The organism is Bacteroidota bacterium (assembly GCA_016714535.1).
Lineage (GTDB): Bacteria > Bacteroidota > Bacteroidia > AKYH767-A > OLB10 > JADKFV01.
Window position 1 is genome coordinate 57,672 of the sequence record JADKDR010000009.1, and the last position, 57,671, is coordinate 115,342.

General features: G+C 37.2%; 47 protein-coding genes and 2 pseudogenes (2 of these 49 cut by a window edge). 24 read left to right on the forward strand and 25 right to left on the reverse strand.

Annotated features, from left to right (window positions below):
* From IPO27_12830 to IPO27_12850, 5 genes and pseudogenes are all read left to right on the forward strand, one after another.
* Positions 1-886 carry the 3' portion of an O-antigen ligase family protein gene (locus IPO27_12830; GenBank protein MBK8847371.1) on the forward strand. Its footprint begins 554 nt before the window's first position, so only the last 886 of its 1,440 coding nucleotides appear in the window; its start codon lies beyond the left edge, outside the window; it ends in the stop codon at positions 884-886.
* A gap of 99 nt (positions 887-985) precedes the next feature.
* Complete coding sequence (smpB, locus tag IPO27_12835; protein ID MBK8847372.1) at positions 986-1,447, forward strand: SsrA-binding protein SmpB; 462 nt, start codon at positions 986-988, stop codon at positions 1,445-1,447.
* 11 nt (positions 1,448-1,458) lie between these two features.
* Positions 1,459-2,567 (forward strand): annotated as a pseudogene (locus tag IPO27_12840) (Nif3-like dinuclear metal center hexameric protein).
* 191 nt (positions 2,568-2,758) lie between these two features.
* The gene (locus IPO27_12845) at positions 2,759-3,697 is read left to right on the forward strand and encodes a hypothetical protein (GenBank protein MBK8847373.1); all 939 of its coding nucleotides are present in this window, start codon (positions 2,759-2,761) and stop codon (positions 3,695-3,697) included.
* Between the two features lie 68 nt (positions 3,698-3,765).
* On the forward strand, positions 3,766-5,241 hold the full coding sequence (locus IPO27_12850; GenBank protein MBK8847374.1) for a hypothetical protein: 1,476 nt from the start codon (positions 3,766-3,768) through the stop codon (positions 5,239-5,241).
* A gap of 131 nt (positions 5,242-5,372) precedes the next feature.
* On the opposite strand, the gene IPO27_12855 is transcribed toward IPO27_12850, so the two are convergent.
* Positions 5,373-6,386 (reverse strand): DUF4249 family protein, encoded by a 1,014-nt coding sequence (locus IPO27_12855; protein MBK8847375.1) that lies wholly within the window; start codon positions 6,384-6,386, stop codon positions 5,373-5,375.
* An 87-nt stretch (positions 6,387-6,473) separates the two neighbouring features.
* On the opposite strand from IPO27_12855, the gene IPO27_12860 reads away from it, so the two are divergent.
* From IPO27_12860 to IPO27_12870, 3 genes are all read left to right on the forward strand, one after another.
* Positions 6,474-8,522 carry a M13 family metallopeptidase gene (locus tag IPO27_12860; protein ID MBK8847376.1) on the forward strand — a complete coding sequence of 683 codons (2,049 nt, stop codon included), beginning with the start codon at positions 6,474-6,476 and terminating at the stop codon, positions 8,520-8,522.
* Between the two features lie 565 nt (positions 8,523-9,087).
* On the forward strand, positions 9,088-11,982 hold the full coding sequence (locus IPO27_12865) for a T9SS type A sorting domain-containing protein (protein MBK8847377.1): 2,895 nt from the start codon (positions 9,088-9,090) through the stop codon (positions 11,980-11,982).
* A gap of 288 nt (positions 11,983-12,270) precedes the next feature.
* Positions 12,271-12,867, forward strand: coding sequence for a radical SAM protein (locus IPO27_12870; protein ID MBK8847378.1), 597 nt, complete (start codon positions 12,271-12,273; stop codon positions 12,865-12,867).
* A gap of 50 nt (positions 12,868-12,917) precedes the next feature.
* Here IPO27_12870 and IPO27_12875 read toward each other — a convergent pair whose 3' ends face one another.
* A complete protein-coding gene (locus IPO27_12875; GenBank protein ID MBK8847379.1) occupies positions 12,918-13,700 on the reverse strand; it encodes a hypothetical protein in 783 nt (260 codons plus the stop codon).
* Positions 13,701-13,855: 155 nt separating this feature from the next.
* On the opposite strand from IPO27_12875, the gene IPO27_12880 reads away from it, so the two are divergent.
* Complete coding sequence (locus IPO27_12880; protein ID MBK8847380.1) at positions 13,856-14,212, forward strand: carboxymuconolactone decarboxylase family protein; 357 nt, start codon at positions 13,856-13,858, stop codon at positions 14,210-14,212.
* Positions 14,213-14,337: 125 nt separating this feature from the next.
* On the opposite strand, the gene IPO27_12885 is transcribed toward IPO27_12880, so the two are convergent.
* Both IPO27_12885 and IPO27_12890 read right to left on the reverse strand, forming a co-directional pair.
* Entirely contained in the window at positions 14,338-14,724 is a 387-nt protein-coding gene (locus IPO27_12885; protein ID MBK8847381.1) for a hypothetical protein, read from the reverse strand.
* Positions 14,667-16,403: a CotH kinase family protein gene (locus tag IPO27_12890; protein ID MBK8847382.1), complete on the reverse strand. Its 1,737-nt coding sequence runs from the start codon at positions 16,401-16,403 to the stop codon at positions 14,667-14,669. Before IPO27_12890 ends, IPO27_12885 begins: the two co-directional genes overlap by 58 nt.
* A 261-nt stretch (positions 16,404-16,664) precedes the next feature.
* Between IPO27_12890 and IPO27_12895 the strand changes: the two genes are divergently transcribed.
* Genes IPO27_12895 through IPO27_12910 form a run of 4 tightly spaced genes read left to right on the forward strand, consistent with a single transcriptional unit; the run spans position 16,665 to position 19,419 of the window.
* The gene (locus IPO27_12895; GenBank protein ID MBK8847383.1) at positions 16,665-16,916 is read left to right on the forward strand and encodes a hypothetical protein; all 252 of its coding nucleotides are present in this window, start codon (positions 16,665-16,667) and stop codon (positions 16,914-16,916) included.
* On the forward strand, positions 16,885-17,940 hold the full coding sequence (locus IPO27_12900; protein ID MBK8847384.1) for a hypothetical protein: 1,056 nt from the start codon (positions 16,885-16,887) through the stop codon (positions 17,938-17,940). The genes IPO27_12895 and IPO27_12900 overlap by 32 nt, the downstream gene beginning before the upstream one ends.
* Positions 17,941-17,943: 3 nt before the next feature.
* Complete coding sequence (locus IPO27_12905; protein MBK8847385.1) at positions 17,944-18,342, forward strand: DUF4907 domain-containing protein; 399 nt, start codon at positions 17,944-17,946, stop codon at positions 18,340-18,342.
* Positions 18,343-18,402: 60 nt separating this feature from the next.
* Positions 18,403-19,419 (forward strand): dipeptide epimerase, encoded by a 1,017-nt coding sequence (locus IPO27_12910; GenBank protein MBK8847386.1) that lies wholly within the window; start codon positions 18,403-18,405, stop codon positions 19,417-19,419.
* A gap of 2 nt (positions 19,420-19,421) precedes the next feature.
* On the opposite strand, the gene IPO27_12915 is transcribed toward IPO27_12910, so the two are convergent.
* The 15 genes and pseudogenes from IPO27_12915 to IPO27_12985 form a co-directional block, all read right to left on the reverse strand.
* Positions 19,422-20,303, reverse strand: a complete 882-nt coding sequence (locus IPO27_12915; GenBank protein MBK8847387.1) for a 4-hydroxy-tetrahydrodipicolinate synthase — start codon at positions 20,301-20,303, stop codon at positions 19,422-19,424.
* The gene (locus IPO27_12920; GenBank protein MBK8847388.1) at positions 20,287-20,853 is read right to left on the reverse strand and encodes a hypothetical protein; all 567 of its coding nucleotides are present in this window, start codon (positions 20,851-20,853) and stop codon (positions 20,287-20,289) included. Before IPO27_12920 ends, IPO27_12915 begins: the two co-directional genes overlap by 17 nt.
* Before the next feature lie 350 nt (positions 20,854-21,203).
* Complete coding sequence (locus IPO27_12925) at positions 21,204-21,608, reverse strand: hypothetical protein (protein MBK8847389.1); 405 nt, start codon at positions 21,606-21,608, stop codon at positions 21,204-21,206.
* A 30-nt stretch (positions 21,609-21,638) separates the two neighbouring features.
* A complete protein-coding gene (locus IPO27_12930; GenBank protein ID MBK8847390.1) occupies positions 21,639-22,433 on the reverse strand; it encodes a cytochrome-c peroxidase in 795 nt (264 codons plus the stop codon).
* Positions 22,434-22,682: 249 nt separating this feature from the next.
* The gene (locus IPO27_12935; GenBank protein MBK8847391.1) at positions 22,683-23,453 is read right to left on the reverse strand and encodes a hypothetical protein; all 771 of its coding nucleotides are present in this window, start codon (positions 23,451-23,453) and stop codon (positions 22,683-22,685) included.
* A 62-nt stretch (positions 23,454-23,515) separates the two neighbouring features.
* Positions 23,516-24,469 (reverse strand): hypothetical protein, encoded by a 954-nt coding sequence (locus IPO27_12940; GenBank protein ID MBK8847392.1) that lies wholly within the window; start codon positions 24,467-24,469, stop codon positions 23,516-23,518.
* A gap of 137 nt (positions 24,470-24,606) precedes the next feature.
* On the reverse strand, positions 24,607-24,975 hold the full coding sequence (locus tag IPO27_12945; protein ID MBK8847393.1) for a hypothetical protein: 369 nt from the start codon (positions 24,973-24,975) through the stop codon (positions 24,607-24,609).
* 574 nt (positions 24,976-25,549) lie between these two features.
* Positions 25,550-25,808: pseudogene (locus IPO27_12950) on the reverse strand (DMT family protein).
* Between the two features lie 334 nt (positions 25,809-26,142).
* Entirely contained in the window at positions 26,143-27,309 is a 1,167-nt protein-coding gene (locus tag IPO27_12955; protein ID MBK8847394.1) for a tetratricopeptide repeat protein, read from the reverse strand.
* Between the two features lie 56 nt (positions 27,310-27,365).
* A complete protein-coding gene (gyrA, locus tag IPO27_12960) occupies positions 27,366-29,969 on the reverse strand; it encodes a DNA gyrase subunit A (protein ID MBK8847395.1) in 2,604 nt (867 codons plus the stop codon).
* A 302-nt stretch (positions 29,970-30,271) separates the two neighbouring features.
* Positions 30,272-30,604 (reverse strand): L-rhamnose mutarotase, encoded by a 333-nt coding sequence (locus tag IPO27_12965; GenBank protein MBK8847396.1) that lies wholly within the window; start codon positions 30,602-30,604, stop codon positions 30,272-30,274.
* Positions 30,601-31,851: an L-fucose:H+ symporter permease gene (gene fucP, locus IPO27_12970; protein ID MBK8847397.1), complete on the reverse strand. Its 1,251-nt coding sequence runs from the start codon at positions 31,849-31,851 to the stop codon at positions 30,601-30,603. Before fucP ends, IPO27_12965 begins: the two co-directional genes overlap by 4 nt.
* Positions 31,852-31,874: 23 nt before the next feature.
* The gene (locus IPO27_12975) at positions 31,875-33,023 is read right to left on the reverse strand and encodes an adenylyltransferase/cytidyltransferase family protein (protein ID MBK8847398.1); all 1,149 of its coding nucleotides are present in this window, start codon (positions 33,021-33,023) and stop codon (positions 31,875-31,877) included.
* Positions 33,024-33,137: 114 nt separating this feature from the next.
* The gene (locus IPO27_12980; protein ID MBK8847399.1) at positions 33,138-33,761 is read right to left on the reverse strand and encodes a YdeI/OmpD-associated family protein; all 624 of its coding nucleotides are present in this window, start codon (positions 33,759-33,761) and stop codon (positions 33,138-33,140) included.
* 4 nt (positions 33,762-33,765) lie between these two features.
* Positions 33,766-34,344, reverse strand: a complete 579-nt coding sequence (locus IPO27_12985) for a YdeI/OmpD-associated family protein (protein MBK8847400.1) — start codon at positions 34,342-34,344, stop codon at positions 33,766-33,768.
* Between the two features lie 200 nt (positions 34,345-34,544).
* On the opposite strand from IPO27_12985, the gene IPO27_12990 reads away from it, so the two are divergent.
* Both IPO27_12990 and hppD read left to right on the forward strand, forming a co-directional pair.
* Complete coding sequence (locus tag IPO27_12990) at positions 34,545-34,943, forward strand: Rrf2 family transcriptional regulator (protein ID MBK8847401.1); 399 nt, start codon at positions 34,545-34,547, stop codon at positions 34,941-34,943.
* 196 nt (positions 34,944-35,139) lie between these two features.
* Entirely contained in the window at positions 35,140-36,234 is a 1,095-nt protein-coding gene (hppD, locus tag IPO27_12995) for a 4-hydroxyphenylpyruvate dioxygenase (protein ID MBK8847402.1), read from the forward strand.
* Between the two features lie 55 nt (positions 36,235-36,289).
* Here hppD and IPO27_13000 read toward each other — a convergent pair whose 3' ends face one another.
* On the reverse strand, positions 36,290-38,677 hold the full coding sequence (locus tag IPO27_13000; GenBank protein MBK8847403.1) for a gliding motility-associated C-terminal domain-containing protein: 2,388 nt from the start codon (positions 38,675-38,677) through the stop codon (positions 36,290-36,292).
* Positions 38,678-38,785: 108 nt separating this feature from the next.
* Here IPO27_13000 and rlmD point away from each other — a divergent pair, with 108 nt between their 5' ends.
* Together rlmD and IPO27_13010 are read left to right on the forward strand one after the other, a co-directional pair.
* A complete protein-coding gene (gene rlmD / locus IPO27_13005; GenBank protein MBK8847404.1) occupies positions 38,786-40,168 on the forward strand; it encodes a 23S rRNA (uracil(1939)-C(5))-methyltransferase RlmD in 1,383 nt (460 codons plus the stop codon).
* Positions 40,169-40,198: 30 nt separating this feature from the next.
* The gene (locus IPO27_13010; GenBank protein ID MBK8847405.1) at positions 40,199-40,696 is read left to right on the forward strand and encodes a C40 family peptidase; all 498 of its coding nucleotides are present in this window, start codon (positions 40,199-40,201) and stop codon (positions 40,694-40,696) included.
* Positions 40,697-40,809: 113 nt separating this feature from the next.
* On the opposite strand, the gene IPO27_13015 is transcribed toward IPO27_13010, so the two are convergent.
* Positions 40,810-41,079 carry a hypothetical protein gene (locus IPO27_13015; GenBank protein ID MBK8847406.1) on the reverse strand — a complete coding sequence of 90 codons (270 nt, stop codon included), beginning with the start codon at positions 41,077-41,079 and terminating at the stop codon, positions 40,810-40,812.
* A gap of 240 nt (positions 41,080-41,319) precedes the next feature.
* Complete coding sequence (locus IPO27_13020; protein MBK8847407.1) at positions 41,320-42,879, reverse strand: T9SS type A sorting domain-containing protein; 1,560 nt, start codon at positions 42,877-42,879, stop codon at positions 41,320-41,322.
* A gap of 349 nt (positions 42,880-43,228) precedes the next feature.
* Between IPO27_13020 and IPO27_13025 the strand changes: the two genes are divergently transcribed.
* Together IPO27_13025 and IPO27_13030 are read left to right on the forward strand one after the other, a co-directional pair.
* Positions 43,229-44,083 (forward strand): hypothetical protein, encoded by an 855-nt coding sequence (locus IPO27_13025; protein ID MBK8847408.1) that lies wholly within the window; start codon positions 43,229-43,231, stop codon positions 44,081-44,083.
* A 117-nt stretch (positions 44,084-44,200) separates the two neighbouring features.
* The gene (locus tag IPO27_13030; GenBank protein MBK8847409.1) at positions 44,201-45,757 is read left to right on the forward strand and encodes a DUF853 family protein; all 1,557 of its coding nucleotides are present in this window, start codon (positions 44,201-44,203) and stop codon (positions 45,755-45,757) included.
* Between the two features lie 6 nt (positions 45,758-45,763).
* Here the strand turns inward: IPO27_13030 and IPO27_13035 are convergent, their stop codons facing one another.
* Positions 45,764-46,897, reverse strand: a complete 1,134-nt coding sequence (locus IPO27_13035) for a hypothetical protein (GenBank protein ID MBK8847410.1) — start codon at positions 46,895-46,897, stop codon at positions 45,764-45,766.
* A gap of 102 nt (positions 46,898-46,999) precedes the next feature.
* Positions 47,000-48,901 (reverse strand): 30S ribosomal protein S1, encoded by a 1,902-nt coding sequence (gene rpsA / locus IPO27_13040; GenBank protein MBK8847411.1) that lies wholly within the window; start codon positions 48,899-48,901, stop codon positions 47,000-47,002.
* 338 nt (positions 48,902-49,239) lie between these two features.
* On the opposite strand from rpsA, the gene IPO27_13045 reads away from it, so the two are divergent.
* The 5 genes from IPO27_13045 (at position 49,240) to IPO27_13065 (ending at position 57,463) form a co-directional block, all read left to right on the forward strand.
* A complete protein-coding gene (locus IPO27_13045; protein MBK8847412.1) occupies positions 49,240-50,088 on the forward strand; it encodes a transketolase in 849 nt (282 codons plus the stop codon).
* Between the two features lie 31 nt (positions 50,089-50,119).
* A complete protein-coding gene (locus IPO27_13050; GenBank protein MBK8847413.1) occupies positions 50,120-51,589 on the forward strand; it encodes a VWA domain-containing protein in 1,470 nt (489 codons plus the stop codon).
* A 187-nt stretch (positions 51,590-51,776) separates the two neighbouring features.
* Positions 51,777-55,367: a S8 family serine peptidase gene (locus IPO27_13055; protein MBK8847414.1), complete on the forward strand. Its 3,591-nt coding sequence runs from the start codon at positions 51,777-51,779 to the stop codon at positions 55,365-55,367.
* Positions 55,368-55,659: 292 nt separating this feature from the next.
* Complete coding sequence (locus IPO27_13060) at positions 55,660-56,967, forward strand: hypothetical protein (GenBank protein ID MBK8847415.1); 1,308 nt, start codon at positions 55,660-55,662, stop codon at positions 56,965-56,967.
* 157 nt (positions 56,968-57,124) lie between these two features.
* Positions 57,125-57,463, forward strand: a complete 339-nt coding sequence (locus IPO27_13065; protein MBK8847416.1) for a hypothetical protein — start codon at positions 57,125-57,127, stop codon at positions 57,461-57,463.
* 34 nt (positions 57,464-57,497) lie between these two features.
* On the opposite strand, the gene IPO27_13070 is transcribed toward IPO27_13065, so the two are convergent.
* Positions 57,498-57,671, reverse strand: partial view of a T9SS type A sorting domain-containing protein gene (locus tag IPO27_13070; protein ID MBK8847417.1) — the 3' end only. It continues 1,143 nt past the right edge of the window; 174 of the gene's 1,317 nt are visible here — the last part of the coding sequence; its start codon lies off the right edge, out of view; it ends in the stop codon at positions 57,498-57,500.

The following is a 57,671-nucleotide window of genomic DNA, read 5'->3' on the forward strand; positions in this document are numbered from 1 at the left end:
TATTAATTTTCATCTTACCGAACAGGCGGCACACTTTGTAATGTCGCCCTTTTATAATGATCATACAGCTTATGCAGCCATAATAGCGTTATATATTCCATTTGCAATTACCGGTTTGGTAGGATATGGATTTTCACAAAAATACAGAGCCTGGTGTTTTCTTGCTGCGGCATTGTTAATCATTGCTTTAATATTATCCTATACCCGTGCAGCATGGGTTGGAATAGCTGCAGCATTTGCTTGCAGCTTAGTTTTTATTTTCAAAATACATCGAAATGTAATTTTGATATTCAGCATTTTATTCCTTGTGCTTCTAGGTATAAACATCAATCAAATAATACTTAGTTTTGAAACCAACCGCGAGCAATCGTCTGACGATTTTGGCTCGCATCTTCAATCTATTACCAATGTAAAAACAGACCCAAGCAATGTAGAGCGTATTAATCGTTGGAACTGCGCTTTGCGCATGTTTGAACAACGCCCTATTACAGGCTGGGGCCCGGGCACCTATCAGTTTATTTACGGACCGTTTCAGTTACAAAAAGAAAAAACAGTAATAAGCACCCTCTCAGGAAACAGAGGAAATGCTCATAGTGAGTATTTGGGACCGCTTAGTGAACAAGGATTTCCAGGGCCTTTGCTATTTATTGGTTTGTCATTAGCATCAGTGTTTGCTGCTTCGCGTGTTTTTAGAAAAAGTTCTTTGCCCGCAGCACGAAATCTGGCTGCTGGTATTTTATTAGGGCTGGTTACCTATTGGGTGCACGGCTTTTTAAATAATTTTCTTGACACTGAAAAAGCAGCCGTTCCATTTTTCGGTTTTATTGCTGCAATTGTCTCGTTAGAGGTTTTTCATCGTAAGGCTGACACACCAACCATACAGTAACTTTTCTCGTACTGCTTTATCCTACCTAATAATTAGCATGCTATACATGTTCGAATCAACTCATCGAAGTTCTTAGTATATGGTTACCTTTGGCCAGTTATGAAATCCGAAAAACCAACCGTAATTATTAGTAACCGCAAGGCGGAGTTTGAATATTTTTTAACCGACCGTTTTGAAGCAGGTATTGTTCTTACCGGTACCGAAATAAAATCGATAAGGTTGCATCATTGTGGTCTTAACGAAGCTTATTGCGTTTTAATAAATGGCGAATTGTATGTTAAGCAAATGCATATTGCGCATTATACCGAAGGCACCTACAACAACCATGAAGAAAAGCGCGACCGTAAACTTTTATTAAACAAGAATGAATTAAAAAAAATAATAAATAAAGTAAAGGATAAAGGAGTAACCATAATTCCAACGCAACTTTATTTAAACGAAAAGCAAATAGCTAAACTTGAAATTGCGATTGCACGAGGAAAGAAAAAATACGATAAACGAAACTCATTAAAAGAGAAAGAGCAAAAGCGCGAAGTAAGCCGAAACTTAAAAGGAAATTAATTGAATTAAAAATGATACATGCTGAAATAACCAATTACCTCGAAAGTATTGCCCCGCCTGCCTATCAGGAGGGATATGACAATTGTGGATACCTTACCGGCAACGAGCAGGCCGTATGCACCGGAGTGTTGATTTCGTTAGACTGCATAGAGGCCGTAGTGGATGAAGCTATTCGTCTTAAATGTAGCTTGATAATTTCGCATCACCCCATCCTGTTTTCAGGATTAAAAAAGATAACAGGTCGAAACTATATAGAGCGGACTATTCTCAAAGCAATTAAAAACGATATTACCATATATGCAATTCATACTAACTTGGACAATATTTATAATGGGGTAAATAATAAAATTTGCGAATTGTTGCAATTGCAAGCGTTGCGAATCTTGCAGCCTAAGGCAGGAGTATTAAAGAAACTTGTTACCTATGTGCCTGCTTCAAGTTCTAATCAGGTAATGCAAGCATTGTTTGATGCAGGTTGCGGAGATATTGGAAATTACAGCGACTGTGCCTATCAAAGCGAAGGTACAGGCTCGTTTAAGGCGAATGAAAAGGCCAACCCCTATGTTGGGACTATAGGGACACGTCACTATGAGGCAGAGTTGCGTATCGAAACTATATACGAAGCAGTGCATGAACGAAAAGTACTTAAGGCGCTGCTAACTGCTCACCCATACGAAGAACCGGCATTTGATATTTATCGCCTCGAAAACACTTCTTCAAAAGTAGGAGCAGGAATGACTGGTGAACTTACAGAGCCTATTGACACCCGAGTTTTTTTAAAAAAACTGGCCGAAATATTTAAAGTACCTGTAATAAAACATACCGACTTAACGTGCGCGCAAATAAAAAAGGTAGCTGTTTGTGGGGGCTCAGGAAGTTTCTTACTATCTGATGCTATAAAGGCAGGTGCCGATATTTTTATTACGGCAGATTATAAATACCATCAATTCTTTGATGCCGAAGACAAAATTATAATAGCTGATATAGGGCATTATGAGGCGAACAGTTTACAATTAATTTAATTTATGACTTGTTGAAGCAGAATTTTACTACATTTGCGCTCCATTTTACAAAAATACATACCAATCCGGTACGCTATTTTTATAACATTGAAACTTGAAATAACGCATATCAATGCAACATACGCGGGGGCTTTAGTAACCAAGTATGCCGAGAAAATCACAGCAGCATCTGCCCACCTCACTGTATTAAAGCTAATCCCTTACAACGTATTATGGGTCTTTCATGAACGAAAGTTCATGCATTCACTATTTCTAATAAAAATTAAAAATTTATAATAAACAATAAACTATGGCAGTAAAAGACACAAAATCAGCTAAACCAAAAGTTGATACAAAAAGTAAAGAAAAGGAAGAAGTGAAAGTTGTTCCCGCCAAAACGGTAAAGAAACCTGAACCTATCAAAGTTTCTAAAAACCTCAAATACCAAAGTAAGCCTTCTGATTTTCTGAAGGCAATTCCAAAAGATGAGATTAAGCCTTTTACACGTACCGATAAGCAAAACTTTGGAACAAAAGAAAAACTGCAAGCACTATATTACTTACAACAGTTGCATTCTCACATCGACAACATACGCATCATACGAGGCGAATTGCCCATGGAAGTAAATGACCTTAGTGATGAAATAGCAGGATTGCAAACCCGCATCACCAACCTGTCTGCAGAAGTAGAATCATTACAAGACCAAATTGCAAGGCGCAAGGGAGCAATTAAAGATTCGCAAGCGGCCATTAAAAAATATGAATCACAACAAAGCAATGTAAAGAACAATCGTGAGTACGAAAGCCTAAGCAAAGAAATTGAGTTTCAAACATTAGAAATAGAATTATGCGAAAAGCGTATTCGCGAGCACACCTTCGAGTTGAATAAGCAAATAGAGGCAATGAATGCGTCAAATGATGAATTAGCCGACCGCATGAAATCACTTGAAACCAAGAAGAATGAATTGGATAGTATAATTGCTGAAACGCAAAAGGAAGAAGAGAAATTTAATGAGGAAATTGTCAAGGCAGAAAAATTAATCGAGCATCACTTACTAACGCACTATACCCGTATTCGTAAGAGCATGACCAATGGACTTGGAGTGGTTTCTATACAGCGCGATTCTTGCGGTGGATGTTTTAATAAGATTCCACCTCAGATTCAATTGGATATTGCTCAAAGCAAGAAGATTACCATTTGCGAACATTGTGGAAGATTGTTGGTGCCTGCAAACATAATGGAAGATTAAGTTGCCACGTACAAATTTATCATAACAAACACTTATAGGGATTTCAAACGAAATCCTTTTTTTATTAAATGAGCAAAATAGTTTATACATTTTTTTTTCTTTGGCTTCCTCTAGCTGCTTTTGCTTATTTTGATCTATCGCCACGTCATGAGCAATTGCTTGATGATATTTTTAATATGAAGTTTGATAAAGCTCGTGTTGAAATAAATTACCTGCAAAAAAACTATCCCAATAATTTTTACAATCATTTTGCCGAAGGGCAAATGGACTTTTTGCGTGCCTTTGTTACCGAAGAAAAAATGGATCTTGATTTGTTGATTGCCAATAATGACAAGCGAATAGAACTGCTAAGCAAAGAAGCCACCTCTAACCCGTGCTATAGTTATATGTATGCCGAACTATTGCTTGGCAAGGCATATAATCGAATTAAGCACGAACAATATGTTACCGCTGCTTTCGAAATAAAAAAGGCATTTAAATTACTAGAGTCCAATTATAAAAACCATCCAAACTTTAAACCTACACTGGTCAACCTGGGATTGCTGCATTGTGTGTTCAGTTCGATACCTGATAAATACAAATGGGTGGCTTCGCTAATTGGATTAGAAGGATCACTCACACAAGGCATTAGCGAATTGAAGCATTTAATAGATGATATAGATAAAACAAATACCAACCGACATTTGCGCAACGAAGTATTGGTTTGGCTTATTTTTGTCGAAACCCACCTGAACAAACAAGAACGCAATTCTCTTGAGTTAATCAAGCAATATAAGAACGTGTATGATAGTCCACTTACTGTATTTAGCGTTGGCAATGTTTACTTCCACTATCAACAAAACGATAATTTGATAAAGCTATTTGAAAATTATCGTCAGGAGCCCGGAACTTTTCCAATGGAGTACCTCCATTATTTTCGTGGAGTTTCTTATATGAATAAGTTAGATCAACGAGGTACAGAAGAATTTAAATTGTACTTGAAAAATTACAAAGGAAAAAATTACTTCAAAGGAGCGTACCAGCGAATTGCCTGGCTGGCACTGTTGCGTGGCGATATGCAAGCGTATCAGGAAAACATTAATTATGCTCGTACACATGGCAACGAATTCATGGACGAGGATAAAATGGCCAAGCTTGAGTGTGAGCGGAAGGAGATTCCTAATCTGTTCTTACTAAAGTCAAGATTGCTTTTTGATGGTGGATACTTTGACGAAAGCTTAAAAATGCTGGCAGGAAAAAACAACAATGACTTTCCGACTTTTCGCGAAAAACTAGAATACATATATCGCTCGGCACGATTGCAAGACGAACTCAACAACAAAGCAAAAGCGCTAGAGCTATACCTCAAGGTAATAGAACTTGGGAAGGATAAGGTGTATGCCCATGCTGCATTTTCATGCGTATTTACCGGTTATATTTATGAATTGAAGAAAGATAAAGTCAATGCTAAAAAGTATTACAAACTATGCCTTGCTCTTCCCGATCACGATTATAAAAACACATCCGACCAAAAAGCAAAGGCCGGCCTTTCAAGATTAAAATAAGCGGGAATTTTGCTTTCAAAAATATATCCACCAAACATATATACTTAGGGTTACTACCTTTTAACATTACGCAATCACACTTCTGTCAATTGCAATAAATTGATTAACTTATTTTAGTTAGTCAACATTGATCACTTAAATCCCAGATGCTTCGTAAACTCACCATTCTTAAGCTCATCAAGGCTTTCATTGCTCAACTGCTTCAGGTAAGTATCTTTTCTTCGCGATGTAAAAATTCCTATTCCATTGGTAATATTTGTATAAAAAGGAATGTTTTGAGCTAGGTTGGTAGTTAGATTATTAATACGGTAATAATCGTATAATTCCTGTGTGCCTCCATAAATAATCATCTCAAGTGATAGTGCATTGCGATATACAGTTGTGTCCTTTTTAATAGTAGTGCCAACAAAGCGGAAAAAACTTGTAGCTTCCAGGCCCACTTCCATCTTTTCCCGCACATCTGTTTCTTTTATAGATTTCTGCCCAAGTCTCATGTCAACGTATTTGGCAACTGTGTTTTGAGAATTAAGTTTTTCTGTTTCGGAATAGTAAAATCTGAAAACAGGTTCGTAAACAACACCATATGGACTCGTGTACCATATGATTACAAAAGGCGTATCCAGAAAATTAATAGTAAATCCGGTGGGTCTTATTAAGAAAACATTGCTCAGCACAATGGTAGTAGAAGTAACGGGTGCTGCCGTCTCACCTCTGGTAATTATCAATTTGTAATCGTTGCCTTGCTTTATGCTATCATGAGCGGCATACAGTAGATTAGGATTTGTTGCAAAAATGCCTGCATCTTTCTTTATACTTGTATCTTCCTTACAGGTTATGGTGCGTTTTAAAAATCCATCCTTGTACTCTTCCAGTTGCACTTTTAAATTTGACGAATAATAAAACGAATCGGTGTATTGCGCCATTTCGAGGGCGTTGCCTTCTCCAACAAAAGCTTTATGAATACGTATATATTGAACCGAATCGGTTGGATTCAGCAATGCATAAACGATGGTTGTGTCTTTATAATCAGCAATCAAATCAATCTCATTTTTGCAAGAGGAAAAAAATAGAACAAAACCGAAAGCAAAAAGCAGGATAAAAACTCCAAACTTGGGCAAAGTATTCTTTCCTTTTATCATTTTCATAAGTATGTAGCCTTATCATATATCAAAATTTTAATAGAGGCACGAAGGCATTTTGATACATTTGCGCAAACTTAAAAATAATAATCAATGAAGGAATCAAATACCGTGTTAAAGAAATTGTTTCTGTTAGCTCTGGCTACTACGTTAATAGTAAACAGCAATGTATCGGCCCAAACACGCGATGACCGGGCATCGCATATCGATTCAACTATTAGCCCAGGCAATGAATTTTTTATGTTTGCCAATAACACATGGTTTAAAGCCAATCCTATACCGGCAACTGAAAGTTCATATGGCATATTTAAAGTAATACAGGATACCATCAATAACCAAATACGCAGTATTTGCGAAAGTGCTTCTGCATTAAAAGATAAACCTAATGGCAGTAATGAGCAAAAAATAGGAGATTTTTATGCAAGTGGAATGAATGAAGCCGCCATTGAACGTATTGGCCTAATACCGCTACAACGAATACTTGAACGTGTATCTATTGCTAAGGATATGCAAGAAATACTGAACATTTCGGCCGATTTGCGCGGCTTTGGAGTCAGCTCTATTTTTTCGCTATATGTTGGTAAGGACGATAAAATAAGTAATAAGAATGCCATGTTTTTGGGGCAGGGTGGGCTTGGTTTGCCCGACCGCGATTATTATCTAAACAACGATGAACGTACTGTCACCATTCGAAATTCTTATATATCGCATTTGCAAAAAATAAATAAGCTAATGGGTGCATATGAAGGGGATGCCAAAAACTTTTCGGAAGCTGTTATGAAAATTGAAACTCAACTGGCCACGGTATCGCGAAAACTTGAAGAATTGCGCGATCCGGTTCAGAATTATAACAAAATGCATATGGCTGAGTTAATGAAACTTACTCCGGCAATACCATGGTCAAACATGTTTGCCACCATTAGGTTAAAACAAGTAGATACCGTTATTGTAGGCCAGCCTGAATTTTTTACCGGCCTTAATAAATTGGTCGAAACCATTAAAATAGATGACTGGAAGCTGTATATCAAATGGAACATTGTTAATAGCTATGCTGAGTATATCAATAAAAACTTCAGTGACCAGAATTTTGAGTTTTATTACAGAACCATGAATGGTGTTGAAGAACAGAAGCCCCGATGGAAGTTAGTAGTAGAGCAAACGGATGGTTTGCTTGGCGAATTGATAGGACAGATATACGTTCGCGATTATTTGCCTAAAGGAACCAAGGAAAAACTTATGGATATTGGAGCCGACATCAAGGATGTATATGTGCAACACATTAAAGGCTTAGATTGGATGAGCATGGAGACGAAAGAAAAAGCATTGGCCAAGCTTGATAAAATTACCATGAAATTTGGTTATCCTGATAAATGGAAAGACATGTCATCGGTAAGTATTAGCAAGGATAATTATGTTCAAAATATTATGGCTATAAACCGATGGAATTTCGATTACATGATAAACAAATTTGGCAAACCGGTTGATCGTACCGAGTGGGGAATGCAACCTCAAACTTACAATGCATATTACGATCCTGGAAATAACGAAATAGTTGTACCGGGATGCAATATTATAGTACCGGGCTATGAGCGAACACTTGCTGATGATGCCATACTATACAGCATAATTGGTGGCAGCACCATCGGACATGAAATTACACATGGATTTGACGACCAGGGCAGCCAATATGATGGCGATGGAAATCTAAATGATTGGTGGACGGCTGATGATCGCAAAAAATTTGAAGCAAAAACAAAGTTAATAGTTGAGCAATTTGATAACTATAAAGTGCTTGACAGTCTGCATTTAAATGGCGATGCTACGCAAGGCGAAAACATAGCTGACTTGGGCGGAATTGTAATGGGTTATGAAGCCTTTAAAAAAACCACACAATACCGGGAAAACAAAAAAATTGCAGGACTTACTCCTGACCAACGTTTCTTTCTTGGATATGCCTTTGCGTGGATGATGATACCTCGTGACAAAGCGCTTGCGAGGCAGATAAAAACAGATGTGCATGCACCTGCCAGGTTTAGAGTTAACGGCCCACTTAGTAACATGCCGGAATTTTATAATGCGTTTGGAATTAATAAAGGCGATAACATGTACCGTGACGAAAATGTAAGAGTGCGTATATGGTAATAGTTAAAGCACTTAGTAAATAATATTGCGTAAAAAGCACCACAATTTATGTGGTGCTTTCTTTTATACCCTATAACTACTCTAAATTTCCATTACATTAAAGCATGCATACAAAAGCATGCAAATTATTATCCCAACTGTTTGGGTTTTTACAAACCCCTGTATCGCGATTTTGCTAGTGGTAAGTGTTTCCAAAAGCCACTTACCAACAGCAATAGTTTCGCTGTTGATAAGTGTTATTTTCTGCTGCTTGCACAACCTCTCAATAATTTATACTTTCGCCAAAATGTATAGCTTGCTTCTTGCGAATAAGGTTCAAATACCAAAAAAAAGGCAGTGGGGCATTAGCTTAGTTGTTTGCTTAAACTTCTACTAAATGCTTATAATTTTCCCTTGTATAAACTGTTTGCTTAAGAAATATGCACCATAACCAAATAAAATATTCCACATCACAATTTTACATAAGCGCATTATCACGAGAATTCGTGATACCCTTTAGCATATAGGTGTGCTTTCTTTGTAGCTGAAAATGAAATTCCATATTAATCAAATAATTTTAAAAAAAATGATGAATAAAACCAATTCCCGTACAGCGGAAAAAAAACAAAAACTTATTTATTTAATCATGCTTTTTAGCATGTTGTTCTTTTCGCACTATGCAAATGCAGTGGCCGAAACAGAACCAAATGATACCTGGAATCAGGCGGATGTTATTACCCTTGGGGCAACAGGAACCGGTACCGCAGGTTTAGCGTCAAATCAAGATTGGTGGCGCGTTACATCTGCGCTAGATGGAAAACTTACAGTAAACTGGACTGCAACAAATTCACTAAACATTTATTGCCAGATTTACGATACTTTGGGTGTTGTTCAATATGCAAGTGCCTATACAAATTCATCAAATGTATTAAATGTGGATGGCTTAGCAGCCGGTACCTATTATATAAAACTGGTTGCTTATTACGGTAATGAGGCACCCAACTACAGTTTCGTGCCTACATGGACGGCACCAGCGCAATTGATAGATGTAGAACCTAACAATACCAAAGCGCAAGCAAAAACGCTTCCTGTTAACGGCAGTAGAACAGGACATATTGGATATGTATTTAATCAAGTTGATGATTTAGAAGATTGGTGGCAAGTGACTACCACTGCTAATGGTCGTATCGATTGGACTATCACTTCTCATAACGGGCAAAATATATATGCTAGATTATATGCTAATGATGGAGTCACACTTTTTGGTGGAAGTTATACAACATCTACTGCTACTTACTCTAAAGATGGATTAGCACCGGGTACCTATTACATTAAAATCAATAATTTTTATACAACTGAATTTGCACCTTATACCATTAGCAATAATTTGGTGCAGCCATCACAAGCAAATGATGTTGAGCCAAACAATACAAAAGCGCAAGCAAAGGTGTTGCCATTTAATGGTAGTAAAACAGGCCATATCGGATATGCATTTAACGGTGTAAGAGATGAGTTTGACTGGTGGAAGGTAACCACAACACTTGATGGACGGATAAATTGGACTATCACCTCTCATAATGGACAAAATGTATACGCTGAATTGTATGACAATAATGGTACAACCTTTTTAGGAGGTAGTTACACTAGTTCTACAGCTACATACTCTAAAGATGGACTTGCAGCAGGAACATATTTTATTAGGATTAAAACATTTTATGCAACTGAATTTGCAACCTATACTGTAAGCAACGGCTTGGTTTTACCGCCTGTGGTTAATGATGCAGAGCCCAATGGCCTATATACCCAAGCAATTGTATTGCCTATAAATGATTCGGCAGTGGGCCATATTGGTTATTATTACAATTTGCAAAGAGATGAGTTTGACTGGTATACGTTTACAACCGTAAAAGGAGGCAAAGTGGCTATGCGCATGATGTCTCTCAATGGACAAAATGTTTATGCACAATTGTATGACAATGATGGCATTACATATCTCGGTGGTGGTTATACAAGTAGCGATAATACATGGCAAATTGATGGACTTGGAGCAGGCAATTATTTTATTCGTGTAAAAACTTTTTACAATACAGAATGGGCACCATACAAGCTATTTGTAAATTCGATAGTAGGTCCTTATGCCAATGATTTAGGTTTTAATAACACCGCTGCTGCAGCTACACCCAAAAATGTAAACTCAACATTCACCGGTAACATCAACTACTATTATCAAAACAGAACGGATACATTTGACTGGTACAAATTTTCATTGGCAAAGGATGGAAATTTGAAGTGGACCCTAACAAGTGGCAATAGTCAAAATGTATATGCAGAATTATTTAATGCAGATGGCTTAACATACATAATAGGAGGTTATACAACTACTACTAGTACCTGGGGATTTGATAAATTAGAAGCAGGCACATATTACATGAGGGTAAGAACATTCTACAACAGCGAGTTTGCGCCATACTCAATAACTACTGCTTTTATAGAAGCACAAGGTGGAGATAATTTAGATAATGATTATGCCAATAAAGCCAAAACCATATGCGGCTACAATCCATTAATTGGGCATATCAATTACCTTAGAAATAATAATACCTACGATCCGGTTGATTGGCATAAGTTTGTCAAATCTGCAAACTCTGGTCCCGTGAGCATGACCGTGCAAACATTAGATGATACCAACAGTGTAAGCGATGGGCTTTATATTTACTATACTTTGTTTTTAGATACAGCAGGTGCACCTATCACTTCCGAATTCCTAATAAATCCCAACACAACCTGGACCAATACCTATAACGCATTAGCTAATGGTACTTACTATATTAGAATTAGGACATATTCAGTTGGTAATAATTCTTATTGGGGGCAGTATAAAATTACTGCAAACTTTAAAGATACTTGCAGTCAAAGCATAGCACTCACCTCATCTTCCTTAGGTACTACATGCAATAAAGGATCGCTAACCTATTACATTACGCGTGGCTTTGCTCCATACGCCTGTCAATTGTTTAGAGATGGTGTAGCATATGGTGCTGTAGTAAATACGAGCGACACTGCTAAATTTACTAATTTGCCTCCAGGTAACTATCAATTAAGAACCAAAGCAACAGGAGCATCAACTTATAATGTAAGCAGTGCTTCAACTCTCATCATACCTAGGCCTGCAGGTACTTCTGCAAGTGGCATAACTAAAAACAAAGCAACTATTAAATGGACTGCTTTAGCCTGTACTGATGGCTATGTAGTGGCGTTCCCTAATCCTGCAGCTGAAAATGTTACAGTTGACCTAAGCCAGTTTGAGCAAAGCAATGTAACAGTAACAGTATATGATCTTAGCGGAAAAATTCATTTGCAGGATAAAACATCCATGTTAAATTATCAATTGTCGATTGAAAAATTAAGCAATGGTATATATACGTTGATGGCGACTTCTGATAATAAGACCGCAATTACTAAGCTGATAATTGCAAAATAAATAGAAAGTATAAGAAAGATCTTCTTTTTGCGCCTATATCGAAAGATATAGGCGCTTTTTTATAATACTCAATTCCATCAATATGATTAATTAGTATATTTTAAAAAGTTACCAAACATTCAACGCTTGCTGGATTTAAGCAATAATAATGAACTTTAATCAAAGCCCACTTGGGGCAATAGAAAAAGATTTACAATGGCAGTTTTATCTATGATGCATTTCCCTCTCTAAATAATAAAATTACAACTCAGTTTTGAATAATATATTTGTGGCAAAATATCATTGAAGATGCTTTATCCCATTATGGAGCAATATTATACTGTGCAAGGCGAAGGCTACAATATGGGCGTTGCTGCACATTTCATTCGGCTTGGAGGATGCGATGTTGGTTGTGTATGGTGTGATGTTAAAGAATCGTGGGATGCCGCAAAGCATTCACTCACTGAAATTGATACCATTATCAATTGGCTAAAGGAGAGTAAAGCAAAGTTTGCAGTAATTACAGGCGGAGAACCTTGTATGTATAATCTTAATCATTTAACAGAAGCAATACATGCGACCGGTTGTAATACTTGGCTCGAAACATCGGGTGCTTATCCTATAAGTGGAACATGGGATTGGATTTGTGTATCGCCAAAAAAGTTTAAGCCTCCGCTATCTGCATCTCTTAAGATCGCTAATGAACTTAAGGTGGTAGTTTTTCACCCTTCGGATATAGAATGGGCCGCACAGCATGCATTATTAGTTAACAGTAATTGTAAACTTTTTTTGCAACCTGAATTTTCAAAACAAGATAAGGTGCTTCCTATAATTATTGATTTTGTCAAAACTAGCCCAAATTGGCGAATTTCATTGCAAACGCATAAATTTATGAATATACCATAACTATAAAAAGGCCATCTATTGAGGGCCTTTTTCATTAAAGTTAAATTTTATTAATAGCTGATAATTTCGATACTTCCAAACACTGCTGCACCTGTTAGTAACAAAACCTTATCATCACTTATATCAGTAAGCCTCTGATATGGTCGCTTATCAGTCACATTTCCAAATACAGCAGATACCTCGCGTGACTTTACATTCCAATTAGCAGGCACAATAATTTTTGCACCGCCAAAAACTGCATTTACTTCTAAACGTACAATGCCCTTTATATCAGCTTGCGATAAATTTATTTCGCCACCACCAAACACACAATTTATTTCGCCACCCAGAAAATTCTTACTAACAATATTTCTACGGGCACCTCCAAATACAGAGTTTACTTCAATTAATTCGCCATCACCAACATCTTGCACATTATCTTGATTAATGCCAAAACTGTCAGTCGACAGGTACTTTCCTTTTGGTCTTAGTATAAGGTAAGCACCAACACCAATAATTGCGATGGGCCAAAGAACATTGGCAAAGCCATGCATCCCAAACGAATTTTTAAGGAGAAAAACCATGCCTACTACGAGGCATGCTAACCATCCCCAGCCCGAAAAATTTTCTTTCACACCAATAAAAGTTCCTACCGCAATCAAGATCATTGGCCAGCTAAATATCCAATGGGGCATGTCAAAGTTTAATTGCTTAAGCAAGAAAATGCCTCCAATAATCATAATAATTACTCCAAGCCATATTTTTTGGTCTTTCTGATTTCGATTCCAATCACTGCGGATTTCATTTTCGTTTTCCTTTTTGTTGGCATTTTCGCCTTCGTCAATTCGGTACATAGTTTTAGAGGTTTTAGAAATTATGATACAAATATGCAGGTAAGGATATAGGTGCGAAAAGCATAATCGGTGCTTTGGATAGTCATGTCGGTAAATTGCATGTTTAAGTCGGTAAATTGCATGTTTGATTTTTTTAGCTTTGGAAAAAAAATAAAATGAGTTCAATAGTAAATGAGTTTAATGAGTACCGTTCATCTATGAATGAGCGAATAATGTCGCAAGACAATTTAGTGCTAAAGCGATTTTTTAATCTTGATACGAATACGTATGCTGCTGGTGCATTAAGCACACGCACCAAGGAAATGCTTGGTCTGGTTGCCAGTATGGTTTTACGCTGCGATGATTGTATTAAATATCACTTGCAAAAATGCCATGAACAAAAAGTGAGTACCGATGAAATGTTGGAGATATTTGCAGTTGCCAATATGGTTGGCGGCAGTATTGTAATTCCACACACGCGCAGGGCAGTGCAATTTTGGGATGCCTTACAACAAGAAGGTAAGGAAGCTTAGCCCTACGATGATATAATTGTAATAATATACTATGGTAGTGGCTCCCTACGACACTATTCATTTCTTGTTTTTGCAGAGAACTAGAATATCCTAAGTACCGGTTTTCGGTTACGGCTTGACTTAGCTTATTGTTTTAATAATTTACCATTTGAAATTACTTTGCCGTTAGTGGCCTGTGTAGCCGAATAAAGGTAAACTCCTGATTGCAAAAAATTGCAATTCAAAACAAACTGTCCAGCAGCTACAGGAGTTGATTTGTAAACCTCTCTTCCGGTAACATCGCTCAAGGTAATAAGGCAATCTGTATGGCCGAATACATCAAATATTACATAATCAATAATAGGGCTTGGAAAAACACTTACTCCGGAATTGGATATTGTGGGAGCATCATCAATGGGTGTGCTATTACATACTCCAGGGAAATTATTATCGAGCCAGTTGATACGTTGGCCTATCAGGTTTTCATATATGAAATCTCTTGCTGATAATTTAGAGAAATAGGAGGGGGCCAATATAAATTTGGAACTGCACCAAACGATTTCCAAATTGCAAAGTGTCGGCTTTTGGCATCATTTAGAAATAATGCAACCGAATCAATAAAATGGTTGATGGATGCTGTATCAAGTTGATTGGCACGAAGATCCTGCCACCTGCATTGTAAGCGGTTTTGAAACCATGGATCCTGCACCATTCGCTTCGCCCAAAAAACTTTGGGAGCACAAGCGTAATTACTATAATCCCAACCCGATATTTGGTCTGAATTACAAAAATCAGCATTGCGCCATGCGAAATTATAATCCCACACGGGGCCTAATACAAAGCGACCATCGTTGCTGTTCTTATCTTTATAAAAATAATTACTGGCCCGGTAAGCATCTACATTTCGACTCATTTCATTTATAAATATAAAGTCGCATGCCGCCAGGATATCAATGTACTTGCGGAAACCCAGAATCGGATCAGAAAAATTAGTGCCACTTAATGCGAGCTCAAAACTATCCATGTAAGCGTTTATATAATTTTTTTGAACTTGTAACATATCCTGTGATTTGGGATAAACATATTCGTAAAATGAAGGGCTTCCATTATTCGGATCAGTATAAACAGAATAAAATCCATCGCAAGAACCATTTACACACCAATCTGTTTTTAAGATATAGCCCCCTGTAAGGTTTACACCTGCTGTATCAGTATTTGTTAGTTTGGCTATATCCACCCGATTTTTATCACGTTTTATTCGTTCCATTAATACATAAACACCCTTGTAACTTCCATTTAGCATTAGCTCGACAAAGCGTGTGCGCGAGGCATAATGTCCCATCTGATTAGCAAGATGATAAGTTAAAACATTGCGCATAAGTGATCGGTCGTTTTGTGGCGAATACAATATCCAATCACTTTCGGGTGGCAGTCCAAGTATAGATGTATCAATTTCATTATTAAGACTGTCCCATGTTTCAAATCCATAAGGAATTTGTGGATGTAAAATTGCAGAACTCGCACCTCTTGTTTCAATGCCTATCTTGTGTTTAAAAGTAAAGGTGTCTGTAGGATGATTAAAGATTCCCGCTCCATTATCAATTATACCGATAGAGGCAGGAATCTTTGGATCATCAACAATGATAACTCCATTGGTTTCAATCTTAACAATAGGTAGGTTGGTAGAATCAAAAGAGAAAGGTGGAGAAGGATTCGTGCTGAATTTGAAACTGCATGATGTAAGTGTTCCTGCATTGTTTGGTTGTTTTTTATCAATAACCACCAAAAGCCATGACCCTGCAGTTGGTTGTCCATTATTAAAAACACCTAGCGGATAATTGGGTATGAAATCCCCCATATAAGGAGGCCAGGAAGCCCCTATGTCAACCCCGACTGCATTAAAACATGCACCATTAAAATTAGCCCCAACTGCATTGCCATTGTATATTTGATAGATTGAAGCGTCGGGAGATATAACGATGAGAATTAATTCCTGCACCATTGGATGATTAATAGAAACACATACTTCTTCTAATCCATAACTGCCATTGCATAACGGAAAAAGTGGGTTCGTAACATTTATACTAAATATATTCCAATTGCTATCATTAGTTATTACACCTGTGTTGGTAAAGTATGTTTGTGCTGTTACCTTTTGTTGGGTGCAAATGGATATACCAACAAATAATGTTATAGATAAAATATATTTCATGATAATAAAGTTTCGCATGTAATAATAGTTTTTTTATGGAATAAAGAATGAGAATTAGTTAAAAAAAAATATCAAAGAAAAAGGCTCTAGTAATTTTAGATTTCTTTGAAAGGCCTTTAGCATTTCAAAATGAACAAGATTAATTTAGTGAGCAATGATGACTGTGACGGGTACAAATCATCGAATTGGAGGAGAATTGGTATTAAAAATTGAATTTCGCCCAAAAAAGCAGGGCAGCTTGACTAAATTTGAGAAATTTTTTTGTCAACTAATTATTATGCGCTTAATTTGTTCACTATAGAACTATTCAATAGCAAATTTGTGTCGGGTAAGAAGCTGTACATTATAATTACTTTTCTATTTATTGCCATTCAGCATAAGTATGTAGCCAGTGCATCCTATATATGGACACAAAAAGCAAGCTATCCCGGCAATGGTTGGGCCTATGGAAGTTCCTTTGTGCTCAAAGGCAAAGGGTATTATGGCACAGGACAAACTAATAATATTTTATAAAGATTTCTATAGGTATGATCCCGGCAGCAATATTTGGATAAGGCTTGCTAATTTTGCAGGCACCAAACGTATAAGGAGTGTTGGTTTTAGTATTGCCCCTTATGGTTTTATTGGTACAGGGCAAGATGATATTGTTCCAAATACTTTTTTCAGTGATTGTTGGCGTTACGACCCTGCTCTTGACTCATGGTCACAAATTGCTAGTCTGCCCGAAGGCAGGGCCGAGGCTATTGCTTTCAGTGTAAAGGACAGCGCGTATATCGGTATGGGTACAAGTAGTAACGGTAAGGATATGTGGCGTTACGATCCCAATACCAATAATTGGTATCAGGCTGCTGACTTTCCAAATATGAATACGCTTGCGGCTGCTACATTTACTTATTTGGATAAAGCTTGGGTATGCTGCGGTAATGTTAATGGTGCAGCAAGCAATGATGTATGGATGTTTAATGCAAGCACCAACACCTGGACACAAAAGAGTTCCTTTGCTGGAGCTCCACGTAGCAACGCTGTTGCTTTTGATATTGATGGACAGGGATTTGTTGGCCTTGGCAAAAATGGCAATACTGAGTATAAAGATTTTTACCGTTACGACCGCTTTCTTGATAAATGGGATACCATTCCCGACTTTCCAGACGGTGCAAGGCAGGGTACTTCTTCGTTTAGCATTGGCGATTTTGGCTATGTATTAGGAGGCCAGGATTTTGGGCAATACTATGATGATATGTGGTCATTTGGACCAGCTGATTCCATTGTGGATAGCACCGAAACATTCTGCATAATTGATGTATTCCCTTTAGCTACCAAATCAAATCTTAAACTTGAGTGCGAAAATGCAATAGATAAAACGCTTACCTTTATGATGTATGACATGGCTGGCAGGCTAATTACTACTCAGTCCTATAAAATGACAACTACAACTTTGCAACTTTCGCTTGGTCGATTCAGAGAGGGCATTTATGTGTACACCGTTAGTTGCGACAACTTATTTGTAACCTCCGGCAAACTTGCCATTATACAGTAACCAATGAGATATTTTCTGATTGCATTCTTCTTTGTTTTTGTAGCGTGTACTGGTACCGTTACAACTGAAAATTCCAGGAATGAGTTATTCGAGAATCATGAAAAAAGGGATACTTCGCAAATGCCTAAACCTCCACCTCTTACCAACGTGTCTTTTAAGATTTTTTCAAATACAGATTACCCTAAAAGCGGAGTTAGTGAAGGATATGGCTATGCAGTTTACGTTGGTGAATCGATGCGCATTTTTCAACCAAATATTCCCGTAGTGTCTGGCAACAGTGGCTTCCGAAGCCAGGCCGATGCTGAAGCTGTAGCCAAAATTGTAAAGTACAAGGTTGAGAATCATCAAATGCCTCCTTCGATAACCTTGAATGAGTTAGACAGTATTGGCATTAGCCATTAATGCATTGTTAAAGAATTAATATAAATTTCGTTGCAGGTATTTATTGCTCCATATCGTCTGATGTTTAAACATCCGTTTGCAATAGCACATGGCATACGCGATGGTACCGATTCGGTTTTTGTAAAATTAGTAATGAACGATGTTGCAGGATTTGGCGAAGCTACCTTGCCTCCTTATGTGAAAGAAAGTCAACAATCTGTAATTGATTTTATCAGCAAAATATCGTTTGAAGATTTTACTGATGAAAATGGACTTAATAAGCATGTAAATTTTGTTACACCAAACGAAGGTAACTATGCAGCCAAAGCAGCATTGGACATTGCATTGCACGACCTTTATGGAAAAGTAAATTCCTTTTCATGTTTAAGTTATTTAGAAAAATATAAACGACCAACTCCGGCTGAATCTATTTACACAATTGGGTTTTGCTCACATGAGGAATTGAAACTAAAACTGGATGAAGCATCTGCATTTACATTAATAAAATTAAAGCTAATTGGAACTGATGACGAGTCTTTTGTTGCTTTATTTAAAAGACTTAGCAACAAAAAATTTTGTGTAGATGCTAATCAGGCATGGAAAGATGTTGAAGTGGCAAAATTTAAAGTTGATTTCCTACAGCAACAAGGGTGTGTGTTTATTGAACAGCCCATGCCTGAAGGCATGGAAATACAAATGCCTGCTTTGCAAGCCATCGCACAAATTCCGCTAATAGCTGATGAAAGTTTTCAAGGTGACAATGCCAGTATGGAATTGTTGCACTACTTTGATGGTGTAAATATTAAACTCATGAAATGTGGCGGTCTCACACGTGCAAAGAATATTATTCAAGAAGTGCATGAATTGCAAAAAAAAATAATGATAGGATGTATGAGCGAAAGCAGTTGCGGTACTTCTGCAGCTGCACACTTAATGGGTGCAGCCGACTGGCTCGACCTTGATGGTCCGTTATTGATTAAAAACGATCCCTTCGAAAACATCCGGTTTGCGAATGGGCAAATAAGCATTAATAAAGGATTGGGATTAGGAATTGCTGAGCGTGCAAGTGCCAATTTGCAATGGCAACAAATAGCCTAAGGCTATTTGAGTTCCTTCAATGAAATATTTATTTTTTTTTGCAGCGTTGCAGAAGATTTAACAAGAGGCAACCTTACATTATCATCAATAAGCTTTTTTTGCTTCAGTATAAATTTTACTCCTGCAGGCGAACCTTCTTCGAACATCAAATTGGTAATATCAAACAACTTGTAATGTAAAGCGCGGGCATGATTATAATCGCCCGAGAGCGCAGATTGCACCAGGTTGCTCATTAGTTGCGGAAAGGCATTGGCGCTTACACTTATTACGCCTTGAGCACCGGCACTCATCATTGGTAGTGTTAGGTTATCATCGCCACTGATAACGCCAAATTTCTTGGGCTTGTCTTTAATTATTTTCATTATTAAATCCATGTTGCCACTTGCTTCTTTGGTGGCTACAATGTTTTTAAAGTCATATGCAAGGGCCAGTTGTGTTTCGGCACTTATGCTAACACCAGTGCGGCCAGGAACATTGTATAATATAACAGGTAGGGGAGAAGACTCGCTTATCAATTTATAATGTTGATACAAACCTGTTTGATTGGGTTTATTGTAATATGGCGCTACACTAAGTATTGCACTTAAATTTTTATATGCTATTTGACTCAACTGATGCGCTACTAAGCCAGAGTTATTGCCACCAACACCTAATACAAGTTTTATTCGGGATTTATTAACGGCAATAATGTGATTAATTATTTCGTGCTTCTCATCGTTGCTTAGGGTAACGTTTTCACCAGTAGTACCAAGTATTACAATGTATTCAACCTTTCCTTTTATCAGGTGATTTACCATTCGCGTTAAAGCATCGTAATCAACCGTAAGATCTTTGCTAAATGGAGTAATAAGTGCTACTCCTGTGCCATTAAGCGGTTCGTACATGGGCGTTACCTATATGTTTTAAATATTTATCTACCAACTCGATAAAAGCAGCAAGTGTTACTTTATCATTTGTTTTTATCATAAAGTCACAATACTGGTGATGGCGTCCTTCGTAGCGTCCAATTTTAAAATTTGCCTTGGTAATAGACGCAAGGTACTTAAGCGGAAAACAATGATGAATGTTGAGGTTAATTAAGATATCAAAATGTACCTGTGTAAACTTATCCACCATTGGGTGGTTTGGTTTTAGCAGCCAGGTAAGATTTTTAAAAGTAAAGAAATCGAGCCCCAATTTACTAAAGCGCATGTTGGGCATTTCTTTTTGGTCAATATAGCCTAGTGCAAGCACGTCTTTCTGTAAGTCGCGCATGCTTTTTACATACTTTTTAATTACTTCATAATCTTCTTCGTAAGTGGCATCGTATAAGATGCCTATTTTTAGCGCGCGGTCAAACGATACACTACGCGGGTGGCGGTGTTGCTTTTGCAGTTCTTTGCGAAATAGGTAATCAGCAATCTTCTGCTGAACCTTTTTTTTCTTTATAGACATATTTCAAATCAAATTGGCAGAAGCACAAATATATAAATGCTAAATGGAATATGTAACTATTATTATAGTATTTCTCTGTTGATGTACGATTGCTGTAAGTGTTAGATCGCACTAAAGAAGTTAATCTTGTTTACACTAGATAAATCATGAATTGTAATAAGCGCCTCAAGCATAGAAATCATACTATTTAACCCGTGCCTTGTTCGAATGCCTGGCTTCTATGTGTAAATGCTATTGATATGCTATGGTTTGAACACTAAATAATTCTTGGAATGGGCTTTATGCGTAATAGTTTGTTTGAAGCAATGAAATGCATCATTACTACTAAAGGCAAACCAACCTAAACCAAATTACTCTGTAACAGGAATATTTATATTTATTTCTCCTTCCTTTTGATCGGTAGAATATGGAATACCACCTACAACACGTGCATTGATGGTAGTGTCAAAACCGGCTCCAAGAAAAAAGTAGTCACCACATTTCAAACCCTCCATGTGAACATGGTCTTCGCCTGCTTCGCCTACAAAGTAAGTGTCGTAATTTGCGGGGCTTAATCCTGGTGATTCCTTCGAGTTGAACTTTACGTAAATTGTATCGAGGTAATTCGTTTTATTGAATATGGGTTTACTATGATGTTGCGGAAACGCTACAATCGTTAAACTGCCACCTTTGCTAGCTGTGCATTTGTCCTCATCTTTTTTGCAAGAGGAAATTATTGTTGTTAGGACAATTGCAGTGATGATATATTTTGACATTTCTTTTTTTTGTTAAGTTTTTTGAAATAATTATTTATCAGTTAATGCTTTTAGAAAATTAACCAAATCTTGCTTTTCCTGTACTGTTAAATTCAATGGTAGTATGAGTCCGCTTTTATTAGGATGTGGGTGGCCACCACTGTTGTAATGCTCAACTACATCTTTTAAAGTTGCCATTGAGCCATCGTGCATATAGGGAGCGGTGAGTTCTATATTGCGCAAAGAGGGCACTTTAAATTTCCCAACATCCGCTTGCTGTAGCGTAATTCGTGCGCGTCCACTATCAACGTAGTTTAAATAAACTCCGTTATTTTTAAAACTGTAATCAGTAAAATTATACTGTCCATGACAATGAAAACATTCTCCCTTCTCAGCAAAGAAAATATTCATTCCATTTATTTCGGAGGGTGTTAATGCTGCTGTGTTTTTGTCATAAAGGTAATCATCATAACGCGATTTTCCAGTAAAGAGTGTGCGTTCATAACAAGCAATTGCCCGAGTGAGTGTATATACACTTGGCGGTTGGTTATATGCTTTTTGAAAAAGAGAAGGATAATCAGGATGCTTGTTTAACCTTGCTACAACCTGATTTATATCAAAATCCATTTCAAGCGGATTTTCTATTGGCGCAAGCACTTGTTGTTCAAGTGATGGCACACCACCATCCCAAAACATATATGGTTGATAGGCTGTATTTAAAATAGTCATTGAGTTGCGTGTAGTGCGATTGCTGTCAATGCCTAAACTAAACTGCACGCCATCGGTAAACTTCTTATCGGTGTGATGACAACTGCTGCACGAAATGGTATTATCGCGGGAAAGCAATGGGTCAAAAAATATTTCTTACCCAAATCAATTCTGTTTTGCGTTGGTTGATTGTCGGCTGGGATAAGAGGATAAGGAAATCCCGTGGGTGTATTAAGTATCAGTACTTCGTTGCCTTTGTCTTCTGCTGCCGGATCCTTTTTACAAGCGGAAATGCAAAAGAATATGCAAATCACCATCACAGCCCTTCTGCCTCTGGGCAGAAGGGCTTTTAAGATGGATTCTGTAAATGAAATCACTCTCATTGTCTTATTCTATTGAAAAGGCTGTTGGCCAGTTGTTGGCAATTTTTGTAGCAAGAGGCATGTTGTCCATAGTATGGGTTGCGTTTTCTGTTCGCATGTCTACGTTGTTCAACACCTTCAGCAAGTCGAATTCCAAACCTATTTCATAATCGCTTCCACTTACAACTGTAAACGCCTCAGTAGAAAAATCAATGCTACACTTGAAATTATCCATACCAATATGATAGAAGTATTCAAAATCAAGAGGTCCGTTTGCAGCCTGTGTAGTATCAACCTTTCCTTCTATTTTCATAAAGATGTAGCCACTATTCCAACTCCAATGTATGCCTGGACTTTGTATTGCAAGCGGATTGCCGGCCGCATAGGTTGTTGGGTCGCTGTGATTGGTAGCACTGTCTAAACCAACGATAAATTTAAAACCCTTGTAAGAGCCAATAGGCACTTTTGCTAATTCATATTTGCTGGTTGCCGGATTAACAAGAATAACTTTTCCGGATATCGGTAGCTGGCTTCCATCATTTTTAATAAGAACAATATTCGAAAGATAATAACGAAAATCGGAAAGGTTAAACTTTCTTCCTGATGCATCCTGATACTGCGTTCCATAAACAGCAGCGCTTGTTCCTACCATGGTATGCATATGGAAAGAAAGTTTTTGCTCCGTGCTTGGTGTTGGTGCCGGTGTTTCGTCATCATCTTTTTTACATCCTGTAAAAATTGTTGCTGTTGTTAGCAATGCCACAAGGGCCATTAAGATTACTTTGTTTTTTTTCATTTTCTTTATTTTTAAAATTGTTTGATAAGTGATTAATCTGATTTTGTTTTTTATTATTTGAATTAATTAAGTGCAACCGAAATGCCCGTTATAATTCTGAATTTCATTTCAGGTTGCGGCATATTTAATGTTTGACTAACGGGTAATTGAAATGCTGTATTGATGGATATTTTATTAAAATAAAAATCTAAGGCTGCATGAGCATAAGTTATTGTTCCACCTGAATTGCTGATATAATAATTCTCGTTCCAATCTTTACCTGCCTGTTCAACAAATACTCCTGTGCTAGGATTAAGCTGCATTTTGTTTACATTAAATTGATAATAAACTATTGCATTTGCATTTAATTTGTTTCCATATTGAAAAGATTCACTATTGATAGTAGCAATCAAATAAGACGCATTTACATTGAAACCTACGCGGTTAATTTTTCCCAAATAAGACGTACTAGCAATAAAATCCCAACTGCCTGTTCCGGGTTGATGCATTCGTTCAAGAGGGTTTCCATTAACACCAAGCTTGTATTTACCTGTTGGAAATTTTATACCACCTCCGGCAAACAACCGATGCGATAGTTTTGAACTATCCATGTTTGTTTTGTTGAACAACTGATAATGAGCAATCACAATTGGGTCGCCAATTCCTTTAATGGGTTCATCGCTTTCAGCCTCACCATGATGATGTCCATTCATTGCATCTTCGCCTTTACTGCTTGTTCCCTCAGCATTATAGATGTATGGAAGGGAAAATATTAGTTGGAGTTTTTGAACCGGATATAACTGTCCGTATAATTCCAGGATATTGCGCTTTTCCCAAAAATGGCTTTGGGAGAGATTGGCATCGGCAAACTCTGATAAATTATGATGCGTTCCATGGTATCTCATAGAATGATACCGCAAGCCAACAATGTTCTTTTTGTACTGTGGATTTAACCCCAAATAACAATTACAAAAATCACATGCGTGGAGCAGTTGAGTACTTAATATAACAATTACTATGATAATTAGTTTATTCATTTTTTTGTTAAAATATTTATTACAACAATTTGAAGTTGCTTAAATGCAACACTGTTTTTCTTTGCTTCTATAAGCAAAAGAAATATAGCCATCATGCACACTATGTGTAGCGTGCGTGACAATAAGAAATAAATAAGTTAAACGGTTGGTGGATGAAAGATTGAAAAGCTTACAGATTGTGCTTTGCGCAAGAGAAAGAAGCTATCGTATTTTGTTATTTCAAAACAAGCGCTGAAAGGGAAGTGGATGTTTTTTTGAAAGAATTGAACTGTTTCATTTTTTTCTTTTGCTGACGATGTAGGGCCTTGATCCTTTTTGTCCTGCTCTTTCATTTCTTTCATCATATGACACTTCCCATAACAATTCATTTTGGGTTTTGCCTTGTCTTCACAAAGCACCGTTGCATAAGTCTGTTTGTTGATGAGATAATGAACAAATATCATCGTATGCCTAAAAGCAGAAAGCATCATAATGCCGACAAGAGATAAGAGTAGGAATTTTTTCATTAACGGTTCAAAAGAAGATTAAATAATTGTATCATGCAATGACATTTCTCATGTTTTATACTTTGATAGGTTTAGTAAAAAATAAATATTCGGTTGAATAATGAAAAACGAACTTATAGAGGTGCTTGCGCACTGCATGTTTGAGTTACAATTATGTTATCTAGCTACATAGTTTTACTATATTAAAATTGCATAAAGTTTATGCTTATTCATTATTCTATCAATATCAAGTTGCTTCATCCAATTTGACTCTTGATTTATGCCTCTGATATGAATTTTTGGGTAATTGGAATAGAGTAGGGTGCTGATGATTATATTTTCTGTATCATGTTGTCCAACCTGTTTTGGCTTTGAATTAGTCATCTTGGTCGTTAACTCTTAAAATTTTGCTTTAATCTGGTAAGCCATTGTCTATTAATTGCTCATATCACCAACCAAGATTTTGAAGAAACATTTTCGATGCGTGCTTTGTCATTTGTTTTAAAATCGATATTTGTAATTACATTATTTGGTAATCTGCTGTTAATCTTATTTTTTGAAAATTAAATAAACAGCTAATACCAAGAGTCCAAAATCAAAAAAAATGCATCAATCTGAATTCTTCGGACTTAAAAAATATGGTCGAAAAAAAACAGATAAAATCAAATTCCCACTTCCTAAATTGCTTTAAGTTGTTTTAAATAATAAAGGCCACCATGCTTTTTAAAACCGATACGGTTTGCTGGTACTTGAAAACAATATTCATTAAAAGCAATGCCCAAACTTATTAATAGAATTAAAAAAATACCCTGTTTACTTTCCCTACAAAACATCTTTGAACTTAAGATGCCCATGCAAAGCAAAGTACTAAAAGCATTTAAAATAGCAATAATCCTATGGCAAGAAATGACGCATTTTTTATGAAAGATTCTAGTTAAGGCGATTTTTAATAAACAAGAATGGCAAAATAAAGAAAAGGCTCTGAACCTAAAATCGTTTACTGAGATCTTAAATTCCTTGTGTTTTGGTTGTGAACTAGCTATTGCCTGGATCGAAAATCTTAAAAATTAGATCTAAGTTTAACACATTGTTATATAATGGCTTACAAATACAAATGTCCTATAATTAATATTATGTTAAATATAAAATTACGAGTAAACGGAGGACTTGCCTCCGTTTCTGTACTACTTATTTCTTTAAAGCAGCATCTATCGTTTTATATATTTCGGTATCGGTTTCACCCAACCTTACATACAATTGTTTTAATGAAATTAAAGTTCCCTGATCGGTATTGTTTAGCTGATAGGCTTTTTCAAGATAAGGCTTTGCAGCTTTGAAGTTTGTGTTTGCTTTTGCCAACAAGGCGTCATACTCTTTTTGTTTGCTTGGTGGTAAATCGTTGGCTTTGTTAATTAACTCTGCCCCGTCATTAAATAGTAATGCCCCAACATTATAATTGGCATCAAAGTAATCCGGTTTAATTTCAATTGCTTTTCTATACACTTCTATAGCCTGTTTGTTGTATTCGTCTGCCTTTGCGTTTTCTTTTTTCTCTTTTGAAGCTGCTGCTAATTTATCGAGCATGCTACCTTTGGCCATATATAGTTCATGGTTTTTAGGATCCGCTGCAATTGCTTTGTTTAATGGCTCAAGGGCTTCTTCGGGATTGCCTTTTTCAAGTACATCGTTTAATTGAAATACCATTAATGCCTGATCGCCCGGATAGCGCTTAAGTCCGGCAGCTACTTCACTTACTTTTTCTTTATTGCCTTCTTCGGTATAAAGTGCGGCCAGCGATTGATAGATTGCAGGATCATCCATTTTATTCTCTATCAGCTTGGTATAATAGAGTTTTGATTTTTCTTTATTCCCATCTTGACGTGCTGCTAAGGCGCAATTTAAAAGAACAGTAGTATCATTCGGGCTGTCGGCCAAGGTTTGTTCAAAATATCGGAGTGCTCCTGCATAATCCTTCGACTCGTATGCCTTAACTCCATTAGTAAAAATCAGATTTTTCAATTGATCGATATCAGCCAAAATTTCAGGTTTGTATTCATATTTCGGATCAAGTTCTAATGCCTTGCGATAAGAACTTATGGCTGTCTCTATTCCATTGGGTGCCAATGCCTTAAATTTATCATCGGTAACCAATGCTTTGTAAATCATTCCACGGTAATACCATGTTTTAGGCATGGCCATACTCTGTTCATTGGCACTTGCTTCGTCAATTGCCTGCATTGCTTTATCATACTCTTTGTATTGATAATAATTGTATGCGCTTTGCACTTTGGCCTTTTGAGCAATCAAATTAATGCTTAAACTTAAAAGGCAGATAATCAAAATTAATCTATTCATTTTTAATAACTTAAGTTTTTATTTTTAAATGGAAATATCAATCTAAAATATTTTTTCTATTTAACATAATTACAAATCGGCTTTTCATTATTCCGTGCATCTTTACCAGTTTCAGGCTCGGTGGCTGTCGAATCAATCGCTCCTGTAGTATCTAACGTTACACCATTTTCATCTTCATTCACAGCAATCTCATCTTTTAGCTCAACTGCATCTACTTTACAAACCGATGCAATGCTATCATCATCATCCAACTTTATCAGTCTTACTCCCTGAGTAGCCCTTCCCTGAACACGCAATTTTTCTACTTCTATACGGATGGTAATTCCCGACTTATTTATAATTATTAGGTCATCAGTTTCTACTACTGATTTTATAGCCACCAGGTTTCCTGTTTTATCTGTTACGTTTAAGGTACGAACACCTTTACCTCCCCGGTTGGTTACTCGATAGTCTTCGATATCGCTGCGCTTGCCATAGCCATTTTCGCTCACCACTAATATGGTCTCTTTGGTAGTATCCGAAAGGCAAATCATACCAATTACGAAATCTTTGTCTTCATCCATACGCACACCAGTAACACCTATGCTGTTACGGCCTACGGCACGCACGGTACTTTCGTTGAAGCGTATTGCCCTTCCTGACTGCGTTGCAAGAACTATTTCATTTTGACCATTGGTAAGTCTTGCTTCAAGCAACTCGTCACCGTCCGAAATGTTAATAGCGTTAATTCCATTGCTACGTGGTCGTGAATAAGCCTCTAACAAGGTTTTCTTAATAATTCCCTGTTTGGTAGCCATTATAATGTAGTTGTTATTGAGGTATTCCTCATCAACCAGATTTTTTACAATGATAAAAGCTTTAATCTTATCGCCAGGTTCAATGTTTATAAGATTTTGAATGGCGCGGCCTTTGGTTGTCTTATTTCCTTCGGGCAATTGGTAAGTGCGCAACCAATAACATTGTCCCTTTTCGCTAAATAGCAGCAGGTAGTTGTGATTGGTAGCCACAAATATATGTTCTACAAAATCTTCTTCGCGCACCGAACTTCCCATAGATCCGCGTCCACCACGTCCTTGAGTGCGATACTCTGCAAGTGGTGTGCGCTTAATGTACCCTAAATGCGATATGGTAACAACCACCGAATCATCGGCTATCATATCTTCCATGCTGATGTCATCATCAGCCATTACTACTTCGGTTCTGCGCTTGTCGCCATATTTATCGCGCATTTCTATCATTTCACCCTTTAGTATTTCCATGCGCAAAGTCAGGCTTCCAAGTACTTCATTAAGGTAAGCTATTTGCTTCATCAATTCGGCATATTCATCCTTAATTTTATCACGCTCAAGTCCGGTAAGGCGCTGTAAGCGCATTTCCAAAATTGCTTTTGCCTGAATTTCGCTAAGTGCAAAGGTTGTGATAAGTCCATTTTTGGCTTCGTCTGGGGTTTGAGAGGCGCGTATCAAAGCAATTACCTGGTCTAAGTGGTCGAGGGCAATAAGTAACCCTTCTAATATATGTGCCCGCTTTTCTGCTTCGGCTAATTCAAATTTGGATTTTCGCACTAAAACTTCGTGGCGGTGATCCACATAATGCACTATTTGATCTTTCAGGTTGAGCATCAATGGGCGACCATGCACAAGCGCTATATTATTTACACTAAACGATGTTTGAAGTCCTGTAAATTTAAAAAGATTGTTGAGAACCACATTGGCCATGGCATCGCGCTTAACTTCGAATACAATACGGGTGCCTTCGCGATTACTTTCATCACGCATAGCAGATATCCCTTCAATTTTCTTCTCGCCTATTAAGTCTCCTATTTTCTCAAGCAATACCCCTGTGTTGGTTTGGTAAGGTACTTCGGTTATAACTATACGCTCACGGTTGTCTTTGGTAGTCTCAATATTTGTTTTGCTTCGAATAACAATGCGGCCTCGTCCGGTCATGAATGCTTCGCGAACACCACCATAACCATAAATAATTCCACCGGTAGGAAAATCAGGAGCTATGATGATTTTCATTAACTCCTCAATGGTAATTTCTTTATTATCTATGTATTCAATTATTCCATTTAGCACTTCGGTAAGATTGTGCGGGGCCATGTTAGTAGCCATACCAACAGCAATTCCCGATGCTCCATTTGCTAATAAGTTAGGTATTCTGCTAGGCAAAACAGTTGGTTCCTGGAGTGTATCGTCAAAGTTTGGACGGAAGTCAACGGTTTCCTTCTCTATATCATGCAACATTTCTTCGGCAATCTTGCGAAGGCGTGCTTCGGTATAACGCATTGCCGCAGGTGGGTCACCATCCATGCTGCCATAATTACCCTGCCCATCAACCAGGGTATAGCGCAGGCTCCAGTCTTGTGCCATTCGCACCATCGTATCGTATACCGATGAATCGCCATGTGGATGATACTTACCTAAAACCTCTCCGACTATACGTGCCGACTTTTTATAGGTACGATTGCTTAATACTCCCAGATCTAACATACCGTACAACACCCTGCGGTGTACCGGCTTTAATCCATCGCGTACATCGGGCAATGCACGACTTACAATAACCGACATCGAATAATCGATGTAGGCCGTCTTCATTTCATCTTCTATATTTACCTTGATAATCCTGCCATTTTCGGCACTACTGTTCTCTTCCATTTTTTTCTTTCTTCTTGTTCTATTTGCGTTTCTATTTGGGAACGCGAATGTACTATTTTCAATTGAGGATTGAAAGGATTATTATTTGAAAATGTATATAAAATGATTAACAAAACAGCAGCACGATATTTTTACGAAATGTTTGTCTAGCAAGTGTTTCAAGATATATCTATTTGCTAATGAATTATATTTGTTGATAAGTAAATTTGCGTTCACTTTTTGAAATTAGAATAGGTGTTTTTTTATAAAAAAAATAATGGTTCTAATCGCTTCCTTTCTAGTATCCTTTAGCTTACTATTTACTATTTCATCTCGAAAATCTTATTCATCAATAGCCATTTTTCTCTGGGCTTTGCACAAGGCAAAGCTTGCTGATATTGCCACATTAACACTTCCCATTGCTGCACTTTTAGATTTATCATATCGGCTTGATTCTTTTTTTCAAAAGTGAACTCATCCTGAGCTTCAATTATCATGAACAGCCTATTACTAATGCGGTAAATTTCGAGACTGGTAATGCCTGAAGATTTTATGCTTTCAATAATTTCGGGCCACACTTGTTGATGATACTTTTCATATTCAGCTATTAATGCATCATCCTCTTTTAAATCCAGTGCCAGACAATATTTTTTCATTGTTGCGAGGTTTTAACTTGATATCCTTTTAAACCAAAAAATAGTACCGGAATAAAACACGCCAAAGGCACCATATAAGCCCATTGTATCGAACTAATATCAGATATACGGCCCATAATTAAAGGAATAACAGCCCCTCCGGCTATTGCCATAATGATGTAAGAAGATGCAAGTTTGGTTTGCTTGCCCAGGTTAATTATGCTTAAAGAAAAAATGGTTGGAAACATAATTGACATAAAAAACTCTACGAACATTAAGCAGAATACAGAAGGTTTTCCTTCGGCCAAAACAGCAATCAACAATAGCAGCATATTTATTACTGAATACAAAGCAAGCAGCTTGTTGGCTGCAATGTAATTCATAAGTACTGTGCCTATAAAGCGCCCAATCATAAACATCAATAAAGCAACCGATAAATAATAGGCAGCTGATTGTTCATCAATTGCCGCAGTACTTCCTAAAAACCGAATAAAGAAACTACCCACTCCTACTTGTGCACCCACATAAAAGAATTGAGCTATAATGCCCCAGGTAAGATGACTATGATTTAAAACGCTTTTGCCATTGCTTTTTTGCTTTTCTATTTGCTCTTCTTCTATTTCGGGCAAATGCATTTTATAAACTATTATAGCTACCAGAAGCACCACAAATCCAATTATTACGTAAGGGATTTTTACGGTTGCTGCTTCTTCAAGATAAAAAGTGTGGCGTTGCAATTCGCTCATATTAACTATATCAGCTTCACTTAATTGCTTGCCTGACAGGATAAATAGCCCGCCAAGCAAAGGCGCTATGGTTGCACCAAGTCCATTAAATGATTGAGCGAAGTTTAAACGCAGGGTAGCCGTTTCGGCTTTGCCCAAAATAGTGATGTAAGGATTGGCAGCGGTTTCTAAAAAGGTTAATCCACTGGCTATAATAAATAAGGCGACAAGAAATAACGGAAAACTTATAGCTGATGCAGCCGGATAAAATAAAAAAGCTCCGCAGCTGAAGAGCAATAATCCTGTTATGATTCCAAGTTTATAACCAAACCTTTGCATTATCATTCCGGCCGGAATGGCCATAATGAAGTAAGCTATAAAAAATGCAGAGTCTATTAATGCACTTCCCATATCGCTTAATGCACATGCTCTTTTTAAATGAGGAATTAAAATCGGATTTAAATTATGTGCCAATGCCCACAGAAAAAACAGGCTGGTTACAACAATAAATGGTATGGTATAGTTTCTTTTATTTTGAGTCATAGCGTTGAAAAAATTTAAAGAGGTTAAAATCCTCTCCTCCTTATTTTAATTTTAAATGCGCCTTCGATATCCTTATCCGTTACAAGAATAAGGTAACCTCCCCCACCCGCTCCTGAAAGTTTCCAACCATATACAATGTTTTTGTACTTATTTATAACCTCCTTAATTTCATCATTCACGGTATTAGGAAACATGGCCTCTTGCGCATCAAACGATTCTCTAAAAGCTTGTCCAAATATTCCGATATCACGACTTAGTATTGCTGACCAGCAACTTTGGCTTGCGTTGGCTAAAGCCAACGCTTTAGCGGGAGTAATATCTGTTTTGTCAAGTACATGATAGTCTCTTTTGCGAGGACCAAGCGAAACCAGACACAAATGTTTTTCAAGCCAACTTAAAATAAGTTCGTCATGCACGCTTTCTATTTTCTTAGGCCAGTAATCCTCTTCTGCATAAAACAAGTAATTAAGCCCTGGCAATACTATTCCTAATGCATCTTGCGAACCCGAAACATCTTTGGTGCCTGGAGGATTGTCAAAAGCAAATAAGATTTTTGCAAGCTTAATTTTATCGCCTTGTGGTATGGATGAACTCCACAACTCAATTGCCTTATTACGTGTGCTCGAAGCCATACCGCTACGCAAGTTAAATTCTACATTAGGCTCAATCGAAATAGTTAGAACCGGCCCGGCAGCATATTTTGAAACATAAGGCTGATCGAGCCAGCCTCCAGCCAAATCAATTCTATAAGGAATATCACAGTTCGTTCGAAGATTGGTAGTTGATCGAGCATCAAAATTTTCGGGTGGAATACGTTTTAGTATTTTATATTCGATACGATGCTCGGCACATAATTTTTCTTTTTCGGGTGTTGCACCATCCTCATTTACAACAAAAATATCTGGTTTGATTTCGGCTAACTCGCATGTAAAATCCATGATTCCCCAGCCAGAATTTATCCTGCATTGTTTTACACAGATTAGCGACTCAAGCATATACTTTCTTTCCTTCTGCGCTACCACCGGATAGCGCCCTTTAAGGTGATGCACATTTTCGTCAGAACCTATGCATACATACACCTCCCCATAGCTTGATGCCTCTTGCAAAAATGCAATGTGCCCGCTATGCATCATATCAAAACAGCCGGTAACAAATACTTTTTTGGAACTCATAAAATTTAGGTGGAGAAAAATTTCATCTATAACTGACGAAGGAAACAATTAATCATCACACTGCCAATGCTGTTTTAAAAATTGAAGATTGCCTTCCATTCAGATTATCCATTATTAATATTCAAGCGGACCTTTGCCTTGCATTATTTTAGATAAAAACTTTTCTATTAGCCCTCTGCGAGTTTCCGGTTGTTTAGCCTTAGCAAAATGTATGATATATCCCCGTTGCCGGCCGGCAGTTAAGGCCTCAAAGGCGGCTTTATATTTGGGGTCCATCTTAAGTCTTTCTTCTAGCTCAGTTGGCATCGGATAAGCTTCAGCTTTTTTTGGTGGCATTTTAATACCGGCTCTCTCAATTTCGATAGCTTCAAAAATATATGCTTTCAACAGCTTTTCTTTTTTTTCGATGTCTTTTAAAACTGTAAATTTTATCAATCTACCTTCTTGCGAATTCTCTCCGGGCTTACTCAAAAGTTGGTGTTCATCCTTCAACAGTGCGCCTTTAAAAAAGCTAATTGCACAATACTCCTTAAATGCACTTACTATCAAAATATTCTTTTTCTCAAAGGTATAGCAGGGTACTCCCCATTTACATTCTTCGGTAAGGCCGCATTCAAGAACTAGATGGCGTAACCTATTTAAAAGTGGCAACCATGAGTTTACCTTGCACTGCGGTGTGTTGCCTAAAGCACAGCGGCCACAGCCTTCTGCTAAATACGCTTCAACGGATTTGGTCATGTTATTAATCGTCTAATCCTTTACCTTCCAAAATTTTCGAAATATATTTTTCAATACGTGCCACTCTTGTTTTTTCCAATTTTGCCTGAGCAAAATATAATAAATAACCACGCTGCCTGCCGGGTGTTAAGGCACTAAATGCAGTTTTAATATTTTTATTTTTATCGAGTAAGGTTTTAAATTCATCAGGCACTTCAAAATCAGAAACTTTTTTCATTTCTGGTTTTGCTCCTGATTTTTCCAAAGCAATCGCTTCATGCAGGTATGCTTTAATAAGTGATTCCCTATCTATTATCTCACGAATATCTGTAAATCGCAGTTGCCTTGCAACCTGCACATTTGGTGTTTGTTGTATTAGCAATTTACTTTTATCCTTTAATAAAACTCCATTATGAAAAAGTATTGCACAGTAATCTTTAAACCCATGAATGAGCGCAACATTATGGTCTTGATAAGTATAACAGGGCACTCCCCACTTTAATTCTTCGGTAAGCTCGCAATCAAGTAAAATGGTCCGAAGCTTTTCGAATTCCGTTTTCCACTTTTTTGCTTTTGCAAAAAAGAAATCAACTTTTGGATTCATTGGGCATGATGTTATTTTAAAAATCGGTTCAAAAATACTTTAATCAATTTCTACTTCAAATCAATTTCTTTCAAATTTAGTTCTGTCTTTCTTTCTATTCAATAGGCAACACTACTTTTTTTTAAAAGTGAAAAACTTAGATTTCAAAGGATAGTTAGCAAGTGTCAAAACAGGAAGCTATATTTGTGATGTAAAATAATATGATTTCAAAACGGTGTAAATATGCATTAAAGGCTTTGCGAAGATTAGCTCTAAGCAAGGATTATGTAATGAAGGCATATCAGATAGCAGATGCTGAGCGTATTCCAAAAAAATTTTTAGAGCACATTCTTATTGACTTACGCACCCATGCACTAATAGGTAGCAAGAAAGGTGCCGAAGGGGGTTACTATTTGCTTAAGCCCGCAAGCGATATTAAGTTAAGCGATGTGTACCGCATATTTGATGGTGCTATAGCCATGGTGCCTTGTGCCAGTGAAATGTACTACGAAGCTTGCGATGATTGTGAAGACCCCGATACCTGCAAACTCAAGGAAATATTTTGTGATATTCGCAATAAGACCTACGCACTAATGGAGAAAAAACCATTGCACAAATGAAATAAGGGCTTTGCTTTAACCGCTTTTATTTGCACCATCAAGCTATTTGGCAATCGAACTATCTGGTTTTGCACTTTGAAAGGATTAATAAATCAGCCTTTTTTTGATTACATTATTTATGGCAATTTCGATTAGAGGCTCATTGACTGACTTCTGAAAAAACTATTTACATTTGCCCACATTAAAATCAATAATCATGTCAGAAGATTTTTTACCATTAAATGGAACCGACCACATAGAGTTTTATGTAGGAAATGCGAAGCAAAGCGCTTATTACTATCAACACGCGTTTGGATTTGAATTGATTGCCTATGCAGGCCCTGAGACAGGTGTGCGCGATCGGGCTTCGTATGTATTGCAACAAGGCAAAATACGATTTGTGCTATCAACCGCACTACAGCCGGAACATGAAATTACACGTCATGTGGCACAGCATGGTGATGGTGTTAAGGTGCTTGCCTTATGGGTAGATGATGCTGAAAAGGCATTTTATGAAACCATGGCCCGCGGGGCAAAGGCACACATGCAACCGCAGGTAAAGAGTGATGATTTTGGTGAAGTAAAAATTGCTTCCATACATACTTATGGCGATACCATACATAAGTTTATTGAGCGAACCAATTACAATGGCCCTTTTTTGCCGGGTTATAAAGCCGCTCAGTCGAAATTTAAAGTAACTCCTGTTGGACTTGAAGTGGTAGATCATTGCGTTGGAAATGTGGAGCTTGGCAAAATGAATGATTGGGTTAAGTTCTATGAAGATGTAATGGGCTTTAAAATGATTATCACTTTTGATGATAAAGATATCAGCACCGAATATAGTGCCTTAATGAGCAAAGTGGTTAGTAACGGAAATGGCTTTGTAAAATTCCCGATTAACGAACCTGCCGAGGGTAAGAAAAAATCGCAAATAGATGAGTATCTTGACTTTTACCATGGTGCAGGTGTACAACATATGGCTTTGTTAACTAACGATGTTATTAAAACCGTTACCGAACTTCAGGCACGTGGTATTGATTTTCTTACTGTACCAACTACCTATTACGATGAACTGCAAGCTCGTGTTGGCAAAATTGATGAGGATATATCTGTACTTGCTAAACTGGGAATTCTGGTGGATCGTGATGACGAAGGGTACCTTTTACAAATATTTACCAAGCCGGTTGAAGACCGACCAACGGTATTTTACGAAATCATTCAGCGCAAGGGTGCCAAGTCTTTTGGCAAGGGAAATTTTAAAGCTTTATTTGAGGCAATTGAGCGCGAACAGGCTATCCGCGGAAATTTGTAACCACCATTTTTAAACTTGTAACGGTTACGTTATACTTTATTATTGTATTTAACTACTAGCGTAAGATGGTTACGCTTCCGGTTTTAATAAGCAGATCGTCATTAATAAATCCTTTGTAATCTATTTTGTAATAGTAGACACCTGTAGGGCACGACTTGTCTACAAACTCACCGGCCCATTGTATCCTTGGATTTTTGGTTTGAAAAATTGGCTGCCCCCAACGGTTAAATACTGTAACATTAAACTCCCTAAGAAAATTTGCAAAAAGTTCCCATTTATCATTTACCCCATCATCGTTAGGTGTAAAGGCATTTGGTACATATAACACAGGTTGTTGAATCAGTATGATTTCATTACTCCAACTAAACTCATCTCTACTGCCCTGCCCTTCTATTGCTTTTATCCTGTATTTATAGTAACCACGAATTGGACTCAAATCGTTATCAAGAAAATTAAAAGTGTTGGAGGATACGGTAGCAAGAAACGCTAAAGGACTATCATCATCATCAGCTCGCCATATCTCATATTTCTCAACTCCCCCCTTCCATTCATAATATTCGCTCCAGTTAATATGATTTTCGAATGGTGATGCATTTCCCTGAAGCAGGATGGTACAGGCATCGTTACTATACGGACTAATGTTTTTACAATAATCAATATTCAACATGCGATAGCAATAAGACGAAGTTGCAGTGGCAACTTCAGTATCAACAATCGAATCGGCAGCATATTGATTTAACGTTTTCCAAGGTTGGTATTGAATTCCCATTTGCTCATTATGCTCCCCTTTCTCTATCTTATAAGTACTGAAATAAGCATTTTGATCAAAGTCCCATTTTAATAGAATACTATTATCAGTATTAACTGTTGCCCGTGAAATGTAATTTACATTTATATTCTTGGCATCATCACTGCAAAGTGTGTCAGAATAAACTATGTTATCGCATTTGTTTACACCAAGCATATAATAGCAATAATTAATGTTGGCATGATTTGTAGCTGCGAGGTCAATAAAATTATCCTTATACACATCGAATATCGTATCAATTAAATTATACGGCCCTCCTCCTGCACTTTTATACAGTAAAAAGTATTTAAAAAATCCGGAGTCCTGAGGGTTTACAATTCCATAAAACACCTGAAGTTGATTGGGATTATTCACATCCATACACAACAAATTAGCAGGAAGCAAGCTGGGAGGCTCTACTACATTAATTGTAAAACTAAATCTCTTCGTTTTAGGAAGCGGACAGCCATTGTCTTTAATTTTATATTCAACTTTGTAAGGAGAATTGGCAATGTGGTCGCAGGTTGTTTTCCAACAAAAGTCAATATCAACAACTAAAAATCCGCTGTCTGCGTTACTGGTAGCAAAAGGCGCAACTGCTGTACCTCCTGCAAAACAATCACCATTAAAACTTATGGTGATGGAATCTTTAATATCAGAAAAATTGATTGTAAAACACAACGAATCTGTGGCTTTAACCGTATACACATTGTTTGCTCCGGGTGGTATGGTTGGCTGTGCAATAGGATCAGCATTTTGATTACATGTTATTACAAAAGTTTCTAACTCTCTTCTGGAAATTCCGATACGCACACCATTGCGCCATTCTTCGCACACAATGGCCATAGCATATAAACCTAAAGCTGTTGGAGTAACCGAAATTAAACCCGTAAAGCCATCGATTTTCAATTGCGGATTGGCATCCATTACCTGATTTACACTATACCCTTGTGCCCATCCTACCGGTTGATAAGGTGCAGGATCTGGAGTTAATCCGAGCCCTTGACTTCCAATGGTTGAAAAAGGGTTTGGGTTTTGAGGACTTGTATGTCCACCATCTAAAGGAGTTACTAATTTATAATAAAGTGAATCTCCATCAACATCGGCAGCCGAAAAATCATATGTAAACTCCTGATTGATGCACATATACGGTATGGGAGGATTTTTGAAAACAGGAGTTGAGTTAATTATACTGGGATTAGGAATTTCGAGGTAAAAAGCCATTCCTGAATTTTGAGGATTACTAAGATTTATCACCGCTGTGTTTCTGCAACATCGTTCCCAAATCAAATAATAACCTCCGGCTTGTGCTGGTAAATTTATGTTAGTAATGTAAGTGCCAACTTCCATACACACACCTTGCGGAGTGCCGCAAGATGGCCCGGCCAGTTGAATAGGCACAACATTCACCAATGCCATGGTAAAATCTTTTTCCAGAAAGTTGTTATTTTTTCTATATACTGCAACTATGATGGTATCGTCAAAATCTGCTCCCTGAGCATTTGAACAATCGCGAAACAACTTCAACGTAACTTGGTAATTGTAAGTGCCTCCTAAGTATTTTGCAGTAAAATCTCCGCCAACAATATGAAAAGCATTACTATCCGAAAACAGCAGGCTAAGTAGCAAAGTAAGTATTATGTTACGTAGTTTCACGGTTGAGGGGCTTTTTAAATACATTTGACCCTTGTAATTTTTTACAATAATAACGTTTTAAAGATTAATATAGTTTCTTTTTAACGAAAAAAATCGAGTAATCCATATATGTTAATAGAAAATTTACACATTCATGATATTGCTGATGATGGCATGGCAGTTGGTCGCTATAATGATTGGGTGGTGTTTGTAAAAGGTGCCGTGCCTGGCGATATCATACATGCCAGAGTTTTTAAGAAAAAAAAGAAATATGGCTTTGCCTCACTAGAAGAGATCGTTACACCATCTGAAAAAAGAATAACACCTGTTTGTACTCACTTTGGCATTTGTGGTGGATGTAAATGGCAAAGTCTGGATTACGAGGCTCAATTAGCTTTTAAGCAAAACATGGTTACTAATGCATTTAAACATCTAGCCGGAATACAGTATTACGAAACGGAACCCATAATAGGTTGTGACAACATATACCATTACCGAAACAAGCTTGAGTATACCTTTAGCAATAAGCGCTGGTTTACCGCAGATGAAATGCATTTGACCGAACCGTTAGCAGCAAATGGACTTGGCTTTCATGTACCCGGTCGCTTTGATAAAGTATTGGATATTCAAACTTGCCACCTAATGGACAATCGGCACAATGATCTCCGAAATATTATTAAATCGTTTTGCCTTGCGAATGATTATTCATTTTACGATATCAAAAGTCAAGTTGGTTTGATGCGTACGCTGCTCATCCGAACGACACAAGCCGGTGATTGGATGGTTGTTCTCGTTTTTGGAAACCATGACCTTGAAAAAATCGCTTCATTGATGCAAGCCATTAAAAATGAATTCTCCTTTATTACATCTCTTCAGTATATAATAAATACTAAAAAGAACGATACCTACTTTGATCTTGATCCGGTATGCTACCATGGCAATACACACATCATGGAGCGAATGGATGATTTAACCTTCCGAATAAGTGTAAAATCCTTTTTTCAAACTAATACGGCACAGGCTATTCAACTTTATCGTAAAACTGCGGCATTGGCCAATTTGCAATGTGATCATATCATATATGATTTGTATACAGGTACCGGTACAATAGCCAATTATATTGCCCGGTCATGCAAAAAAGTTGTGGGCATTGACTACGTAAAAGATGCTATTGAAGATGCTCGCCAAAATTCGATGTTAAATAATATAAATAACACTGCTTTTTACGCGGGCGATATGAAACGTATATTGAATGATGACTTTATTTGCACCCATGGCCAACCTGATGTTGTATTTGCTGACCCTCCGCGTGCCGGAATGGACAAAGAGGTTATACAGCAATTAATTCATACAGGAGCGAAGCGCATTGTATACGTAAGTTGCAATGCAGCTACCCAGGCACGTGATGTGGCTTTGCTAAGTGAACACTATTCGGTTCAATCGATGCAGGCTTTTGATATGTTTCCGCATACACATCATGTAGAAAATATCGCACTTTTAGTACATAAATAAATGCTACGTTTTTATTTTTCTTTTTTATTAATGGCTCTAATTTGTAAGGTAAATGGCCAAACTGAAGTTGTTAGCGGTAAGCTTGCAGTTGACTCGTTGTACAATTATTATTATGCAAATTATTATACCCAATCGTTCGGTTTTGAAATAAGCGAAGTGAAGAATCCTTACTTATACGAAATTGCCGAAGACTGGATAGATGTAAATTACAAGTATGCCGGTGATGATATGAATGGGACAGACTGTTCGCATTTTAGCAGCAACGTATACAATTACAGTTATGCTAAATCATTGTTTGGCTCATCGGCTGATATTCAAAAGAGTTGCACCTACCGGGTTGAGCGTGAAAATTTGAAGGAAGGTGATTTGGTTTTTTTTGCAATCAATTCAAAAAACCATATCTCGCATGTGGGTGTGTATCTATGCAATAACAAGTTTGTACATGCAACCACCCAAGCAGGAGTTATCATCAGTGACCTTAACGAAGAATATTATAACAAGTATTTTACAACGGGGGGCAGGTATTGAAAATAAAAGACAAATTTTCAGAACCAATCGCTTTTCAAAGCAATTAAACCTTTTCTTTTAAGCTAACCTGAATTGTGCAAGTATTTACTACTTCAAATGAGACTTCGAGCATATTATATTTGCTTTTTTAGTAACTGAATTATCTCATCCATTTTGTCAATCATAGTGCGCAGCATTTTGGTTGGTGTGGAATTATTGTTGTGTTGATTGTAAATAAAGTTGTTGCTATTTGCTTCTTTATGATTATTAAATGTTTGATGGAAAATTGGTTGCACATGAAAGGTAATCAAATCAGCGGGTTTCATTATAAATATTTTGGCTGATTTTTCAATTTTTTCCTCATCAATTTTGCTATAGCCAGTTTCAAGATTTGAATATTGCATTGTAACCCACCGACTAACCCATATTGTGTATATTTTTGATAGTCCGCTTGTTTAAAGTAAAATGGAGAGAAATAATGCAATCAAAAAAATCTTGTTTGAGCAAAGGTCAAATACAAGTTCATTTTAATGATACACAAGAATATAATTGAAGATATACCTGTTTTCCAATAATTGATTCATTTACAGACCTCACACCTTGACACTTAAGTGTAAATGTTAATACACTTTTAGCTATTGTAATTATTTTGGTAAGACAATAAACTTTAAAGATTGCCTCATTGTTCCATCCATACTTAAGCCAACTAGTGTGTACGACCCAGCCGACAAATCGTCCAGATTGACATTAGTTTGCTCATCAGAAACTTTCATATTTTTTACTTCCGCTCCTGCTAAATTATAGATGGTAACACTTATTGGTTGTGTAAATGACTTAGTCAGTGTTAATCTATCAATAGCAGGATTTGGATGTATCGAAAGCATGTTTAACGTCATGTCCTCATCAAAACCCAATGGTTGACAATATTCAGTAATAGTGACATTAGGGTTTGATATAGAATATTTTATACTGTCAGTAAAAAACGATTGTTGGCTAAACAGAAATTGTGAGTTGCTAACAATAACTGGCATGGGCGTTTCAATCAAGTCTGCTCCATAACTTTGACAAGGAAAGTAGCCAGGTATGTTTTTTATTAGTAATGAATAGGTTGTATATGCATTGATCCCAACAACAAATTCAAAACTTGGTGTAGAAACTATGCTGTTTGTATACCATAATTCTGTATTAAAAACATTGGCCGATATTGGTAAGCCAAGTGCATCGACACTAAAATAAAACCCTCCAAGGCTCGAAACATATTGCTGCCAATAGTTTCCGGCACCAATTATATTACCATTTGCATCTTCATTCAAATGGATTGGATAAAAGTTTCTAGGGCCAAAGATGGCAGAATCTAAGTCATAGCGATAAGCCCAAATTGGATTTAGGTTTTGATCTAATTTAATCAAACTCATTTCACTTTCAAGGTTATTACCCGCATAGGCAGTTCCACAAACCATTATGTTTCCATCTGAAAGTAATTTCAAACATGATGCATTCCATAAGTTAGAAAGAGATACATGTTGAACTGCATTTCCTGCATGATCAAAGCGAGATAAAAGTCCGCCAGTCATTTGGGAGCCAACCAAAATGTCTCCATCAGTTAATTCAATAGCATCATGATATGAGCTACCAAAATTAGCTTGCTTATGCCATTGTAATACTCCATTTGGAGATACGCTACATATAAAAGGATCTCCTGTTAGCATATTTTGAGTATAAATTACAACTCCTGTAATTATATAGTTGCCCTGACTTGTTTCAAATATTTTACGTGGGTAATACTCTCTTGTATTAACTTGTTCGTAAAATCGATTCGAGAAGATTACGTTTCCAAGCAAATCCATTTTTAGTACCATGAGGCCAATATTTGCTCCCGAATTCATTGGTCCTGTATAATAACTTGTTGTAAACACTAAGGAACTGTCTGAGGTATACATGCCCCAAATATTTGATCCTGCATAAAATGCACCAGTCAATTTTTTTTCCCAATTGATTGTAAAATTGCTGTCCATCGAAAATATCGTAATCTCAAAAAAAGGACTGTTGCCATAACAAACAAATTCGTTGTCATTAATTTTAATCAGACCTTCAACATTGTATCCGGTGCTTGATTTAATTTTTTTAAAGTTTTGCGAGTACGCCTGGTTTGTTGTAAGCAATCCTAACAGGCTTAGTAGGACTGCTATTAGTTTTTTGTTCATAACAGTTGTTTTAGTATGAGCCAAAATTAAAGCATTCATTTTAAAATTTTGTCACGCCCATGTAAAAAGTTTTCTATGTTTAAAATTGTTTAGACGAATGAATGAATATGCATTCATCGAAAAAATAATCATTATTCTCTTTGTCGAATTTGTTCAATGAATTATTTGAAAGTTGTTATTAGCTAAGCATATTCTAATGCTAAAAATTACCTGACCTGACGCAACCCACTCGCTGCCCCATTACCTACTATCAATAAAATAACTTTAACAACACACTAACGATTAGTTGAGGTTACTTTTTTGCAACGGTGATTATTAAAGACAAAGAACCTTTAAAACTTTAATACGTATGAAATCAAATCGAATGAGCATTGCGCTTTGGCTATGCATGATAAGTTGTGCAACATTATTTGTAACTGGCTGTAGCGAATATTATGATGAGTCGTTACAAAGCAGTTCCCTTGATAAAAAGGGACTAACAACCAAATCATCAAAAAACTTTGAGTACCTGGAAAAGGAAGCAGACTATAGATTTAAGACAAAAAATTCAATTGAAACCAAAAGGTATATAGACAAGGTTACAAACCGATTTGGTGGTGTTATTAAAGCAACTCAAATAAATCCGCAGGAGTTAAATGCAAATACGATAGAGCTACCCAATGATAGCATCAAAGTTTTCAGAGAAGAAAAACTATATATAAGCCAGTCAATAGCAATACCATCACCTTATTTCGATTCGTTTTTGGATAGTTTGGTTACGCGTATAACCAGACCCGAATTACTTGAGATACGAACTACCGACAGGAGTTACGAAGTGTTAAAAAACAAACTTTATGCGCAAGCACCTGTGCTTGCGGGCAAGGATAGTAACCTCATAAAGCAAGAGCGAAAAATTAATGCGTATGAACTTAACAAACTAGTGGAATATTCAACCATCAACATTACCTATTACGAAGACTCTCACATACGCACCGAAGTATTGCCCAACATCAGCAAGATGATGAAAGCCGAAACAGCATTTGGAGTAAAAGCTTCTGATGCTTTCTTAAAAAGTATAGTCGGAGTTGAGCGATTTTTACTTTTCATCATTCGAAACTGGATAGTGCTTTTGGTATTGGGCTCAATAGGATTTGTAATTTATAAAATACGTAAACGTATTTTTAGCTCAACTGTAAGGACATTGCAATCAACAATAAATCAGTAGCAGTGAAAAGCTAGAATTTTTAAAGTAAACAGGCATTTCATTTCGAATTTTGTTTAGTAAAATATACGTTTCATTATAATGGCAGCAAAGCTATATTTGCACAAATATTAAATCGAAATGGCTGATAAGGAAAAGTTTATTGAAGCAATAAATGCGGGCTACACACATAAAGGTGATAGTATAATTTTGGGTGCGGGAATTTTGGATGGTGCGCCAGTTGAAGGGTTGCAAATTAAGGCCCCGCTAAAAATGATGAACCGACATGGGCTTATTGCTGGTGCTACCGGCACTGGCAAAACCAAGACCATGCAAGGAATAGCTGAATCCCTTTCTGCTAAAGGTATACCTTGCTTGCTTATGGATGTGAAGGGTGACTTAAGTGGACTTGCACAAGAAGGTGCAATTAATACTAAGATAGAAGAACGCAGCAAGTCGATTGGAATTAAGTGGAAGCAACATGCATTTCCTGTCGAAATTTATAGTATAAGCAATGATGCGGGAGTGCGCATGCGCGCTACGGTTAGTGAATTTGGTCCCGTATTGTTTTCAAAAATATTGGATCTTAATGATACGCAAGCAGGGGTTGTTTCTTTAGTTTTTAAATATTCTGACGATAAGCAAATGCCATTGCTCGACCTCAAAGACTTTAAGAAAGTTTTGCAATTTTTAACCAATGAGGCCAAGGCAGAAATAAAGGGAGACTATGGTGCTATTTCTACCGCCTCGGCATCTACCATTTTACGAAAAATAATTGAAGTAGAACAGCAAGGTGCCGAACAGTTCTTTGGAGAACGTTCGTTTGAAGTTGAAGATTTGATCAGGATAGACAACCAAGGCTATGGTTATCTTTCGATAGTCAGGCTTACTGATATGCAAAGCAAACCTAAATTGTTTTCAACTTTTATGTTGAGTCTGATGGCAGAAATATATGCCACCTTTCCAGAAATAGGAGATGCTGATGCACCCAAGCTTTGTGTATTTATTGATGAGGCTCATCTTATATTTGATACAGCAAGTAAAGCCCTGCTCGATCAATTGGAAACTATGATTAAACTTATACGTAGTAAAGGTGTAGGTATTTACTTTGTAACCCAACTACCTACCGATATACCTGCAGCAATATTAAGTCAGCTTGGTATGAAAGTACAACATGCACTACGCGCTTTTACAGCCAACGATCGCAAGGCTATTAAGCTTACCGCTGATAATTATCCTCTTACTGAGTACTATAATACTGAAGAACTGCTTACATCACTTGGAACAGGCGAAGCACTTATAACAGTACTTAATGAAAAAGGCAATCCAACACCATTGGCGCACACCCTTTTATGCCCTCCGCGGTCGCGCATGGATATACTCACACCCGAAGAATTGAATACATTGGTAAGCAAATCGAATGTTGTAAAAAAATACAATGAAGTAATAGATAGCAAAAGTGCGCACGAAATTCTAACCGATAAGCTTGCTGCTCACATCGAAGAAACTGCAGAGGAAGATTCAGCAAAAGAGCAAAAAAAGGAAAATGACGAACCTGGTATGATTGAAAAAGCTGTTACCTCAAGCGCGGGTAAACAAGTTATGCGAACTGCTGCCAGCATTATCACTCGCAGTTTGCTTGGTGCTATTGGTATAAAAAGTACAACACGCAGAAAGAAAAAATCGGGTTGGTTTTAGAACTTTTTATTTCTTAACAATTAGCGAAGCAAGTTTAAATGTAAGGTCGTAAAAAAGAATTTTTGGATTGGCGTTGCGTTCTATTTGATTATAGGCACTTGTTAGTTCCTTAGTAAAACCTTCAATATTGTTTTGAGTAATGTATGGCGCAAAAACACTGAAGTTTTTAAATACTTCATCATTGAATCGCTGTAAATTCTTTGCTCCGTGATTAAATATAAGACACTCCCTTACTGTTTCGATACTGAATATCAGAAACTGCTTAATACCTTCTCTTTTTAGTTCGGCTAACTCATTGGTCATATCCACTAGTTCTTTTGCCTTTTTTAATGGGCGCAAACAAACGCGCATCCACTCCAGAAATTTTTCTTCGTGCGGAAAATCAAACTCCTCATTTTGCAATGCCTGTCCAATGGCAGATATATTACTGTCGCATAATCGTATAATGCGATTAGCTTCTACTGCAGAAATATTTTTTTTCGATAACATCCATTGTTTTAGCATATCATCATCTGGTTTGGGAATATAAACCAATTGGGTACGGCTAATAATTGTAGGCAACAATTTTTCTGTATTTTCAGCAATTAATATAAACAAGGTATTGTCAGGAGGTTCTTCCAATACTTTCAATAATTTATTACTGGTTATAACGCTCATTTTTTCAGCCATCCAGATAATGCATACTTTTAGTTTAGCTTCAAACGATTTGTAACTCAGGTTTCGGATAATGGTAGTAGCTTCTTCTTCTTTTATGGATAGTTGCCTGTTCTCTACATCTATCTGATCAAGCCAATCATTTATAGTAAAATAGGGATTTGCCAAAAAGCATTTTCGCCAGGTTTCAATAAAATTTATACTAGCGGCATCTTTTATTTTCTCTGTATTCGCAACTGGAAAGATAAAATGCAAATCGGGGTGTGAAAGCTTTTCATATTTGATACATGAGGAACAAGTACCGCAACTATCGCTAACTATTGGCGAAAGGCAATTAATAAACTGTGCGTAAGCTAATGCCATAGCAAGCGCACCAGTTCCAGGAAAAGCATGGAACAACTGTGCATGGCTTATTCTACCAGTTGTCGCGCTGTTTATTAAATGTTCTTTGGTGTGGAGGTTTGCAAGTATTTGTGAAAATTTCATGCTGCAAGTTTAATTATTCATTGGCTTTAATACATCGTTGTAAAAAAAGAAAAGCGCCTTCGGTTAAAAAGGCGCCTTTATTTAAGTAATTAACCAATTTGCTTATTGCTCGGTGGTTTCATCATCTTTTTTATCAGCCAATGCTGCTAATTTTTCCTTAGCACGCTCAAGCTCTCCCGCTTCTAAATTCGATTTCAAGTTGGCCAACTGATCAAGGTCACCAAATGTGGTTTTCTCTACTGCTTCCTTTACTTTCTTTACGCTCTTTGCTTCTTGCTCGGCTTGTTTGTCTGCTTCGGTTTTTTCCGCTGATCTGGCTGCATCATTTGCTGCTTCTACCGTGGCCTTATGCGAAACCACAATCTTGCGGTTTTCTTTGCTAAACTCTATAATCTTAAAGGGTAACTTCTCTTCCGTCTTAGCAATTACGTTTCCTTCTTTGAACAAATGCTTATATGGTACAAAAGCCTCTACTCCGTAAGTCATGATAACCGAAGCTCCCTTATCCGTAATTTTACCTACAGTTCCTTCATGTATGCTGCCTACAGCAAATACAGTTTCATAAGTTTCCCAAGGATTTTCTTCTATTTGCTTATGGCCAAGACTTAATCTGCGGTTTTCAGTATCTACTTCCAATACCAATACTTCAATCTCATCCCCTACCTTAGTAAATTCGCTAGGATGCTTGATTTTCTTGCTCCATGATAAATCACTGATATGGATTAAGCCATCAACACCTTCTTCTAGTTCAGCAAATACACCGAAGTTTGTAAAGTTGCGTACCTTAGCACTATGCTTGCTTCCTACCGGATATTTGCGGGTAATTTCGCCCCAAGGATCAGGTGTTAATTGCTTCAAGCCTAACGACATTTTACGCTCTGCACGTTCTAATGAAAGAATAACGGCCTCCACTTCATCTCCCACTTTCATAAATTCTTGTGGCGAGCGCAGGTGTTGGCTCCAGCTCATTTCACTAACGTGTATCAATCCTTCTACGCCCGGCATAATTTCGATAAATGCTCCATAATCTGCCAATACAACCACTTTACCTTTAATTTTATCTCCAACCTTAATGCCTTCATCTAACGCATCCCATGGTTGTGGTGTAAGTTGCTTTAATCCCAAAGCAATGCGCTTTTTCTCCTGATCGAAATCAAGAATTACCACATTAATTTTATCTTCTATCTTAAGTACCTCATCCGGATGATTAATACGTCCCCAAGAAATATCGGTAATATGTAATAAGCCATCAACTCCGCCAAGATCCATAAATACCCCATAAGATGTAATGTTCTTAACTACTCCTTCAACTACCTGGCCTTTTTCAAGTCTGCTCATAATTTCAAGCTTCTGATTTTCCATTTCTTGCTCAATCAGAACCTTATGTGATACAACCACATTTTTGAATTCGTTGTTAATCTTAACAACCTTAAATTCCATATGCTTGTCTACAAACTGATCGTAATCGCGAATAGGCTTAACATCAATTTGTGAGCCCGGTAAAAATGCTTCGATGCCAAATACATCTACAATCAATCCACCTTTTGTGCGGCATTTTACATAGCCTTGGATTATTTCGTCTGTATTTAGAGCTTGGTTTACACGTTCCCAACTCTTAAGAGCGCGTGCCTTTTTATGCGATAATACAAGCTGCCCGCTTTTGTCTTCTTGCGATTCGATATAGACTTCAACAGTAGAGCCCAATTTGATTTCAGGCATATACTTAAACTCTCCAATCGGAATTAAGCCATCGCTTTTGAATCCAACATTTATGATTACGTCACGATCGGTTTTACCAATAATGGAACCGCTTACTATTTCGTGCTCAGTAAATGCGCTAAGGGTTTTGTCATACATGGCAAGCAAATAATCTTGCTCTTCTTTGCGGTATCCTTGCTGTTTTTTGCCTGTTGACGACCAATCGATACCATCATCGGTCGCTACGTTAGCAGTTGGGTTTGACTTTACAACCTCTTCGGTTGTGTTAATTGTTTCTTCTGACATTTCAGATTTTTAAAAAATTATTAATTAATTACGATTTGCAGACTTTCTGCAAAAAGGAGTGCAAAAGTAAGGAATATTATACTTGGTTTTACCAATATTTTAGGTTTTTTTTACCTGTATTCGCCAGTTACATTTAACTGATAATAGGGTTATATGATTTTCGGTGCAATCGCCTTCAGCTATACTAGACAATGAACAGGTCGGCTCTGAATCTATTAACTACTGATGCTGCCGGATTTTAAATTGCAAATTGCCTGTTGAAAAACTCTGTCAGCTACTTCCTCATTTTAACATTCTTTTCCCCATCATTACATCCTTTAATAATCCAATGTAAGTTTATGAAAGATATAACTGAATTAAAGGAATTAGCATCGCAAACAAGAAGAGATATAGTAAGGATGGTGCACGCTGTGCAGTCAGGTCATCCGGGGGGATCGCTTGGTTGTGTTGAATATTTTTTAGCACTTTATCATAAAATAATGGAGTACAAGCCTGATAAGTTTAGCATGGATGGACTAAATGAAGACATCTTTTTTCTAAGCAATGGTCATATTACTCCAGTCTATTATTCGGTTTTGGCAAGGGCCGGATATTTTCAATTAAGCGAACTCCATACGTTTCGGAAAATAAATTCGCGTTTGCAAGGGCATCCTGCCACACACGATGGGCTTGAAGGAGTTCGTATAGCATCGGGATCTTTGGGACAAGGGCTTTCGGTGGCAATTGGTGCTGCTTTAAGCAAAAAACTTAATAAGGACCGGCAGCTGGTTTATGCATTATGTGGTGATGGCGAAATTAACGAAGGACAAATATGGGAAGCCCTCATGTACGCAGCAGCTAAGCAGGTTGACAATATTGTGTTAACAGTGGATTGTAACGGTCAACAAATTGATGGAAGTACCAAAAGTGTATTAGACAGTGGTAACTTAAAAGAAAAGTTTGCCGCCTTTGGCTGGCAAACCCACATCTGTGAAAATGGTAACAATATAGAAGTGGTAATTTCCGTTTTAGAAAACGCAAAAAATTGTACCGGCAAGGGAATGCCACAAGTAATTCTTATGCATACCGAAATGGGTGCCGGCATTGACTTCATGATGGGCTCGCATAAGTGGCATGGTATTGCTCCAAATGATGAACAGCTAAAACAAGCTTTAGACCAGCTGCCTTCAACATTGGTAGATTATTAAATTCAATTGTATTTTTAAAAGGAAGTAAACCATGCTAAAAAATCATGCAATAACCCAGCATTACAAACCCAACGGGCATAGTAAAATTGTAGCGTACAAAGTTGAAAAAAGAATTTCTCTATATTGGTATGTATGTATGATGCTGATGACTTTTAGCGTTTTTTTATTTTCACAATTGAAAGCTCAAAAAGCAAAACAGGTTGAAGCGTTTACCGAAACCCGCATTCTGATTTTGTTTGATGCAAGTAAAAGCATGATAGCTCAATGGGAAAGCGGAAGCAAATATGATGTAGCAACAAAACTAATTTCGCAAATAGTAGATAGTATGCAGGAGATTCCCAATCTGCAACTAGCCCTTCATGTTTATGGACATACCAAGCGATTCCCTCCTCAAGACTGTGACGATAATAAATTGGAAGTGCCTTTTGGTTATCGTAATGGTTATCTCATTAAAAAACGTCTAAAGGAATTGCAACCAAGTGGCACCACTCCCATAGCACTCTCATTAGAATCGTGCGCTGCCGATTTTCCAAATGCGAATGGTCGAAATGTAATAATCCTGGTTACCGATGGCATAGAAGAATGCAATGGTGATCCTTGTGCGGTGTCCCTGGCATTGCAACGCAAGGGCATTGTACTAAAGCCTTTTGTAATTGGTTTGGGAGTCAGCAAGGAATTTGCAAAGCAATTTGATTGTGTTGGAAAGTATTTTGATGCAAAGAATGAAAAGGAATTTGGAGATGCATTCAGTATTGTTATCTCACAGGCGTTGAATAACACCACCGCACAAATTAATCTGATTGATGCTTATAACAAGCCAACCGAGACCGATGTGGCAATGACCTTTTACGACATGCTTAGCGGAAAAATTAAATACGATGTAATGCATACCATGAATAGTAAAGGCTTTCCTGATACGCTTGAACTAGACCCCTTGGTCACCTATCACCTTGAAGTACACACTATTCCGCCCGTGGAAAAAGATAGTATCAAAATAATGCCGGGGAAGCATACCATTATAGGTCTTGATGCTCCGCAAGGCGACCTTAAACTTAAAATGGAAGATAGTTATGAGTATAAGAATTTGAAATGCATTGTTCGCAAGCATAAAGATTTACATACCATACACGTGCAGGATTTCAATAGCACCGAACGCTATATAACCGGCAATTATGATCTTGAAATACTTACGCTTCCAAGAACTTACATCAACAATGTAAACATAAAGCAAAGCAATACAACCACCATCGAAATTCCTAAACCGGGCATAGTCACTATCTTTAATAATTCGACCGGTTATGGTGCCATTTTGCAAGAAAAAAATGGACAAATTGAATTTGTATGTAATATAGATGATAACCTCACAAAGCAAACCATAACCTTACAACCCGGAAACTATCGCCTTGTATTCAGGCCAAAATCATCGCGTGAAACCATTTATTCTGTCGAAAAGGAATTTAAAGTTACACCGGGACTAAGTACCAGCGTGCAGACAAATTAATATTTAGCCGCTTCGAAACGACATTTTTCCTGCTCAAATCAAAAAGTTTAAAATGCGTCAATTTTTTATTTCGCTTAATTAAACCAAAATAATTAATTTGCATCCGAATTAGTCAGCAAGTGCATCTGCATGAAAATAGTTTCTACAATTTCAAAAAAAAAATCAAATTAAAATTAAATAATTTCTAATGAAAAAGAATGTTTACAGTATCTGGCTGACTATGTCGGCTGCGTTAATTATGGCATTTACCAGCGTAAATGGCCAGCTATTGCGGTTTCGCAATTTTGATGTAAAAGTAAACAGGAGTATCAATCCTGTTTTACCACAAAATCAGTCGTTTGACAACCGTTTGTACTTTATTGTGCAATTTGAAAAAACTCCATCAATGGCTACCCACCAAGAGTTAAAACAGTCAGGGGCAAATTTACTTTATTACATTCCTGATAATGCTTATTACGTAAGTGTACCATCAGGCTATGATGTTAAAAAGCTTACACAGGCAGGAGTGATAAGTATCGTTTCGATTCATGCAGATATGAAGGTTAGCAAACAAATCTTAACTAACAACGTCCCTGATTATGCTATGCGAGGAAGTGGTGTAGCCGAAGTATTTATAAAACTGTATCCGGATGTTGATATGCAAAAGGCAATAAGCGCTTTGCAAATGGCAGAAAGTGAATTAACTTCTGCTGATTTAAACAGTAAATTGATTAAAGGTATTTTTCCTGTGGCGCAATTAAAAAGCATAAGCATGTTGCCATTTATTAATTACATAGAACCTATATACCCAACACCAGTTACCGAATCTTATACCGATGCAAACAATAATCGCAGTAACATCCTGAATATACTAGGACATAATGGAGCTGGTATTGGCATTGTGGTTGGTGATGAGGGAGCAGTAGGCAATCACATCGATTTCAAAGGCAGAGCAACTACGGTTGGCTTTGGCGCAAACAACCATGCTACTTATGTTTCAGGAATTATAGCCGGAGCTGGCAATTTAAATACCAAAGAGCCCGGAATAGCATGGGGAGCAACCTTGAAGAACTATACTTACCCTGCCAATTTAGATAGTGCTTACAGCGATTATGATAATCTTGGATTTACGATATCGAATAATTCGATTGGCGATGGTTGTAATGATGGTTACACCGCAACAGCTCAAGTCGTAGATCAACAAATATGGTCACGTAGTGGATTAATGCACATTTTTAGTGCAGGAGATGCGGGAAATTTTGATTGCGGATACATACAAGGTGCCGATTGGGGAAATATTACCGGTGGCAGTAAGCAAGCAAAAAATTCCATCACAGTAGGTACATCAACCAATGACGATGTAGTGCCAGCAAACAGCAGCCGTGGGCCAATGAGTGATGGCCGTGTTGCACCTTTGCTGGTTGCTACGGGCGAAGGAGTTAACTCCACCGCTCCAAATAATGGATATGCTACGGCAAGTGGTACCAGTGGCGCTGCTGCAGCAGTTAGCGCGGCATTTGCTCAAATAAGTCAAGCGTATAAAGAAATGAATTCGGTTGCTGTTGCTCCTTCAGCTTTAATAAAAGCAGCATTATTAAATGGTGCCGATGACCTTGGCGAAACAGACTTTTCCAACTCGGGGATTATTGGACCTTATTGGACTTATGGTTATGGTAGACTCAATGCTCGCAGATCATTGGATGTAATACATAGCAACACATATTTTACAGGCACTGTTGTTAATGGCGACTCTATGGATTACTCACTTACTATACCATCGGGTGTTGCCAAAGTAAAAGTTATGCTCTACTGGCATGATATGGAAGCTTCTATTAATGCTGCCCCAGCACTTGTAAACGATCTGGACTTACGCATGATAGACAACCTTAGTACTGAATTTTTACCACTCGGTCAAAATCCAAATCCCAATGCATTTACTTTACCATTAGGCGCTATTCCAAAGCCTGATCATATTAATAATCAGGAGCAAGTTGTATTAAATGCACCTGCAGCTGGAACGTATACACTAAGAGTTAATGGCTTTAATATTGCTTTTGGCTCCCAAGAGTATTACCTCGTATATCAGTTGATTTATGATGATGTTACCATTATCCATCCTTTCTTTGGCGAGCATCTTGTTGCTGGCGAAAATGAACAAATACGTTGGGACAGCTATGGTGATAACGGATTTTATACAATTGATTACAGCAATGATAGTGGTGCAACTTGGAACACCATTACTACCGTTGGTAGCAATGTAAGGCTAGCAAATTGGACGGTACCTAACGATATTACTCCAAATGCACAAATCCGTGTGTCAAAAACAAATGGCACCTCATCAACCAGTGGCAACTTCAACATCATGACGTTACCACAAAATATTCAAATAGCTTATCAATGTTTAGATAGTATGATGCTTACCTGGGAAGACCCTACTGCAAACGCTACCGCCTTTCAGGTATACATGCTTGGTTCAAATTACATGGATAGTGTAGCTTACGTAACCGATACCTTTGTTACGCTTTATAACATTAACCCTTACCTTGAACAATGGTATGCAGTACATGGAGTAAGTGCCAATGGGGCTATAAGCCGCAGGTCAAATGCGGTGGAAGGTCCAATTGGTTTAGTCAATTGTGTAATAGCAGTGGATGGTAGCGTAGCAAACCTTTCACCTGCAAGTGCATCAGGGCAGTCGTGCAATTTTAATCTAACACCAACGGTAAGTGTGTGGATGTACAACCTGGGCGTTAATCCCATGTTTGATTTTAATATTAGTTACGTGTTAAATGGTGGTGCCCCGGTAGTCGATTTAATAACTGACACCATCCAACCCGGAGATTCGCTCTTACATACATTTGCAGGTACCATTACCCTTAACGGAAGTGGGGTAAATACCCTGCAATCTTTTATTACATTATCCGGTGATGGAAATGTATTTAATGATACCATCGTTTCAATAATTGATTTGGTAAGCTCAGCACCTGTATTGCCAAATTATGTTGAAGATTTTGAAGCATTCACTCTGTGTAATAATCCAAATGCCTGCGGTACAGTTAACTGCCAATTAATAAACGGCTGGGTTAATTTGCTTAACGGTGTTGAAGATGATCATGACTGGACTGTAAATACCGGTGGTACCCCTACTCCGCAAACCGGACCGCAAGGAGACCACACATCAGGTTCTGGAAATTACCTTTACACTGAAGCATCAAACTGCTTTAACCAAGAAGCAATTATGGTGTCGCCATGTATTGATCTTACTAATGCAACGTTCCCATCTTTAGTATATTGGTATCACATGAACGGACAAGCTATGGGAGATATGTACGTAGATCTATATTCTGGAGGTTCATGGGTAAATATTGACTTAAAAAGTGGCAACCTAGGCAATCAGTGGCAAGAGGCTATTATCGGCCTTGATAACTATATCGGCCAAATTGTAAATATTCGTTTCCGCGGTATTACAGGTGCACAAAGCAGTAGCGACATGGCGTTGGATGACATAGGCATTGGCTATTATGGTGCTACTCCTGCAACTATACAAGCTAATGATTTTGTGGTAGCTCCAAACCCTGCTAACGATATCGTTGCTATTACCTTAATGAATGCCGGTTCCGGACAAGCTTCTATTGAAATAATGGATGCAAAAGGCAGTATTGTAAAATCAGAAAATTTAAATAATACCAATATTAACCTAACCACCACTTTAGATGTTAGCCAATTGGAAAGCGGTATCTATATGATTCGTGTAGTAAGCGGAAATAAAGCAGCTACCCGTAAATTAGTAGTTAAGTAAACTGTATTGGTTTAGAATTTTTCACGATCCCTCTTCTTTTTCGAAGGGGATTTTTTTTTGTTTATTTGAGCTTGTGTTAAAATCATGCTTAAATAAAATATATTTCAAATTGAAATATATATTTCGATTACTTTATCCTATAGAATCTTGAATAGCAAATCAAGCATAGAACCAACTTGCGCAAACATCCAAAGGATATTTGCAATGCATTAAAACACATTATAGCTATAACTATAAAAAGCACTTAAACGCAACGTAAAAAAAAATGTCATCGTCATTCTAAGTAAGGTAAATGAAGAACAGTAAGATACTTTTTGTTTTAATTGTTGTAGCATTAGTTGTTGTAAGAACTATGTTCGGCCTTTGTGCTGAGTTTTGGTTTGAGGATGAATTACAAATTTACCTAATTGGATTAAAATCATATACTACACAAACGTGGCCAAGTTATGGCCCCGATGTGGTGTATACGAATACACAAATACCAGGTGCACTGCAAGGTTGGCTGGTGCGCCTCCCCCTCGAAATTTTACCAATACCAGAAGGTCCTGCCCTATTTTTAAATGTGCTTTGTTCTGCAAGTCTCTTATTTTTTGCCTGGTATATTTATAAACGACTCAACTGGAATTTTTCTCCTTACTTAATTTTTTACTGGATACTACTATTAAGCTGGACCGTTGACTATGGAACACGTGTAGTAAATCCATCTTATGTTTTAATATTCAGTATTCCCTTTTTTGTTTCGATTATCGAACTGCTTCCTATATATCCTAACCGCATATTAAACGGCAACTTAGCTGCTTTAATTACGGGTGTTTGCATAACCTGCATCATGCAACTACATTTATCGTTTGTGTTGTTATTGCCATTTTTAGGAATTTCTTTTTTCTTTATTGTTAAACAAGAAAAGATCAAACATGTAGCCTATAAAATCGGAAGCTTGCTTATAGGTTTATTGGTTGGAGCGCTTACCTTATTGCCTACCTATTTTAATTCAGTTAGTTCAAAAAATGTTTCTGAAAACATTGTGTTTAATGCAAGCAACATACTTAACCTGCCAATTATTTTATTGCGCTATCTATCTTTTGCATCATTCGAAATCCCTTATTTTTTAGGAGGCTCAACCAAGCAACGCTTAGCAGTAATTGAATATAGTATTTGGAGTACACCCTTTGTAATTTATTTGCTACTGTTTGGATTTTTAATGGTGGGCGGTTATTTGTTAGCTTCATTCAAATTTAAAAAAGATGTGGTATGGTTCAAAATAAAGCTGTTAACGCTACTTGGATACCTGCTTGTATTTTGCAGTTTTTTCTTTTCTATAAAAGGCCCATCATCGCACACCTTTTTTATAATGGCGCCACTGGTAATTTTCTTCAGTATGCATTGCCATGTGCTGCTGATAGAAAAATATAAATGGTGGCTTACCCTAATGAAAGTAGCTATGGTGAGTGCCGTGTTTTTGTATGCGTCAGTTGGTTATTATAATTATCATCACAAGTCGCTTTATAAAAACAGAGCGCAGGTAGTAAAAGCAATAGAAGAAAAAAATTATCAACTTTTAGGAAAGCGAAGAAGCGACAGTTGGGGTTATGGTTACTAGAATTATTTTGTGATTATTTGATGCATGAGGTACATTAAGCATCACTGCAGTATTGAAGCTATAGATTTTGTATGTTTTTTTTGTAGTCGAATACCTCTAAATAATGTTTAGTATTGAAATAAATTTTCTAATTTTAGTGCATTAAACTATCTAAGCAATGGACAAGGTTGTTTTAAAAAGAGAGATCGAAGCAATCAGTAATTCAACTGATTCAAAAGAAATTATTAGAAACCTAAAAGAAAGATTTAAAGATAGTGTAGAGACTGAAGAGATAGAGCAGATAATGGCAGAGTTAAAACTTGAAAAGCGCACCTTTCTTGGATGGGCACTAATGGCAGTTGGAAGCGTAATCGGATTTATTAGTATGCTGCTTACGGTATTAAGAAGTAATTCCCGAATGGCGCGACTTTCTGATGTATGGGCTTACCTCCATTGCTATCATCGTTGCCTTTGCAGGTTGCTATCTGGTTTTCGAAAAGAATTAAACGTGTTGTGATTACATGTGACAAAAAATACATAACAGGCTCTTACTAATTCAGTATTATTTTTTTTGTGTAGTAGGAATGTTCATTCCCATTTATTTGAAGTAGATATATGCCCTTAGTTAGATTAACAAAAAATAGTGTATATACATTGTTGTTTTGTTTCACTAACCCAAAGTGTACTTTCTGACCATTGCTGTTATACAAACTAATGTCAGGGGT

Excerpts from the sequence above, each read along its gene's own strand:
- smpB (MBK8847372.1), top strand. The coding sequence starts at position 986 with ATGAAATCCGAAAAACCAACCGTAATTATTAGTAACCGCAAGGCGGAG.
- IPO27_12845 (MBK8847373.1), top strand. The coding sequence starts at position 2,759 with ATGGCAGTAAAAGACACAAAATCAGCTAAACCAAAAGTTGATACAAAA.
- IPO27_12850 (MBK8847374.1), top strand. The coding sequence starts at position 3,766 with ATGAGCAAAATAGTTTATACATTTTTTTTTCTTTGGCTTCCTCTAGCT.
- IPO27_12855 (MBK8847375.1), bottom strand. The coding sequence starts at position 6,386 with ATGAAAATGATAAAAGGAAAGAATACTTTGCCCAAGTTTGGAGTTTTT.
- IPO27_12860 (MBK8847376.1), top strand. The coding sequence starts at position 6,474 with ATGAAGGAATCAAATACCGTGTTAAAGAAATTGTTTCTGTTAGCTCTG.
- IPO27_12865 (MBK8847377.1), top strand. The coding sequence starts at position 9,088 with ATGATGAATAAAACCAATTCCCGTACAGCGGAAAAAAAACAAAAACTT.
- IPO27_12870 (MBK8847378.1), top strand. The coding sequence starts at position 12,271 with ATGCTTTATCCCATTATGGAGCAATATTATACTGTGCAAGGCGAAGGC.
- IPO27_12875 (MBK8847379.1), bottom strand. The coding sequence starts at position 13,700 with ATGTACCGAATTGACGAAGGCGAAAATGCCAACAAAAAGGAAAACGAA.
- IPO27_12880 (MBK8847380.1), top strand. The coding sequence starts at position 13,856 with ATGAGTTCAATAGTAAATGAGTTTAATGAGTACCGTTCATCTATGAAT.
- IPO27_12890 (MBK8847382.1), bottom strand. The coding sequence starts at position 16,403 with ATGAAATATATTTTATCTATAACATTATTTGTTGGTATATCCATTTGC.
- IPO27_12900 (MBK8847384.1), top strand. The coding sequence starts at position 16,885 with ATGGCACAGGACAAACTAATAATATTTTATAAAGATTTCTATAGGTAT.
- IPO27_12905 (MBK8847385.1), top strand. The coding sequence starts at position 17,944 with ATGAGATATTTTCTGATTGCATTCTTCTTTGTTTTTGTAGCGTGTACT.
- IPO27_12910 (MBK8847386.1), top strand. The coding sequence starts at position 18,403 with ATGTTTAAACATCCGTTTGCAATAGCACATGGCATACGCGATGGTACC.
- IPO27_12915 (MBK8847387.1), bottom strand. The coding sequence starts at position 20,303 with ATGTACGAACCGCTTAATGGCACAGGAGTAGCACTTATTACTCCATTT.
- IPO27_12920 (MBK8847388.1), bottom strand. The coding sequence starts at position 20,853 with ATGTCTATAAAGAAAAAAAAGGTTCAGCAGAAGATTGCTGATTACCTA.
- IPO27_12925 (MBK8847389.1), bottom strand. The coding sequence starts at position 21,608 with ATGTCAAAATATATCATCACTGCAATTGTCCTAACAACAATAATTTCC.
- IPO27_12935 (MBK8847391.1), bottom strand. The coding sequence starts at position 23,453 with ATGAAAAAAAACAAAGTAATCTTAATGGCCCTTGTGGCATTGCTAACA.
- IPO27_12940 (MBK8847392.1), bottom strand. The coding sequence starts at position 24,469 with ATGAATAAACTAATTATCATAGTAATTGTTATATTAAGTACTCAACTG.
- IPO27_12945 (MBK8847393.1), bottom strand. The coding sequence starts at position 24,975 with ATGAAAAAATTCCTACTCTTATCTCTTGTCGGCATTATGATGCTTTCT.
- IPO27_12955 (MBK8847394.1), bottom strand. The coding sequence starts at position 27,309 with ATGAATAGATTAATTTTGATTATCTGCCTTTTAAGTTTAAGCATTAAT.
- gyrA (MBK8847395.1), bottom strand. The coding sequence starts at position 29,969 with ATGGAAGAGAACAGTAGTGCCGAAAATGGCAGGATTATCAAGGTAAAT.
- IPO27_12965 (MBK8847396.1), bottom strand. The coding sequence starts at position 30,604 with ATGAAAAAATATTGTCTGGCACTGGATTTAAAAGAGGATGATGCATTA.
- fucP (MBK8847397.1), bottom strand. The coding sequence starts at position 31,851 with ATGACTCAAAATAAAAGAAACTATACCATACCATTTATTGTTGTAACC.
- IPO27_12975 (MBK8847398.1), bottom strand. The coding sequence starts at position 33,023 with ATGAGTTCCAAAAAAGTATTTGTTACCGGCTGTTTTGATATGATGCAT.
- IPO27_12980 (MBK8847399.1), bottom strand. The coding sequence starts at position 33,761 with ATGACCAAATCCGTTGAAGCGTATTTAGCAGAAGGCTGTGGCCGCTGT.
- IPO27_12985 (MBK8847400.1), bottom strand. The coding sequence starts at position 34,344 with ATGAATCCAAAAGTTGATTTCTTTTTTGCAAAAGCAAAAAAGTGGAAA.
- IPO27_12990 (MBK8847401.1), top strand. The coding sequence starts at position 34,545 with ATGATTTCAAAACGGTGTAAATATGCATTAAAGGCTTTGCGAAGATTA.
- hppD (MBK8847402.1), top strand. The coding sequence starts at position 35,140 with ATGTCAGAAGATTTTTTACCATTAAATGGAACCGACCACATAGAGTTT.
- rlmD (MBK8847404.1), top strand. The coding sequence starts at position 38,786 with ATGTTAATAGAAAATTTACACATTCATGATATTGCTGATGATGGCATG.
- IPO27_13010 (MBK8847405.1), top strand. The coding sequence starts at position 40,199 with ATGGCTCTAATTTGTAAGGTAAATGGCCAAACTGAAGTTGTTAGCGGT.
- IPO27_13015 (MBK8847406.1), bottom strand. The coding sequence starts at position 41,079 with ATGCAATATTCAAATCTTGAAACTGGCTATAGCAAAATTGATGAGGAA.
- IPO27_13020 (MBK8847407.1), bottom strand. The coding sequence starts at position 42,879 with ATGAACAAAAAACTAATAGCAGTCCTACTAAGCCTGTTAGGATTGCTT.
- IPO27_13025 (MBK8847408.1), top strand. The coding sequence starts at position 43,229 with ATGAAATCAAATCGAATGAGCATTGCGCTTTGGCTATGCATGATAAGT.
- IPO27_13030 (MBK8847409.1), top strand. The coding sequence starts at position 44,201 with ATGGCTGATAAGGAAAAGTTTATTGAAGCAATAAATGCGGGCTACACA.
- IPO27_13035 (MBK8847410.1), bottom strand. The coding sequence starts at position 46,897 with ATGAAATTTTCACAAATACTTGCAAACCTCCACACCAAAGAACATTTA.
- rpsA (MBK8847411.1), bottom strand. The coding sequence starts at position 48,901 with ATGTCAGAAGAAACAATTAACACAACCGAAGAGGTTGTAAAGTCAAAC.
- IPO27_13045 (MBK8847412.1), top strand. The coding sequence starts at position 49,240 with ATGAAAGATATAACTGAATTAAAGGAATTAGCATCGCAAACAAGAAGA.
- IPO27_13050 (MBK8847413.1), top strand. The coding sequence starts at position 50,120 with ATGCTAAAAAATCATGCAATAACCCAGCATTACAAACCCAACGGGCAT.
- IPO27_13055 (MBK8847414.1), top strand. The coding sequence starts at position 51,777 with ATGAAAAAGAATGTTTACAGTATCTGGCTGACTATGTCGGCTGCGTTA.
- IPO27_13060 (MBK8847415.1), top strand. The coding sequence starts at position 55,660 with ATGAAGAACAGTAAGATACTTTTTGTTTTAATTGTTGTAGCATTAGTT.
- IPO27_13065 (MBK8847416.1), top strand. The coding sequence starts at position 57,125 with ATGGACAAGGTTGTTTTAAAAAGAGAGATCGAAGCAATCAGTAATTCA.